This window comes from Actinocrispum wychmicini (assembly GCF_004345645.1).
Lineage (GTDB): Bacteria > Actinomycetota > Actinomycetes > Mycobacteriales > Pseudonocardiaceae > Kibdelosporangium > Kibdelosporangium wychmicini.
The window spans coordinates 287,273-329,987 of sequence record NZ_SLWS01000013.1; the positions used below are offsets into that span (position 1 = coordinate 287,273).

Genomic DNA, 42,715 nt, shown 5'->3' on the forward strand with positions numbered 1-42,715 from the left:
CCACCGCGCAGCAACGCGAACCGGTCATCGAGGCGACGCGCGATCTCGTTGACGGTCATGACCCGGACTCGCGCCGCGGCCAGTTCCACGGCGAGAGGAAGTCCGTCCAGGTGACCGCACAGTTCTCGCACGGTGTCCGCGGGCAGGTCGACATCGGGGCGCGCGGCCTGCGCACGCTGGCCGAACAGCTCGACAGTCGTGGACAGGTCCAGTTCCGGCAGCAGGTACACCGACTCCGACGACAGGCCGAGCGGGGCTCGGCTCGTGGTAAGGACGCGGAGGTCTTTGCTCATCGACACCAGGGTGTGGACGAGATCAGCCGCTGCGCCTACGACGTGCTCACAGTTGTCCAACACAAGTAGCCCGCGGCCGAGCGCGGTCACGATGTTGGCGAGGACGTCCGTCGGGGCCAGGGAGCGGCTGTGACCGGCTTCGCCGATGCCCAGCGCCGACGCGACCTCGCCTACGACGTCACCGCCGACGGTCACGCCCGCGAGCCCGACGAAATGAACGACTCGTTGTTCGGCCTGTCTGCTGACGGCGTGCGCGAGACGTGTCTTGCCGAGGCCACCCGCACCGACGATCGACGTCACCCGGGAGGTGCGCAGCAGAGCGGACACCGCGGCGATGTCGTCGTCCCGGCCGAGCAGCGGGTTCGGTTCGTGCCGTACACCCTGCCGGGTCGCGGGCGCGGTGCCCCGCAACAGCTCCTGGTGCAGGTTCTGCAGCGCGGTACCGGGATCGCTGCCGAGTTCGTCCCGCAGCGCTCGACGGTAGGCGTCATACCGGGCCAACGCGGCTGCTGGGCCGATGGTCGCAGCTTCGCTGCGCAGTAGTTCGGCCAGGACCTCCTCGTCTCGCGGACGCTTCGTGACCAGGTCAGCGAGCTGTTCGAGCGCTTCGCCGGGGCGCCCGAGCCGGGACAACGCGAGCGCGTGGGCACGCACGAGCGACCGATACGCCGGAAACCGTGCCGCGCGAAGCTCGGACAACGGGCCGTCGGTCGACGTCGGCCATTCCGCTCCTTCACACAGCTTGAGGCCCTCTTTCGCGTGCTGGAACGCGGCTGCGTGATCGCCGGCGCGGGCACGGTCCTCGCTCGCGGACGCGCTGAGCATGACAGCGGAGGCGTCGATCTCGTCCTCGTGCAGGGTGAGGCGATAGCCGTTGGGGGTGCTCGCGATGACGTCGGAGCCCAGCCGCGCCCGGGCCCGGGACACGAGGACCTGGAGCGCTTTCGTCGGGTGCTCGGGACGTTCCTCCGGCCACAGCGCCTCCATCAACCGGGCCGCGCTGCAACCGGCGCGAAGGTCGTTGGCAAGCAGGGCGAGCAGGCCGCACAGCCGTGCGCCGGTGATCTCCCGGCCTCGGTGGCTCGCCCGCGCCAGCAGGACCAACTCGACGGTCACCGACGTGAGACTAGTCGGTCGCCGGATCGCGGGCAGTTCTTGACCGATCGTTCTGATATCGGCTAGGGTTCGACCGTGGCCAGGACCAAGGAGTTCGATCCGGACGTCGCCCTGCGGGCGGCGCTGGACCTGTTCTGGCGCAAGGGATACGAGGCGACGTCCATGCAGGACCTGGTGGACCACCTGGGTGTCGGCCGGGCGAGCATCTACGCGACCTTCGGCAACAAGCACGACCTGTACCTGCGCGCGTTGGACAGGTACTGCGAGGAGAAGGCCGGCGGGTACGCGCACCTGCTGTCCCGGTCCGGCCCGGCGTTGCCGGGTGTGCGCGCGCTGGTCGAGTCGTTCGCCGAGCAGGCCGTGTCCGACCCGGACCGCAAGGGGTGCTTCGTCACCAACTCGGCCGTGGAATGCCTGCCTGGGGACGAACGGACGGGCGAACTGGTCGACATCGGCCTCAACGGGCTGGAGGCGGCCATCGCCGGGGCGCTCGTGCGCGCCCGTGACCAGGGAGAACTCGGTCCGGACAAGGATCCGCAGGCGTTGGCCAGGTTCCTGGTGACCCTGCTGCAGGGCGTCCGGGTGATCGCCCACCGCCCGGACCCGCTGCGCCTGCGCGACGCCGTCGACCAGGCGCTGTCGCTGCTCGCCTGACGCTTTGTCATGCCCTGATACTTGAACGATCAGTCTAGAAAGGCTCGTGATGGACAGGAGAAGTCTGCTCGCGCTCGGTGCCGCGACGGCCGCGGTGGCGGTGACCGGCGATGTCGCGTCGGCCGCCGAAAACGCGCCTTCAGACGCGGCGCTGGCCAGGTCGCTCGGGGACTTCCGAAGTGCGTACGCCCAGGTCAACGGCACAAGGTTACACTACGTGACCGGCGGCACCGGGTCGCCGCTGGTGCTGCTGCCCGGCTGGCCGCAGACGTGGTGGCAGTTCCACAAGATCATGCCCGCGCTGGCCAAGCGGCACCAGGTCATCGCGGTCGACCTGCGCGGGATGGGCGGTTCCGGGAAACCCGACCGCGGCTACGACAAGAAGACCATGGCCAGGGACATCCACGAACTCGTCCGCAAGCTCGGCCACCGTAAGGTGGACGTCGCCGGCCACGACATCGGCGCGATGGTGGCGCACAGCTTCGCCGTCAACCACCCGGACGCGGTCGGCAAGATCGCGCTGCTCGACGTGCCGCACCCGGACGACAGCCTGTACGACCTCACCCTGATCCCGCGCCCCGGCCAGCCGTTCTTCCTCTGGTGGTTCGCCTTCAACCAGGTCGACGTGCTGCCCGGACAACTGCTCGCCGGCCGGTCACGGCTGCTCGTCGACCACCTCTGCGGCCTGATGCTCCTCGACCAGAAGAACATCAGCGACCGCGACCGGGACATCTACGCGCACGCGTACTCCACACCGGACGCGGTCCGCGCCGGCAACGGCTGGTACCAGACGTTCAGCCAGGACATCGCCGACCAGCGGACGTATCCCCGGCTGACCACACCGGTCCTCGGTCTGATCTCCGCGGCCAACTACGACTACGTCGCCGCCGCGATCACCCGGCACGCGACCGACGTCCGGCTGGTCAAGGTGGCGAACACCGGCCACTACCTCGCCGAGGAGCAGCCGGCCGCGGTGATCGACGAGCTCACCAGGTATTTCGGGTAGTACACAATGGACGGAGGCCGGCGAGTGGCTCACCGGCCGGGCCGGCGACTACGGTGGCAGGCATGCGGGTCGTCACGTGGAACGTCAACTCTGTGAAACAGCGGGTGCCGCGGTTGCTGCCGTGGCTCGACCAGCGGCGACCCGACGTCGTCTGCCTGCAGGAGACCAAGCTCGCCGACGACGCGTTCACCGCGCTGCTCGGTGAGGAGCTCGCCAACCGGGGCTACCAGGTCGCGCTTTCCGGCGAGGTGCAGTGGAACGGCGTGGCGATCCTGTCCCGGGTCGGTCTGGCGGACGTCGTGGTCGGCGTCGAAGGCGCCCCCGGGTTCCCGCATCCCGAGGCTCGGGCGGTCGCCGCGACCTGCGGCGGGATCAGGATCCACTCGCTGTACGTGCCGAACGGCCGGGAACCGGACTCCGACCACTACAAGTACAAACTCGCGTGGCTGGCCGCGCTCCGGGACGTCGTCAGCGCCGGCCCGCGGGAGGCGATCGTCAGCGGGGACATGAACATCGCGCCGGCCGACGCCGACGTGTTCGACCCGGACGCGTACGTCGGCCAGACCCACGTCACCGCGCCCGAGCGGGCCGCGTTGGCCGAACTGCAGGCGCTTGGCCTGCACGACGTGGTCCGCGAGCGGTGGCCGGACGAACGGGTCTTCACGTACTGGGACTACCGCGCCGGCATGTTCCACCAGGACCTCGGCATGCGGATCGACCTCGTGCTGGCCGGCGCGCCCGTCGCCGCCCGGGTCAAGGCGGCGTGGGTGGACCGGCACGCGCGTAAAGGCACGGGACCGAGCGACCACGCGCCGGTGATCGTGGACCTCGACGAGGCCCCGGACGGCGACATCGGCCCGGTCGTCCCGCCGCCGTCCGCGCGGGCGCCGAAACGCGGCAGCAAGAAGCTTCCACAAGCCAAATAAGCAGGTCAGCGGCCTACTGACACTGTTTTGTCAGTGCCGTGGTGCATCCTGACCAGCATGAGCAAAGCACTCTGGACGCGCGGACTCGTCGCCATTGCCGCGGCCGCGGCCGCGACCCTGGCCGGGGCCGCCGGCAGCGCTGTGGCGTCGTCGAACGACAGCGCGGTCGTGTGGACCGACTCGGGTCCGCTGCGGGGCACGGTTTCGCCGGAGTACCGGACTTTCCAAGGCATTCCGTACGCGGCCCCACCTGTCGGCACGCTGCGCTGGCGGCTGCCCGAACCACCACATCCCTGGTCGACCCCGAGAGACGCCACCACACCAGGCAACCGGTGCGCCCAAGGCCAGAGTTTCAGCCCGCCCAGTTACGACGAGGACTGCCTGTACCTGAACGTCACCGCGCCACGCGGCGCCGGGCGCAAGCCGGTCATGGTGTGGCTGCACGGCGGCGGGAACTCGTTCGGCTCAGGCGGCGAGTACGACGCGCATAGGCTCGCCGTCACCGGTGACGCCGTCGTGGTGACGATCAACTACCGGCTCGGTCTGTGGGCGTCCTTCGGGTATCCGGGGTTGGCCGGCTCCGGCGACTTCGGCCTGGCCGACCAGCAGGCGGCACTGAAATGGGTGCGGCGCAACGCCTTCGCGTTCGGCGGCGACCCGAGCAGAGTCACCATCTTCGGCCAGTCGGGCGGCGCGAACGACGTGTGCGCGCAGCTGACATCGCCGACAGCACGCGGGCTCTTCCAGCGAGCCATCATGCAGAGCGGCACGTGTGCGACGGACTGGCCACTGAACGGGTTGACCGTCGACGTACCCGCCGGCGGGCCATGGCTGTCCAAGGCGGACACCCAGCGTAACGGTGTGATATTGGCGACCAAGTTCGGCTGCACGGACGCGTCGTCCGCTGTGGACTGTATGCGTGCCGTGTCGGTGCCGAATCTGTTGGCCGATCAGGCAAAGGTGATCGACACCCCGGTGGCGTTCGGGGACGGGATCCTGCCGGAGAGCCCGGACAAGGCCCTCGCGGCCGGCCGGTACAACCGGGTGCCGGTGATCTCGGGAACGAACCGCAACGAGGAACGACTGCAGGCGGTCTTCTTCCCACCGCCGTTCGACGAAACCCAGTACCAGCGTTTGTTGGCAGGCGCGTTCGGTGGCCAAGCACCCCTGGTGGCAGCGAAATACCAGTCCGCCCAACTGGGCTCACCCGCGTTGGCCTGGGCCGCGGTCGCAACAGACCGAGTGTGGACGTGTCGCCAACTTGTGGACGACAGCATCCTGGCCCGGCGGACACCAACCTATGCCTTCGAGTTCGCCGATCCCCAAGCGCCCCAACCACAACTGCCGTTCCCGACCCCGTTCCCCCTGGCCGCCTACCACAGCGCGGAGATGCAGTACCTGTTCGACATCCAGGGCTTCGGCCCATTGTCGCCGGCCCAGCGACAACTCGCCGTCCAGATGATCGGCTACTGGACCCACTTCGCCCGAACCGGCAACCCCAACCACCCAGGCTTACCCCCATGGCCCAAGTTCCACGACGCCGCCACCCAATCCCTGGCTCCCACAGCCATCCACCAAGTGGACACAGGAGGAGAACACAACTGCGCATTCTGGGCCACCATCCGGTCCTGACGACCACCAACCCAGCCACCCCACCGACGGCCCGGCAGGCACTCCACGCGCCCTCGCGCAAGGACACCGCGCCCACCGGTCCGTCGCGGGTGGGCCCGGGAGACCTGGTCCCAGCGGATGTTCCAGACGAGTAAGTCCTAGTTCGATCAGTGGTCCTAGGCGATCAGGGGTCGGGTGAGGGGCTGACTGGTGGCTCGGTTGTGCCAGATGGCTGCGGCCAACGCGCGGATGCGTTGGGCGATGTGGGCGGTGACGCCGTCGATGGTGCGGCCGCCGTGGCGTTCGAGGTCGAGTTGGCCTTCGAGGGTCCCGTTGACCGATTCGATCAGCTGCTGGACTGGTTTGAGCAAGTGTTGGGCCGGGTGTGGGGTGCGGGTGCGGCAGGACGGATGCAGCAGCCGTACCCGGTGTTCGGTGAGGAACTCGTCCAGTTTCCGGGAGGTTTATCCCTTGTCTGCGGTGATCAGCAGCCCTGGCCGGTCGTGCAGGACCGACGGGGCGTGGTCCAGCACGGCCATCACGACCTGGCGTTCGTCGATTGCGGGTTGGCCAGGGCCTACTTATCTTGTCCTTGGTGGGGCGCCCGCTGAGGGTGGAAATCCGTGTCGGCTGCCCGTTGACGTCGTTGTTTCCGTGGTCGTGTGAGGCCTGGTCTGGTCGGACGCTGGGAGCCGCTGTTGGGTCCTTGAGTGTTGCTTCGAGCACCCGGATCGGATTCGTTCATTGCCTGGGCTCCTGCGGGTAGTCGCCCGCCGGGTGCCGAGGATAGGGCCGATGTTGCAGCAGACGCAGGATAGTGAGGAGTTGGGAGTGACCCGGGTGGTCATGGAGTCCACCTCGGACTGTGGGAAGCCGGTGTTCTCCCTGCTGGAGGCGCACGGGTTCGAGACCTGACTTTGTTAACGCCCGCGATGTCAAGCATCTGACCGGCCAGGCCGCGGTCGCCACCGGCGGGACCCACACCTTCCTCGGCGAACGCTACCGCCGCATCGCACGGCGTAGCGGCGCCAGGAAGGCCATCGTCGCGGTCGGCCGTCGCATCCTCGTGATCATCTGGCACCCGCTGTCCGACCCCGAGTCCCGGTTCCGTGACCTCGGCGCGGACTACTGCGTCCAGCACACCAAACCCAACGCAAGATTCGCAACCACATCAGCCAACTGGCCGCCCTGGGCTACCACCAACCCGGCGCTTTCAGCCTGTCCACTCACCTCCGATTTTCGGATCAGGTGACCGGTAGCCGGGCTGGGGAGTGGGAGCGTGCCGACGGCGGGTGAGGTGGTTGCTCCGGTGGGTTGCAGCCGAGGCTGGGTCCACCGTGGTCGATCAGTGCAGACGTATCTGGCGGTATAGCTGACCTCTCCACGAGCGACCTTTTAGGATGGCGGTATGGCCGTTGTACTTTTCGCAGGCGTTCCGGTCAACGACTTCGCTGTGGCGTTGGCGTGGTACGAGAGGTTGTTCGGTTCCCCGCCGGCGTCCTTTCCGCACGACACGGAGGCTGTGTGGGAACTGGCGGAGCATCGGTTGGTGTTCGTTGTTCAGCGGCCGGAACATGCCGGTCACGCCATGCACACCGTCATCGTTGATGATCTCGATGCCTTGGTGGCCGAGGCGGCTCAGCGGGGACTGGAGCCGGCGAAGGACGAGACGTACGGCAACGGCGTGCGGAAGACCACCTTTGTTGATCCCGATGGGAACGAGATCGGGTTCGGCGCTGTTCCGGGCTGACCGGGAACCGCCGCGACGGGCGGCGCGGACTGAAAGTGGTCAGGCGGGTTTGATGGCCTGGACGTAGTGCAGCCAGGGGAGGTCGGCGGCCGGAAGTCGGCGACCAGGACCCGGCCGCCTCGTCGAAGCACTCGGAAGAGTTCGCCGATGGCTTGGGGGCGCGTGGGTTCGGGCAGGTGGTGGATCATCAGGCTGGTGACCACCACGTCGTAGGTGTGTCGGGCGCGTCCAGGTTCTCGGCGACTTCCTCGGCGTACGTGCAGTTCGCCCTGTGCGTCAGTTGACGAGCGTGGGTCAGGACCTGGCCGGCGGGTCGATGCCGTGGGGCGGTGCCGGCTGGGGGCGACTGTGTCGGCCATGATCCGCGTGAGGTAACCGGTGCCGCAGCCGACATCCAGCACGTTGTCACCAGGGGGCGCCGGACAGGGCCGCGAGGCGGGTGAACACCTGCCGTCGCCGGCCGCGAAGAACAGGGCGGCGATCACTTCGTAGCCGCGAACGTGCCTGACTTCACGGCCAAAAGGCGGACCCGCTTGAGCGCGGCCGACCGTGCTTGGTGGGTGCTGTCCTTGTTGGCGTCCCAGGAGTTCCGGTTCACCGCCATGCCCGACCGGGACCGCCTGGCGGGCGGGCTCGGTGCGATGACACTGCGGATGCTCGTTTCCGGCTAACCTGGCGAAGTGCTGAAGATCCATGTCGTGGACGAGGGCGTGGCGGCCCGGCTGCGCGAACTCGATGTCGACCACCTCACCGAGATCTCGACCAGCCCATACGCGCTGCCCGCCGCCCTCGTCATCGCGCCTTCCGGTCAGGACGACGCGGACATCGTGATCCCGCACGACGAAGTGAACGAGCTGTGGAGATCACGGGTCGAGCCGTTCGCACGGAACGTGGCCGAAGGACGCCTGGTCTCGGCGGGACCGGCGAAGCTGGAGCCACCGGATCCACGCTGGGCGGTCACCGCGCGGCAACTGTCGGAGCGGATCATGCAGGCCGTCGCGCACCTGACCGACAGCGAGCGGTTCTCCGTGGAGCACATTGGTTCCACGTCGATTCCCGGGCTGGCCGCGAAGCCGATCATCGACCTCCAACTCGGTGTGCCCGCGTTGGACCGGCTCGACGGCATCGAGAACGCCGTGGCCGCAGTGGGTTTCGTGGATGTGGCGTCGAGCCGGCCCGGGTCGCCGGGGGTGCTGCGGGACTTCCCGCGCGGCCGGTTCGCGTCGGCGAAGGACTGTTGGGGAAAGCGTTTGTTCGCGTCGGCGGATCCGGGTCGGCCCGCGATTCTGCACGTGCGACAGATCGGTTCACCGTGGTGGGGGTACACAGTGGAGTTTCGGGACTGGCTGCGGACGCATCCGGACGCGCGCGACGACTACCAGCGGATGAAGCTGGAGCTGGCCGCCGCGCACGCCTCGGACATCGACTACGACCAGTACACCCTGGGCAAGACCGCCTGGTTCGACCGGCACCAGGCGCAGTTCGAGGCGTGGAACGCTAGTAGGCCAAGCCCATGACCGCCCGGACCGACCTGGGCTCCTGCAGCACGTGAAGCATCAGGTGGGCGACGTCCGCACGCGAGATCTTCATGCCGCGCCGGAGATTCTGACCGTACGCCGTCCGGTACTCACCGGACAACGGCTGGTCGGTCAGCTGGGGTGGCCGGATGATCGTCCAGTCGAGGTCGCTGTCGCGCAGCGCCTGCTCCATGGTCGCCAGGTCGGTGTAGGGCCCGCGGAGGATTCGTTTGATCGTGGGGGTGAGGACGTGCCGCATGAAGAACCCTTCGCCCGGGTCGTACTTGGGCGGATGCGGAACGCCTGGTGCGGGCATGGTCCCGACCGGCGCGGCGCTGATCACGACGAGCCGCCGGACGTCGGTGGCCTTCATCGCGTCGATCATCGCCTGGGTGCCCCTGGTGGCGATGCCGGCGTCGGCCTTGGTCCGGGCACCCAGACCGGACAGCACCGCGTCGGCACCGGAGATCGCGGACTCCAACGCCGCCGGATCCGGTGCGGACAGGTCGACGGCGACGACGTTCACCGGGGCGGTCACCTTGGACGGGGTGCGCACCACGGCGGTGACGTCGTGGCCGGCGGCGACCGCCTGCTCCAGTACCTGGTGGCCGACACCCCCGGTGGCCGCGAAGATCGTGATTTTCATGCCCGGAACGCCCCCTTGTGGTCCGTGACCCACTCGGCGAACGATGTCGCCGGGCGGCTGAGAATTCGCTCCACTTCGCCCGTGACCGGCGCCGGCCCGACCGCGTTCCTGGCCAGCATGGTCAGCATCGCGGGGCCGAAACCGTCCGGCAGGCCGATCTCAGCGAACCGCCGCAGCGCCTGGTCGGGCGGGATTTCCTGGTACGTCAGGTCGCGCCCGATCACGCTTCCGATGGTCGCCACCATCTCCCGGAGCGTCAGCGACCCTGGACCGGTCAGCTCGATCTTGCGGCCGAGCAGGTCGTCGCCGAGCAGGGCACGGGCGGCGACCCCCGCGACGTCCCGCGGGTCGATCGGTGACCAGCTGGCCGTGGCGTACGGGCCGTACACGGTGTCGCCGCCAGCGATCTGTTTCGCCCACAGGCCGATGGAGTTCGTACCGAAGATCGTGGGCCGCAGGCTGACCCATTCCAGGCCGCTGTCGATCGCGGCCGCCTCGACCTCCTTGTTGCGGTCTCCGGTGTACCGCGACGGTTGTGCCTCAACAGGATCGTCGACGTTGATCGCGGCCAGCGCCACGACCCGGCGCACCCCCGCCGCTCGGGCACGGTCGATCAAAGGGCCGAGAGTCGTTCCGACGGCTCGGGAATTGACGAAGATCGCTGTCACACCGCTCAGCGAGGGGGTCGAAGACGGCTCGATCTCGACACCGTCGGGGAGGTTGGGTTGTGGATCGCGGGTGCCGGCGCGGACCTTCGCACCCGCTTCGACGAGCAGGTCGACCAGTGGCCGGCCGACGTTTCCAGTGGCTCCAGTTACCAGGATCATGTAGACACGACGAGGTACCGGCCGGGAAAGTGACAGGCTGGAACTGTCACTTTTCCGGGTGCTGTGTCGTCGTGTTGGGTGTGAACGAACTGAGCGATGAGCGCTTCGCCGAGGTGTGGCGCACCAGCCGTGCCTACCTGGTGGACATCGCGTTCCGGATGCTGGGCGACGTCGGCGCAGCCGAGGACGTCGTCCAGGAGGCGTTCGCCCGGCTGGCCCGGACCGAGCCCGGCGAGATCGACGACGAACGCGGGTGGCTGACCGTGGTCACTGGGCGGTTGTGCCTCGACCAGATCCGTTCGGCCCGCGCGCGCCGCGAGCAGACGCACGACTCTGCGGTCCTGGAGGCCATGTCGGCCGCGGCGCCGGACCCGGCGGATCGGATCACCCTGGACGACAGCGTCCGGACAGCCCTGTTCGTCGTGCTCGAACGGCTCAGCCCGGCCGAGCGTGTGACGTTCGTCCTGCACGACGTCTTCCAACTGCCGTTCGAGGCGATCGCGCAGACCCTGGGCCGGCCGGTGACGACCTGTCGCCAGCTCGCCCGCCGGGCGCGGCAGAAGATCGCCGACGCGCCCGGCCGGATGCACGAGGTGGCGCCGGCCGAACACCGGCTGGTCACCGAGAAGTTCATCACCGCGTGCGCGAACGGTGACTTCGACGGCCTGCTGGCCGTGCTGCACCCGGACGCGTGGGGACAGGCCGACTTCGTGGCCGGCTCCGCCCTCGCACCGGTGGTCAACCGCGGCCGCGAGCGGGTGATCCGTGGCCTCATGCACTTCTACAGCGGCCTGACGCTCGTGTCCGACCCGCCGACCGTGCTGTGCTACGCGGACCGCACGCTGTTCGCGACCCTAACCCTGACCATCGCCGACGGGGTGATCACCAAGCTGCACGCCGTGGTCGACCCCACCGCCTGGTGGTCCGTCCAAGAAGGACAGACCACCGGCGGGGAAACACCCTAGAGGGCCAACAACACCCGCCTGGGCAGCTGCGTGGTGATCGGCCGCATCGCCATCCGCAACAGCAGCAACGCGTTGTCGTCGCCGGCGGTCCGGTTCGAGCTGAGCTCACCACAGGCAACGCAGTGGTGGATGATCAGCCACTCGCCGTCCGGCCGGACCGACAGGCACAGCGCGGCCATCCGGCCACGGCAGCGTTCCCGCCGGTCGCCGGGCAGCCTGCGGTCGACATGCAGGCTGGTCAGGCACTGCGGACAGTGGTTGCGATGGGCCGTTCCGGGCGCGACGAACGACACGTCCAGCCGGCAGCCGACGCACCGGAAGCTGTCGCCCGAAGTGTCCCGCCGGACATCCTTGGGTCGTTGCGGCCTGGGCTGCCGCGGATGTCGCCGTGGCATCACAGACCGCCGAACGCCTCGAGCGGGAACGGCGGCTGGGCCAGTGGCCGGACCGCCATCCGCACCAGGATCAGCTGGTTGTCGTCGCCGGAGATCGGGTTGGACGTCAGCTCGTCGCACCGGGTGCAGCGGTGGATCACCATCCAGTCGCTGTTGCGCAGCACCGCGATGGAGATCGGGATCATCCGCCCCTGGCACTCCTGGTCAGCGATGTGCTGGGAGTGCAGGCAGCTCGGGCAGTGGTTGCGCGGCCGCCCTTCCGGCGCCTCCTTGGACACGATCAGGCCGCAGCGGACGCAGGTGAAAGTGGACGTGCTCAGATAAGGGTTCTTGGTGGACACCCTGAGTGCTCCTTGCCGAGGAATGCTCGTCATTGACCGGAAGGAGGGCGCCCGGCGAACCGCACACGCGAAAGTCAGCTCGCGCGATCGGCGAAGCTGGTCACGGCGCGGTGGGGCGCCCGAGGAGCGTGACAGTCATATGACGACTACTTTCCAGGGCCGCCCGGCCCAGTCGACTCGGCAGGTGGCGCGACCGTAGCAACGCGCCCCCGGCGTCCACTACCGAATTACCGTTAGCCTGCTGACACATGGGGGATCTTTACGACGACATCGGCGTCGGCTACTCGTCCGCGCGGCGGACCGATCCACGCTGGATGACCGCGATCGACGCCGCCCTTGGCGACGCCCCGACAGTGGTGGACGTCGGCGCGGGGACGGGCTCGTACGAGCCGGCGGACCGGCAGGTCATCGCCGTCGAGCCGGCCGTGGAGATGATCCGCCAGCGACCATCCGGCGCCGCGCCCGTCGTCCGGGCCCTAGCCGAGGCCTTGCCTGTTCGCGCCGCCGCGGCCGCGATGGCGGTTCTCACTGTGCACCACTGGAAGGACTGGCGGAAAGGACTCGCCGAGATGCGGCGCGTCGCCCCCCGTCGGGTGGTTCTCGCCTACGACACCGAGTTGCACGCCGATTACTGGTTCGTCCGTGAGTACGTGCCGGAGATCGCCGAACTGGAACGCGGACGCCCGTCCGCTGATGACATAGCTCACGAACTCGGCGCCGACACGGTGATCCCGCTGCTCGTCCCCTGGGATTTCACCGACGGAGTCTTTCCTGCCTACTGGCGGCGTCCCGCGGCGTACCTGGCCCCACAGGTCCGGTTCACGTGCTCCGCGCTGGCCCAGGCGCCCGCCGGGGCTGTTTCCCGTGGCCTCGCCCGACTGCGGGAGGATCTTTCCTCAGGACGATGGCGCCACCGCCACCAGGACCTTCTCGAACTGGACGAATGGGACGCCGGATTTCGCCTGATCGTGTCGGGGTAATTCCGTTGTCGCATGCCGCCGGGCCTGGCTACGGTCCGGACATGGACGTGCCGGTCAGGCGGTTGGACGTCGGCGAACTGGGGAACTGCGTCGAGCTGGCGGAAAGCCGGGACTGGACGCCTGAGCAGCGCAAATGGCGGATGCTGTTCCACGTCGGCGAGGTGTACGGGATCGACGACCCGGCCGGCGGGCTGGCCGGGATGGTGACGCTGACCAGGTTCGGCACCGAGGTCGCCGGCATCGGCATGATGGTCGTCTCACCCCGGCATGGGCGGCGGGGGCTCGGCACCCGGCTGATGACGCACGCGCTGCGCGAAGCCAAGACCGCAAGCGTTTGGCTGACCGCGACCGACTTCGGCCGCCCGCTGTACGAGAAGCTGGGGTTCCGGGCCGTCAGCAAGTCCACTCAGTACTTCGCGCGGTTCACTGAACAGTCCGTGACCGCGTCCCGCCCAGTGTCCACAGAGGACTTTGCGGCAGTGGTCGAGCTGGACGAGCACGTGTTCGGGGCGCCCCGAACGGATCTGCTCCGCTATCTGACCGGGATCGCGGACGACTTCCGGGTGGTCGACGGCCCGGACGGTCCGGTCGGCTACGGAGTGGCGTGGCTCGGCGCGGGCACCACGCAGATCGGCCCGGTGGTCGCCGCCGACCAGGACATGGCGCTGACGCTGATCGCCGAGCTGGCCGGGGGAATTGACGGATATGTCCGGTTGGACATCGACCATTGGCATCCCGACATGCTCGCCTGGGCCGAGGAGCACCGGATGGACGAGGGCATGACCACCACCGTCATGGTGGCCGGCGACCCGCTGCCCGGGGACCGGAAACGCCTGTTCAGCCCGGTGGCGGTCGCGATCGGGTAAGCCAGGCGGACTTGGCGTTCGAACAGATTGTCGGTGGGGCCGGATAGGCTAGGCGTAGCGTGTGGCGCTGGTTTCCGCAATAGAGCGGCACTGCACACCCTGCAAGCCACGACCCTTGGGGAGAACGACCCGGTGACAGCCGAGACCATCTACGGGGCCGACGACCTGACCCATCTCGAAGGGCTCGAGGCCGTCCGCAAGCGACCCGGCATGTACATCGGGTCCACCGACAGCCGGGGCATCAACCACCTGTTCACCGAGGTCGTCGACAACTCGACCGACGAAGGCATCGCCGGGTACGCCACCCGGGTCGTGGTGACCCTGCACCTGGACGGCAGTGTCCAGGTCGACGACGACGGCCGCGGCATCCCCACCGGGGTGCACACCAAGTCGGGCCTGTCCGGGGTCGAGCTGGTGCTCACCCGCCTGCACGCGGGCGGCAAGTTCGGTGGCTCCGGCTACAAGACGTCCGGTGGCCTGCACGGCGTCGGCGCCTCGGCCGTGAACGCGCTCTCGCTGCGCTTCGACGTGACCGTGAAGCAGGACGGCAAGGTGCACCAGATGTCGTTCGCGCAGGGCAACCCCGGCGTGTTCGAGGGCCCGGGACCCAGGGCGAAGTTCGTGCCGCAGTCCGGCCTGCACGTGGTGGGCAAGATGAAGCGCGGCGAGCCCGCCGGCACGTCGATCCGCTACTGGTACGACAGCAGGTACTTCGAGAACGGCGCCGTGCTCGACGTGGAAGCGGTCCGCGGCAAGCTGCGCAACACGGCCTTCCTGGTACCGGGCGTGACATACGTGCTGCGGCGGGCGACCGAGGACTCGATCGAAGAGGAGACGTTCCAGTTCCCGCACGGCCTCTCCGACATGGTGGACTTCCTGTCGCCGGGCGGGGAGAAGCCGGTCTCCGGCATCCTGCTGGTCACCGGGACCGGCACGTACCAGGAGAACGCAGCGGACGAGAACGGCGTGATGCGGTCCAAAGTGGAGCGCCAGGCCGAGGTGGAGGTCGCGCTGCGCTGGGGCACCGGCTACGAGCGCGTGGTGGAGTGCTTCACCAACACGATCCGGAACGTGCACGGCGGCACCCACCGAAAGGGTTTCGAACGGGCGGCCCTGAAAGGCGTGCAGGAGGCCATCTCCAAGACCCGCGGCCTGCTCAAACCCAAAGAGGACCTGCCCCAGCTCGACGACGTGCTCGAAGGCATGACCGCGGTCGTCCACGTGCGCATCCCCGAGCCGCAGTTCACCTCGCAGACCAAGGACGAGCTGTCCACCGCCGGGATCACCAAGGTCATCCAGGCCATCGTGGAACGGCACGTGAAGGCCTGGACCGAGGACCGCAAGACCAAGGCGGAGGCCAAGGTCGTGCTGCAGAAGGTCGTGGACGCGGCCCGGGTGCGGCTGACCCAGAAGCAGCAGAAGGACGCGGCCCGCCGCAAGACCGCCCTCGAAGGCGCGGCCATGCCGCCGAAACTGGTGGACTGCCGGACAACCGGGGTCGCCCGCAGCGAACTCTTCCTGGTGGAGGGCGACAGCGCCCTCGGCTCGGCCAGAATGGCGCGGGTGTCGGAGTACCAGGCGTTGCTTCCGTTGCGGGGCAAGATCCTGAACGTCCAGAAGGCCAGCCTCGCGGACACGTTGCGCAACGCCGAGATCGCGTCGATCGTGCAGGTGCTCGGCTCGGGCAGCGGGCGTACGTTCGACCTGGCGGGGATGCGCTACGGCCGGGTGATCCTGATGGCGGACGCGGACGTCGACGGCTCGCACATCCGGACGCTGCTGATCACGTTGTTCGCCAAGTACATGCGGCCGGTGATCGAGGACGGCCGGCTGTACGCGGCGATGCCGCCGTTGCACAAGGTGACGACCAAGGGACGCAACGCGGAGACCCGGTTCACCTACACCCAGCAGGAGATGGAAGCCACCGTCGCCGAGCTGCAGAAGGCCGGCAAGCAGATCGTCATGCCCATCCCCCGGTTCAAGGGTCTCGGCGAGATGGACGCGGACGAGCTGTGGGAGACCACGATGAACCCGGCGACCCGTTCGGTCCGCCGGATCACCCTGGACGACGCGGACGCCGCCGAAGAGGCGCTCGAGCTGCTGATGGGTGAGAAAGTCGAGCCGCGGCGGGTCTGGCTGATCGAGTCGTCCGCACGGGTCGACCAGGAAGCGATCGACGTCTGAGACTGAAGAGGCACTGAGCAAATGGCACGCCGCAAGGGCACCACGACCAAGGTCGACCCGGCCGCGTTCGACAACGCGGGCGCCAACGTGTTCGACAACTCGCTCAAGACCGAGATCGAGGACTCCTATCTGGAGTACGCGTATTCGGTCATCCACTCCCGCGCGTTGCCGGACGCCCGCGACGGGCTGAAACCGGTGCACCGCCGCATTCTCTACTCGATGAACGAGCAGGGATACCGCCCGACCCACGCGTACGTGAAGTCGTCCCGCGTCGTCGGCGACACAATGGGCAAGTACCATCCGCACGGTGACGTGGCGATCTATGACGCCATGGTGCGAATGGCGCAGGATTTCTCGCTGAACGCGCCACTTGTCGACGGGCATGGAAACTTCGGGTCTCCGGACGACGGCCCGGCGGCGAGCCGGTACACCGAGGCACGGATGTCCCAGGAAGCAATGCTTCTGGTGGGTGAGCTCGGTGAGGACACTGTCGACTTCCGGCCGAACTACGACGGTTCCCTGCTGGAGCCGGTGGTGCTGCCGGCGGCGTTCCCGAACCTGTTGGTGAACGGGACGTCCGGGATCGCGGTGGGCATGGCCACCAACATGATCCCGCACAACCTGGGTGAGGTGGTCGCGGCCGCGCGGTGGTTGATCACCCATCCGACCGCCGACCTGGACAAGTTGATGGAGTTCGTCCCCGGGCCGGACCTGCCGACCGGCGGGATGTTGCTGGGGTTGGACGAGGTCCGCAAGGCTTACGAGACCGGGCGCGGCGTGGTCCGGATGCGGGCGCGGGCGGAGACCGGTCCGTTGGAGGGCAGCCGGGGGCGGCAGGCGATCACGGTCACCGAACTGCCGTACGGGGTCGGGTCCGAGCGGATCATCGAGAAGATCACCGACGAGGTCAACAAGTCCAAGCGGCTCACCGGGATCGCCGACGTCAAGGACCTGACCGACCGGGAGAACGGGACGCGCCTGGTCATCGAGTGCAAGGTGGGGGTGAACCCGCAGGCGCTGCTGGCGGACCTGTACCGGCTCACGCCGTTGGAGCAGTCGTTCGGCATCAACAACCTGGTGCTTGTGGACGGTCAGCCGCAGACGTTGGGGCTCAAGGCCTTGCTGGAGGTGTTCCTGCGGCACCGCTACGAAGTGGTCACCCGCAGGACCGAGTACCGGCGGCGGAAGCGGGCCGAGCGGCTGCATCTGGTCGAGGGCCTGCTCAAGGCGTTGCTGAACATCGACAAGGTGATCCGGCTGATCCGCAACAGCGAGGACGCGCAGTCGGCCAAGGACGGCCTGATGACGCAGTTCAAGCTGTCCGACGTCCAGGCGACGTACATTTTGGACACTCCGCTGCGCCGGCTGACCAAGTACGACCGGATCGAGCTGGAGGCCGAGCAGGACAAGCTCGAGTCGGAGATCGCCGAGCTGACCAAGATCCTCGACGACGAGGCGGTGTTGAAGAAGGTCGTCTCGTCCGAGCTGGCCAAGGTCGCGAAGGACCTGGCGGGCGAGCGGCGGACCGCGTTGATCGACGGTGACCTCAAGGAGGTGCTCGCCGCGTCCAAACCGGCCGGCCCGCTGGAGGTCGCGGACGACCCGTGCCAGGTCATCCTGTCCGCCACCGGACTGGTGGCCCGGACTGCGGCCGAGTCCGAGGAGTCCACCGAAGCGCGCAGGCGCAACGGCCGGGCCAAGCATGACGCGGTGGCGGCGGTGGTGCATTCGACCGCGCGTGGGCAGATTCTGCTGGTGACGAGCCAAGGCCGGGCGTTCAAGACGGACGTGTTGCCGTTGCCGGTGCTGCCGGTGCAGACCGGGACGGTGTCGTTGGGCGGCGGCATGGCCGCGCGGGAACTGGTTCCCCTGGAGAAGGGGGAGCGGGTCGTCGGGATCGCGCCGCTCGGTGAGCAGGGGGCGGAGTCGCCGGGGCTCGCGTTGGGGACACGGCAGGGTGTGGTGAAGGTCTGCGCGCCGGAATGGCCGGTGCGGTCGGACGAGTTCGAAGTGATCTCCCTCAAGGACGGCGACGAGGTCATCGGCGCCACCTGGTTGACCGACGGGTCGGAGACCTTGGCGTTCATGTCGTCGGATGCCTCCTTGCTGCGGTACCCGGCCACGCTGGTCCGGCCGCAGGGGTTGAAGGGCGGCGGGATGGCGGGGATCAACCTCGCGGCCGGCGCCAGTGCGCTGTTCTTCGCAGCGGTCCGCACGGACGACGACGAACACGGCTCGCCGATGGTGGTGACCTCGACCGGGATGAGCGTGAAGGTCACGCCGTTCGCGGAATACCCGGCGAAGGGCCGCGCGACCGGCGGTGTCCGGGCGCAGCGCTTCCTGAAAGGCGAGTCGCAACTGGTGTTGGCCTGGGTCGGACCACGGCCGGCAGGTGCGACAAACAGCGGTTCCGCGGTGGAGTTGCCAGAAACGGACATGCGTCGAGACGGCTCCGGGCACGCACATCCAGGCCCGGATGTGGTGGGGCACCTCATCGAACGAGATTGACAACCCGGTCTCCGCGCGACCACCAGTCGCGCGGAGACCGCTGCACAGTCACCACAACGGCCCCCGTTCCGCTGGTTCGGAACAGAGGCCGCTGAATACTCGAGAAGTTACGAGCAGCTACTGCAACACCCACAACCCGGACCCGTACACGAGCCGCAACATCCGCAAGTTCCCATCTTTCCTCCTCAGGGTTGCCGAACCCTGACTTTCACGGTAGCCACGTCGCATTCCTGCCCGTACCGCTACGTGAGTGAAGAGCGTTACTCCAGGGTCCAGCGCATGGTTCTGTCCCTGGGCGAGTCTCGGCGGCATATCGCCAGGTCGCCTTCGCGGGTGAACCCGATGGCGCCTTCTTGCTGACAGGGCGCGCCTATCTTCACGAAATGATCCGGGAACGTGATGGTCGTGCTGGGCGGTGGGGTCTGCGGCGGCGGAGTCTGCGGGGGCGGCGTCGGCTTCGGTGTTGGTTTGGGGCGCGGTTTCGGGGTGGTGGACGGCGGTGGCGGGGGTGGCTCGGACGGAGGTTCGATGATGGGTGCGATCGAGTCGTCCGTGGTGGGCGCAGTGGGGGTGGTGGGGACCACCGATGACGGCGACGAGTCGAAGGTCGGGATTTTGACCTCGGGCCTCGCCGCGGGTGTCGACGTGCAGGCGGTCAGCGCGCACAGCAGGAGCGCGGCGCAGACGATCGACGATTTCCCTCGGTCGGGCATACATGAGGGTAAACATGAGAGCAAGTCCAGGAGCAATCCGACCTTTCGCCGGTCAGGGCCTAGACCGCGTGGACATGAAAGCGTATACATCGGATGTCTGGTTGGACGAACTGCGGGGAGTTCCGACGATGCGCGCTCCGGTCATCATGGTGTCGACACTGGTCGCCGGCCTGGTGGCCGCGCCGGCGAACGCCCAGCCGATTGAATGGGACCACCATGAGTGGGGCGGCCCCACAGCCACGGTGTCCGTAAAAACGGGGATGGCCTCATTGGCCGTGACCGAGGGCGGGCACACCGTGCTGGCGCCCAGTTCGCTCGGGATTGTCACCGAACACGCTGACCTGTCGAAGAACCTGAAGCTGGTCCGCCGGTCCAGCCGGCCGGTCGTAGAGCACTACGAAACCAAGGTCGGCAAGGCAACCGACCGTACGGCGTTCATGACCGAGTCCCGGTTCACGTTCGAAGGCGACGTAGGCGCCCGGTTCGACCTGCTTGTCCGCACGTCCCGCGACGGCGTCGCGTACCGCTATGTCCTGCCCGGCGACACAGGCGCGATCTTGCGTGAGACCTCGGGTTTCACGGTCCCGGCCGGCAGCGCCGCGTGGCTGGCGACCTACAAACCCGACTACGAGAGCCCGTTCGTCCAGACGACGTCCGACGGCGCCGCCGCCGGCGAGTACCTGCATCCGGCGTTGTTCGACGTCGGCGGCACGTACCTGCACATCACCGAGTCCGATGTGGACGGACGGGACTCCGGCGCGCACCTGGTCCACGACGCGGGAACGAGCACGTACCGGATCAAGTACTTCGACGACAAGGTCGACGTGACCGGCCCCGTGGCGACCGCGTGGCGGACGATGATCGTCGGCGACCCGCGTACCGTCGCCGCGTCCACCCTGGTCAACGACCTGGCGACGCCGTCGAAGGTCGCGGACACGTCCTGGGTCAAGCCGGGCAAGGTGTTCTGGAGCTGGCTGGCCGGTGGCCGCGAGGCGGGGCAGAGCCTGGCCATGCAGAAGGGTTATGTCGACTACGCGGCCACGCATGGCTGGCCGTACGTGCTGGTCGACGCGGGCTGGTACTTCGACCCGAACTGGGACTACGACCCGAACTGGGAGACCACCAGCTGGATTCCGGAGCTGGTCAGGTACGCGCAGGCCAGGAACGTCAAGATCCAGGTCTGGATGCACTTCGGCGAGCTGGACACCGAGGCGGAACGGCAGAGCAGGCTGGCGTTGCTGCAGCGCTGGGGCGTGGCCGGCGTGAAGATCGACTTCATGAACTCCGACTCGCAGGACCGGTTCCGCTGGTACGACCAGATCCTGCCGGAGTTGGCCGAACACCGTCTGATGGTGAACTTCCACGGGTCCACGATCCCGCACGGCGTCCAGCGCACCTGGCCGAACGTGATGACCATGGAAGGCGTGTTCGGCGCCGAGCACTCGAGCGGGTTGAGCACGGCCGATCTGACGACACTTCCGTTCACCCGCAACGTTCCTGGCTCGATGGACTACACGCCGATGGCCTGGCACCGGCCCAACCGTCCCACGTCCGACGCGCACGAGCTGGCGTTGTCCGTGGTCTTCGAGTCCGGCTTCCAGAACTTCGCCGGACGGGTGGCGGACTACCAGGCACGGCCCGAGGCGGAACGGTTCCTGGACCAAGTGCCGACCGTGTGGGACGAGAGCAGGCTGCTCGCGGGCCGGCCTGCGGACAGCGCGGTGTTCGCGCGCCGAAGCGGCGACAGGTGGTTCATCGGCGGCGGGTTCTCCGGCGCCGCCCGGACCGCCCAAGTACCGCTGGCCATCCAGCCCGGTCTGTGGCTGGTGGACATGGTGAAGGACGGTCTCGTCCGTGAGCAGCGAGTGATGTGGTCGGGTACCAAGCTGTCCGTGGACGTCATGAAGGACGGCGGGTTCGCGGCGATCGCGTGCCGTTGGTATCCGGGCATCAGGACGTGTGACCGGCCGGTACGCACGATCCCGAGTACGACGGTGACGGCGACGCCACAGGCCACGACGACGCCCGGGACCGCGTTCCAGGTCACCGGAAAGTTCACTGTGGACACTGAAGTGCGTGGAGTCTCGCTGTATCCACGTGTTCCGGCCGGTTGGACGGTTACCGGGCCGACGGTGACGGCCCGCTCATTGCGCCCAGGCCAGGAACTCAGCGGTTCCTGGACACTCACGGCTCCGGCGACCTTCGGCTACGTGGACGTCCCGGTCGTCGCCTCGTTCGACAGCGGCCTGGAAGCGGAACAGGTCACCCGGGTGCACGTGTGGAAACCGCTGCCCGCCGGGTGGACGTACCTCAGTGACCTGCCGTTCACCGGCCAGAACGGCAACGGCCCGGTGCGACGCGACCTGGCCAACGCCGGCAAGCCGATCGCGATCCGGCGCGTGAACTACGGCAAGGGCCTGGGAATGTTCGCCGACGCCGAGATCCAGTTCACGCTGGACGCGAGATGCACCGAGTTCGTCACGGATGTCGGCGTGGACGACGAAGCCGGGTTGGACGTGGCCAGGCAGAAGGTCGGCGGGACCGTGGGCTTCGGTGTGCTGGGCGACGGAACGTCCCTCGTCGACACGGGGACGATGGGTGTCCGGACCCCGGCGAGGCCTATCGACCTGGACGTCGCCGGGGTGCGGACGCTGACCCTCAAGGTGACTGACGGCGGCGACGGCACTCAGAACGACCACGCGTCCTGGGGCGACGCCAGAGTGCGCTGTCAGGGGCTGACGGGCACCGGCGAGCACTGAACGGGTGAAGCGTGCGCCGAGTCCAGGGCGTTGAGCACGACCTGGGTGGCGTTCGGGTCGAAGGCGACCATGCCGTGGCCGGCGAAGTCCTGCGGGCACAGGTCCTGCAGGACGACGTTGGTCGCGCCGGCCATGAAACCGCTGGTGTACGGGACGACGGCCTCGTCGTGCGTGGTCATCACGGTGGTGTACCGGACACCCGGCACGTTCGGGTCGCCGAGTTTCTTGAGGAAGTCCGAACCGGTCAGGAACTGGCGCGCGGCGGGGAAGGCCGCGTCCACGATCAGGTCGACGACCGGGCCGAGCCCGAACATCCGGGCCAGCACGTAGAAGTCCGCGAGGTGGGCGACGTTCGACCCGTTCCACAGCGGTGTCATCGCGACGTAGTCACGGACCTTGGCCGCGCCGCCGAGGAATTTCACGTAGTAGTCGGGCATCAGGCTGCCCTCGGAGTGCCCGACGACGGCGACCTTCGCGGCCCTGGTCGCCCGCAGCACGCGGTCGATGAACGCGCCCAGTTCGGCCGCGCTCTGCTCCATCGGGTTGCGTCCGCCGATCTGGTCGATGGGGAACGGGGTGCCGGCGGGGACGCCGTAGGTCAGGGCGAAGACGCAGTAGCCGTTGTTGGCGAGCAGGGGAGAGATGGTCTGCCAGTTCTCGGTCATGTTGGCGCTGGCGCCGTGCACGAGGACGACGGGGTCCGGGTGGGCCGCGGTGGGGCGGCACGACCAGTTGTTGGCGCCGGGTGGCGCCGAGTACGGATGGGCGAGTTCGGCGGCTGCCGCGGCGGTGAGTCCGGCGTAGCCGTAGGGGACGGAGAATTGCTGGTCCGCGGCGGCCACGCTGGGTGTGAGCAGTCCCAGCGCCAGCACGCCGGCGACGATGCCGACGAGACGCGAACGCATGTCAGGGGCCTCCGTTGTTACTCGGGAGTAAGGCCACCGATAGTGATTCGGTCCACTACCCATTGTCAATGTTTTGCAATCAGTTCAGTCGGTAAACGAATTTGTGGCTAGACTTCCGCGAATGGCGTTGGTCGCGGGCGTTGACTCGTCCACCCAGTCCACGAAGGTCGTCGTGGTCGACGCGGACACCGGAACCGTCCTGCGCGAGGGGCGCGCGGACCATCCCGACCGCACCGAAGTTCACCCGGACGAGTGGTGGCGGGCGTACCGCGAGGCCACCGCGGGCGGGCTGCTCGACGGCGTGTCCGCGATCGGTGTCGGCGGCCAGCAGCACGGCATGGTGACGTTGGACGAGAACCGTGAAGTGGTGCGTCCCGCGCTGTTGTGGAACGACACCAGGTCCGCCGACGCGGCCGCCGACCTGATCCGTGACCTGGGCGGACCCGACTCGTGGGCGGACGCGGTCGGCTTGGTCCCGGTCGCCAGCTTCACGGTGACGAAGCTCCGCTGGCTGGCCACGCACGAGCCGGACCTGGCCGCGCGCGTGGCCACGGTCGTGTTGCCGCACGACTGGCTGACCTACCGCCTGACCGGTTCGCTGGTCACCGACCGTGGCGACGCCTCCGGGACCGGGTACTACTCGGCCGCACAGAACGCGTATCGCACCGACCTGCTCGAGTTGGCCTTCGGACGCGCGCCCGAGTTGCCCCGGGTGCTCGGCCCGTCGGAACCGGCTGGGACGACGTCGGACGGTGTGCTGGTGTCCGCGGGCACCGGTGACAACATGGCCGCGGCTCTCGGGCTGGGTCTGGGTGTCGGCGACGCGGCGGTGTCGATCGGCACGAGCGGGACCGTGTTCGGCGTCGCGGACTCGATCCGTGCCGACGGCACCGGCGCGGTCGCCGGCTTCGCCGACGCGACCGGCAGATTCCTGCCGCTGGTGTGCACGTTGAACGCGGCCCGCGTGCTCACCGCCACCGCCGCGATGCTGGGTGTGTCACTGTCCGAAATGGACGCGCTGGCACTGTCCGCCGCGCCCGGCGCCGACGGGCTCACCATGGTGCCGTACCTCGACGGCGAACGGACCCCGAACCTGCCGGACGCGACGGGTTCACTGCTGGGTATGCGCCGCGACAACATGACTCCGGCGAACGTGGCCCGTGCGGCGGTCGAAGGCATGCTGTCCGGACTGGGCGCGGGCATCGAGGCGTTGCGAGCCGTCGGCACAGACGTCAAGCAGGTGCGGCTGATCGGCGGCGGCGCGCAGTCCAAGGCCGTACAAGCCATCGCGCCGGAGGTCCTCGGTGTGCCGGTGACGATTCCGGCGCCCGCGGAGTACGTGGCGTTGGGCGCGGCCCGGCAGGCCGCGTGGGCACTCACTGGCGAGCCGCCGACCTGGTCGTAACCTAGCCCTTTCTCGCGGACGTCCACCCTGATCTCCACCCGCCGGAGGAGGCGGCCGGGTCGCCGGGTGCCTTAACGTCCGGCCACACTGTGTGAGTGAGGAGCCGGAGTTTGTGGCGGCGGGCGATCAACACTGATCCGGAGACCGGGGTCCTGGTCCGGGTCCTGGTGACGGCTGTCCTCATCATCGCGCTGGCGACCTCGCGGGTGCCCGCCGGCTGGATGTGGGGTGCCATCGCGGGGGCGTTCGCGTGCTGGCTGTTCTGGGCTGTGTTCGCCAGCCGGTTGCCGGGTGTGTCGCTGGTGGCGTTGACCGTGTGCTCGCTGGTGTCGACCGCGCTCATCGGGACCGGCAGTGAGGCGGCCATCGTCCTGACCGCGTTGTCGTTGCCGACGATCGCCACCCACGTGAGGCCGCCGTGGTGGGTGATCGGCACGTTGGTCGCGGTCGAGTTCGCGGTGTTGGTGGCCAGCATGCTGCTGTGGGGGAGTTCCGCAGCCCAGGCGCTCGCCCTGCTGGGGCTGATGGCGGTTCTCACGCTGGTCGGGGCGCAGCGCCGGATGTACCGGATCGCTCAGGACGAACGAGCCCAGTTCGCCGCCTTGGACGAACGAGCCCGGATCGCCCGGGAGATGCATGACGTCCTCGCCCACTCCCTCGGCGCCCTCAGCGTCCAGTTGGAGGTCGCCGAGGCCCTGCTCAGCGAGAAGAACGACCCGGTGAAAGCCCTGGAGCGGGTGCGGCAGTCGCGACGGCTCGCGGTCGAAGGCCTTGCGGAGGCGAGACGTGCGGTGGCCGCGCTGCGCAGTGACGTACCGCCGCTGCCGGAGGCGATGGCGATCCTCGTCGAGTCGTACCGGCGTGACCACCAAGCGAAGATCAGACTCGGCACGCAGGGACAGCCAAGGTCCGTGTCCGCGCCCGCGACCGTGTCCCTGCTGGCCACCGCTAGAGAGGCCTTGACCAATGCCGCCAAGCACGCGCCGAACACGCCGGTCGACGTGATGCTCGACTACGGACCGGACGCGGTGTCCCTGCGGGTGACCAACGCGGCCCAAGGAGGCCCGGAGGAGGAGATCACCGGCTACGGCCTGTCGGGGATGCGTGAGCGGATCGCGCTGGTCGGCGGGACACTGACCGCCGGCTACAACGCCACAAGCTGGCGGGTGGTCGCGGAGGTGCCGGAGTGATCCGGGTGGTCGTGGTCGACGACCAGCAGATCATGCGCGAGGGCTTGATGGCGTTGCTGGAACTGCTCGACGACATCGAGGTCGTCGGCGACGCTGGCGACGGCCAAGCGGCCCTGGACACCGTCGCGGCCGAGCAACCGGACGTCGTCCTGATGGACCTGCGGATGCCGGTGATGGACGGTGTGGAGGCGACGGCGAGGATCGTCAAGAACCATCCCGACGTCGCCGTCCTCGTCCTGACGACGTACGCCGACGGCGAGTCGGTCGATTCGGCGTTGCGCGCGGGCGCCCGTGGCTACCTCACGAAAGACGCCGGACGGGTCGAGATCGCCTCGGCCCTGCGTTCCGCGGCGGCCGGCCAGTCCACTTTCGACGCCACGGTGTCCCGGCGGCTGGTGGCCGCGCTCGGCGCGGAGCAGCCACGCCGGCGCGGCAACCCGGACGGTCTGACCGCCCGCGAGGTGGAGGTGCTCGGCCTGATCGCGGACGGCCTGAGCAACGCCCAGATCGCGACGGCGTTGTTCATCAGCGAAACGACCGTCAAGACGCACATCAACAACAGCTTCGCCAAGATCGGTGCCCGGAACCGGGCAGAGGCGGTGCGGTACGCGTTCCGTGAGGGGCTGACGAACGATCAGCGATGACGCTCGTCGTCCTTGTCGCTGTCCTTGTCGATGTAACGCATCATGGCTTTGGTCGTGCCGCGCCGGACCGTGCCGCCGCGTTCGGCCCAGTCGCGGGCCATCGGCTCCACGTACCGGCGCGCCTTGTCCAGCTTGCCGCGCCGGCGCAGCATCACGATGACGACGACCAGGACGGCGGCCAGCAGGATCACGCCGAGCCCGATGAGCGCCATGCGCAGGAACAGGAAACCGATCAGGTCTGAGCTGTCGAAAGCGAGATTCACCATGGCGTCGACGCTAGGTGCGCGGCCGGGTGGATTTGGACCTCCTGGCGGTGGATCGCGGGGTGGAGATCGGGTAGCTTGCGCCGGCATGAGGACCATCGGTGTGCTCGTCATCGCACTGTCGCTCCTGGTGGGCGCGGTGCCGGCGAACGCGAGTGCGGGGCTGGCCTGGCAGCTCACCACGACGAACTCGACCGCCAGGTTCCGCGGCCTGTCCGCTGTGGACGGACGGACCGCATGGGCGGGCGGTACCGCCGGCACGATCCTGCGGACCGTGGACGGCGGCCGTACCTGGGCCAGCGTCGGCCCGCCCGGCGTGGCGGACCTGCAGTTCCGGGACATCGAGGCGGTCGACGCCGACCACGCCGTGGCGTTGGCCATCGGCGAGGGCGAACTGTCCCGGATCTACCGCACGTCGAACGGCGGCCGAACGTGGACGGAGTCGTTCCGCAACAAGGATCCCAAGGCGTTCTACGACTGTTTCGCCTTCTTCGACCGCCGCGACGGTCTGGCGGTGAGCGACCCGGTGGACGGCAAGTTCCGTGTCCTGTCGACGCACGACGGCGGCGCGAGCTGGACGGTGCTGCCCACCAGCGGCATGCCCGACGCGCTGCCGGGCGAGGCCGGGTTCGCCGCGAGCGGCCAGTGCCTGGTCACCAAGGGCAGGGACGCGTGGATCGCGTCCGGCGGCGGCGCGAAGGCCCGTGTCTATCACTCCCGTGACCACGGCCTGACGTGGACCGTGAGCGACACCCCGCTGGCGAGTTCGCCGAGCGCGGGCGTGTTCGCGGTGGCGTTCCGCGACAGCCGCACGGGCATCGCGATCGGCGGTGACTTCGCGGCACCGACCGCGGCGAAGGACGCCCTCGCCGGCACCAGGGACGGCGGCCGGACCTGGCGCGTTCCGCCGTCGGCGCCGAAGGGCTACCGGTCCGGTGCGACCTATCTTCCTTACCTGCCAACGGGAATCATCGCGGTCGGGCCGACTGGCAGCGACCTGAGCCTGGACAACGGCAACCACTGGTTCCAGTTCGACGCCGGCAGCTTCGACACCGTCGACTGCGGCTGGGACGGCCAGTGCTGGGCCGCGGGCGAGCAAGGCCGGATCGCGAAACTCCGCTGGTAGGAAAATCGTTGTCGCCGGGGATGGCGGCGCTGCTACTGTCCCCGGCATGTTCCCCATGACCGATTCCGTGACGCTCGCAGGTGCGTACCTGCCGGGCGCGGCGTCGGCATGGCTGGACGGCGCCCGAAGCTGACCCTCCTCCCCTTCGCCTTCCTCGCGAAACCACCGGAGGAGGGTCGAGGTGTCGCCGGTTTCGCACGTCCAGACCGCACATCAGGGAACCGACAATGTCCAAGCAGCAGTTCGTGCGCACCAAGCCGCACGTGAACATCGGCACCATGGGTCACGTCGACCACGGCAAGACCACGCTGACCGCGGCCATCACCAAGGTCCTGTCCGAGCAGTCCGCGAACACCAAGTTCGTGGCGTTCGACCGGATCGACCGCGCGCCCGAGGAGATCGAGCGCGGCATCACGATCAACATCTCGCACGTCGAGTACGAGACCCCGACCAGGCACTACGCCCACGTGGACATGCCGGGTCACGCCGACTACGTGAAGAACATGATCACCGGGGCGGCGCAGCTCGACGGCGCGATCCTGGTCGTGTCGGCCGAGGACGGATCGATGCCGCAGACAAGGGAACACGTCGTGCTCGCCCGCCGGATCGGCGTGCGGCACATCGTGGTCGCGCTGAACAAGGCGGACATCGTGGCCGACGAGGACCTGCTCGACCTGGTGGAGCTGGAGATCCGCGAGCTGCTCACCCGGTACGGGTTCGACGGCGACACCGTGCCCGTCGTGCGCGTGTCCGGCCTGCGCGCCCTGCACGGGGACCCGGTGTGGGAGCAGCGGATCGTGGACCTGCTCACCGCGGTCGACGAGCATGTCCCTGTCCCACAACGACGTCTGGACCTGCCGTTCCTGATGCCGGTGGAGAACGTCATGACCATCACCGGTCGCGGCACAGTGGTGACGGGCGCGGTGGAGCAAGGCGTGATCCGCGTCGGCGACCAGGTCGAGGTAGTGGGCCTGGAGCCGACCATCACCAGCGTCTGCACGGGCCTGGAAATGTTCGGCAAGTCCCTGGACCACGCCGAAGCGGGTGACAACGCCGCGGTGCTGTTGCGTGGCGTGAAGCGCGACGAGGTCCGGCGCGGCCAAGTGCTGTGCCTGCCCGGAACCGTCACGCCACACCAACGGTTCCGCGCGGACGTCTACGTACTGTCGGAGCAGGAAGGCGGCCGGCGAACACCCATCGTGGACAACTACCGCCCGCAGTTCCACTTCCGCACCAGCGACGTGTCCGGCGCGATCCACCTGGACACAGCGATGGTGCTGCCCGGCGACAGCACCCAGTTCACAGTGGACCTGGGCAAGCCGATCGCGATCAGCCCCGGCCAAGGCTTCGCGGTCCGTGAAGGCCGCCTGACCGTCGCCGCGGGCACAGTGTCCGAAGTACTGGACTGAAACAGAAAAACGTGGGGGTCTGGCCACTCAGGGCCAGACCCTCACGGAAACCTGGCCCCGGCCGGTCGAAGCAGGTCACGGAAAGCGCGGCCGGCGGGCGATGCCCAGCCTGAGGTTCGGTTTTACACGGGGCGTGGTGGTTTTAAGCTGGCTGCGGCGGCAGGCCCAAAGACGTCCCAGCGAAGAACCTGGTGGAATGAACGAGAGAACCCTTGGCCTGCCGGCGTAGTCGGCTTGCAACCGCCGCGGGGGTCCCCGTGTCAAACCGAACCGGAAGCGAGTGTCCAACCCAGAAAGCAGGCGCCAGCAGCGGAAACGGGGCACCCTTCCTTGAGAACCAGGGCGCCGCCCCGCGAGAACTGGGGCGCCGCCCCCCGGAATCCAGCCTACGGCAACGCGTCCGGACAAAGTCCAGACTGACCCGTACCCTGTGGACAACCCAAGCCTGTGAGTGGCGGTCACCGCCGCCGGATCACCAGATGAGCCGAGTCCACCCGTGGAGCAGGTCGGAAACACGAGGCCGGTATTCGCCGGGCCACCCGGATGTCGAACCGGCGTGCCCATGAAGCCGTCTCCTTGGTGTCCCCGGCGGCGATCCGCCGGGCGAATCCCCACTCCACCACCAGGTCCGCGCCGACCAACGACCGGCGTGGCCGGGACAGCAACCGCCGCACCAACAGGGTGGACACGGCGTAGGGAATGCTGGCCACCACCGAGAAGTCCCGGCTGGGCAACGGAACCGTCCGCAGGTCGGCGTGCACGATCCGGACCGACGGCTGGGCGGCGAAGCGGCGGTGGAGTTCGCGGACGAACCTGTCGTCCCGTTCGATGGCCAACACGCGTGGTCCGGCGGCGGCCAGGGGTGCGGTGATGGTGCCGGGGCCGGCGCCGAAGTCGATCACGAGGTCGCCGGGGCCGACTCCGGACGACCGGATCAGTGAGCGGATCACCGGGTATGAGGACAGGAAATGGACACCCGAACGGTTGGGGTGCATGAGTCGTCTCCAGCGCGGACGATGTGGGAAGGGGCGCTGTCGGTGGAGGCGACACGACGAAAAGCCCGGCCAGATGCCGGGTGGTCAGTGGGTCGCGCGCCTCAGCGGCGCCGCAACCTCATGAAACAAACTCCCACGGGTCCGAAGGTAGCAACCGGTCGCAACTCATTTGGCACTAGAGTTACCGGCGGGTACGAAGGGAGCGTCCATGGCGGACATCGGGACACTGCTGTCGGAGATCGTCGGCGTTGAGCATGTGCTCGCCGGGGACGCGATCAGCGAGGACTACGCGCACGACGAAGCGCTGAGCCGGGATCCCGTCAAGCCCGCATATGTGGTCCGGCCGGAGACCGCCGAGCAGGTCGCCAGGATCTTGAAAGCAGCCTCTGACCAGGGTGTTTCAGTGACCGCCCGCGGTTCGGGGTCGGGCCTGTCTGGCGCTTCGGTGCCGCTGGCGAACGGCGTGCTCATCTCTTTCGAACGGATGAACGCGATCCTGGAGATCGATACCGAGAACCATGTGGCGGTCGTCCAGCCCGGTGTCACGTTGCAGGAGTTGGACGCGAAAACCGCTGAACACGGCCTTGTGTACACCGTATACCCGGGTGAGTTGAGCGCGAGCCTCGGCGGCAATGTCGGCACGAACGCGGGCGGTATGCGCGCGGTGAAGTACGGCGTGACGCGGCACAACGTGCTCGGGCTTGAGGCGGCGTTGCCGACCGGTGAGCTGATCCGCACCGGCGGCAAGTACGTGAAGGCCAGCACCGGCTACGACCTCACCCAGCTGATCATCGGCTCCGAGGGCACTCTGGCGTTGGTCACCGAGGCGGTGCTGAAGCTGCATCCCCGGCTGCCGCATCAGGGCACGGTCCTGGCGCCGTTCACGGATCTCGACGAGGTCGCCCGCGCGGTGCCGAAAGTGGTCGGCAGTGGCCTCGGCCCGTTGATCGTCGAGTACATCGACGGCCTCACGATGGGCGCCATCACCTACAGTTCGCAGCTGAAGCTGGGCATTCCGGCCGACGTCCGCGACACTTCGCACGCGTATCTCGTGGTCATGCTGGAGAACCGGACCCAGGACCGGCTGGGCGAGGACATCGAGGAGCTCGGCGAACTCCTGGGCGGCCTGGGCGCCAAAGACGTCTACGTGCTCGACGGCCCGTCCGCCCGCAAGCTCATCGACGCCAGGGAGAAGGCGTTCTTCACGGCGAAGGCGGCGGGCGCGGACGACATCATCGACACCGTCATCCCCCGCGCGTCGCTCCCGGAGTTCATGGCCAGAACCAGAGAGATCGCCCAGGAGAACAACACGTTCGTGATCGGCTGCGGCCACGCCGGTGACGGCAACGTGCATCTCGCGGTGTTGCAGAAGGATCCCGAGGTCCGTGCCCGGGTGCTCCGGGCGCTGTTCGAGGCCGGGATCGGTCTCGGCGGCGCGATCTCCGGCGAGCACGGCATCGGCCGCAAGCACGTCCAGAGCTTCGTCGAGCTGACCGATCCGACCACAGTGGACCTGATGCGCCGGATCAAGACCGCGTTCGACCCGGCGGGCATCCTCAACCCCGGCGTTCTCTTCTAAAGGGAGTATCCACATGAACGGCGCACAGGCCCTGATCCGCACGCTGGTCGACGCGGGGGTGAACGTCTGCTTCGGCAACCCGGGCACGTCCGAGATGCATTTCGTCGCCGCCCTGGACAGTGTCCCGGAGATGCGGGGCATCCTCGCGCTCTTCGAAGGTGTGGTGACAGGCGCGGCCGACGGCTACGCGCGGATGGCGGACAAGCCGGCCGCGACGCTCCTGCATCTCGGTCCTGGCCTGGGCAACGGCTTGGCGAACCTGCACAACGCACGCCGAGCCCGGACCCCGATGGTGAACGTCGTGGGTGACCACGCCACCTATCACAAGCAGTACGACGCGCCGCTTGAGTCCGACATCGAGGCGGTCGCGGGGACTCTCGGCTGGTTCCGCACGAGCCAGTCCACGGCGTCACTCGCCGCAGACGCCGCCGACGCCGTGGCCGCCGCGCAAGCCGGCCAGGTCGCCACGCTGATCCTGCCGGCCGACGTCTCCTGGTCCGAGGGTGCCGAACCGGCCGCGCCGCACACCCCACCCACGCGCCGGACCGTCGACGAGAGTGTCGTCCGCGCGGTCATCGACGTCCTGCAGTCCGACGAACCCACGGTGGTGCTGCTCGGCGGACACGGCACGCGCGAACGCGCCCTGCGTGCGGCGAGCAGGATCGCCCAGGCCACGGGCGCGAAGCTGTTCGCTGAGACGTTCCCGGCCCGCATTCAGCGCGGCGAGGGTGTGCCAACGGTGGAGCGCCTCGGTTACCTCGCCGAACAGGTCACGTACCAGTTGACGGACGTACGGAACATCGTGCTCGCGGGCGCGAAGTCCCCGGTGTCGTTCTTCGCGTACCCAGGCAAGGCCAGCGACCTCGTCCCGGACGACTGCAAGGTGCACGTCCTGGCGGAGCCGCTGGACGACATCGCGGGAGCGCTCGAAGCGGTCGCGGATCTCGTCGCACCTGACGTCGAGCCGGCGCTGCAGCAGGCGCAGCAGCCGGCGCTGCCGAGCGGTGATCTCACCCCGCAGAACTGGGTCGACGTGATCGGCGCGCTGTTGCCGGCGAACGCGATCATCGTGGACGAGGCCAACACCTCCGGGCTGTTGCTGCCCACGGCGACCGCCGGCGCGCCCAGGCACGACGTGCTGACGCTGACCGGTGGCGCGATCGGCGACGGTCTGCCGACGGCGGTCGGCGCCGCCGTGGCGTGTCCGGACCGGCCGGTGATCTGCCTGCAGGCCGACGGCAGCGCGATGTACACGCCGTCCGCGTTGTGGACGATGGCCCGCGAGGGACTGAACGTCACAACTGTGGTGCTGTCCAACAGGTCCTACGCGATCCTGAAGCTGGAGCTGCAGCGGGTCGGCGCGGAAAGCACTGGCCCGAAAGCACTTGATCTGCTCGACTTGTCCCGTCCGGACCTCGATTTCGTGTCGTTGGCGGCCGCCATGGGCGTTCCCGGCACGCGATCGACCACCGCTGAGGAGCTGGCGGCACAGTTCGGCGAAGCGATCGCGCAGCCGGGACCGCACCTCATTGAAGCCGTCGTCCCCACGCTTTTCTAGCCTGACCACACTCTGAGAGTCGTTGACGGGTGATCGGACGCGTCCGTAGCGTCCGATCACATGTCCAGCCTGGAAGTCCGGCATGTGCACCAGAACGACCCGCTCGTGGTGCCCTTGCTGGCGGACCTCACGCAGGAGTACACCGACCGTTACGGTCGCCTGCACGAGGACCTCTTCACGTATCCGGCCGACCGGTTCGCCCCACCGGACGGCGCTTTCATCCTGCTCGTCGAGGACGGCGAACCGGTCGCGGGCGGCGCTTTCCAGAAGTACGCCGACGACACCGCGGAACTGAAACGTATCTGGACCAACACCGCACACCGACGCCGCGGTCTGGCCGCGAAAGTCCTGGTGGAGCTGGAAAAAGAAGCTGCCGCTCGCGGGTACACGCGGATCTACCTGACGACCGGTCCGAAGCAGCCTGAGGCCAAAGGGCTGTATCTCGCCCACGGCTACACGCCACTGTTCGATGTGGACGTCGATCCGTTGACCATCGGGCCGTTGCCCTTCGAGAAGGCACTGCGGTGACCGCGCTACAAGAACGGACCGAAGAGGACCTGTCGGCCTTACAGGTGGTCCCTGTCCGGCACCCTTGGCGTTGGCTGGCAAGCGCCGTTGTGCTCGTGCTGGCGGCGATGGCCGCACACGCGCTCGTCACGAACAAAGCCTTCGACTGGCCCACTTTCGGCCGGTATCTGTTCTCACCCTCGGTCCTGGACGCGGTGCTGCTCACGATCGAGCTGACCCTGCTGGGCATCGTCGTCGGCTTCGTGCTCGGCACGGTCCTCGCGTTGATGCGGTTGTCGCAGAGTCCGTTGCTGCGGATCGTGAGCTGGAGCTACATCTGGGTGTTCCGGTCCGTGCCGCTGATTCTCCAGCTGCTGTTCTGGTACAACCTGGCGATCCTGTACAACGAGCTGTCGTTCGGCATCCCGTTCGGGCCGTCGTTCTTCTCGATCGGCACGCAGAGCCTGATCCCGCCGATGGTCGCCGCGACCCTGGGACTTTCGCTGCACCAGGCCGCCTATTCGGCCGAGATCGTGCGGTCCGGCTTCGTCGGTGTGGACGCCGGACAGCGCGAGGCCGCCGCCGCGCTGGGCATCCCGAGACGCAGGCAGTTCTTCCGAATCGTTCTGCCGCAGGCGATGCGCACGATCGTGCCGGCCGCGGCGAACGAGATCATCGGCATGGTCAAGGGTACCTCGGTCGTCTACGTGATGGCGTTGCCCGAGCTGTTCTACCAGGTCCAGGTGATCTACACGCGCAACGGCCGGGTCATCCCGCTGCTGCTCGTGGCCACGTTCTGGTACCTGCTGATGACGACGGTGTTGTCGATCGGACAGCACTACGTCGAACGGCACTACGGCAGGGGAGTCCGGCGTTGATGCTCCAGGTGCACGGCGTCCACAAAAGCTTTGGGACGCTGGAGGTTCTGCGCGGGATCGAGCTGACCGTCCGGGCCGGCGAGGTCGCGGTCGTGATCGGCGCGTCGGGGTCCGGGAAGTCCACGCTGCTGCGCGCGATCAACCACCTGGAACGGGTGGATCGCGGCTATGTCAGCGTGGACGGCGAGCTGGTGGGCTACCGCCGGTCCGGCACCAGGCTGTACGAGCTGAAGGAACACCAGATCCTGCGGCAGCGCACGCACATCGGGTTCGTGTTCCAGAGCTTCAACCTGTTCACCAACCTGACGGTCCTGGAGAACATCGTGGAAGCCCCGGTGAACGCCCAGGGGGTCGGCAAACGGGAGGCGGACACTTTGGCGCGGACGCTGCTGGCTCGCGTGGGCCTGTCGGACAAGATCGACGCGTATCCCCGAACGCTGTCCGGCGGGCAACAGCAGCGCGTCGCGATCGCACGCGCGCTCGCCTTGCGCCCCAAGCTGTTGCTCTTCGACGAACCCACGTCGGCACTGGACCCCGAGTTGGTGGGCGAGGTCCTGGACGTGATCAAGGACCTGGCCCGGGGCGGCACGACCATGCTCATCGTGACGCACGAGATCGCGTTCGCCCGTGAGGTGGCCGACACGGTCGTGTTCATGGACGCCGGCCAGATCGTCGAGCAGGGCCCGCCCAGTGCGGTGTTGGACAACCCGCGCGAGGACCGTACTCGCGCGTTTCTCAGCAAAGTCCTGTGAGAGGAGTGACGAATGCGGCGTCTTGCGCTCGCTTTGGTTTCCCTGCTGGCCCTCGCCGCATGTGGCGAACCCGCGGCCGCGCCCGACGGTGACCGTCCCAAGGTCAACACCGGCCCGAACCAGAACCGGATCCGCGCGGACAAGGACGAGAAGATCGCGGCAGCCGTCCCGAAGGCGATCCGGGACCGGGGCGAACTGGTCGTCGGCACGACCGGCAACGGCACCCCGCCGCTGTCGTTCCGCGCGGACGACGACAAGACCGTGATCGGCGTCGAGCCGGACATCGCCCAACTGGTGGCCGACGTCCTCGGCCTGAAGGTTCGGCTGGAGCCGACCTCGTGGGAGAACCTGTTCCTGTCGGTCGAGTCCGGCCAGTACGACGTCGGGTTCTCCAACATCACGGTGACCGAGGAACGCAAGGACAAGTACGACTTCGCGACCTACCGCGTGGACACCATCGCGTTCGAGGTGGCCAAGAACTCGACGATCGAGGTCAAGGGGCCGAAGGACATCGCGGGCCGCAAGGTCGGGGTGGGCTCGGGCACCAACCAGGAGCAGATCGTGCTGCGCTGGGACGCCCAGAACAAGGCCGCCGGCCTGGCCGCCGCCCAGTTCCAGTACTACCAGAACACCGCCGACTACTACCTCGCCCTGCGGTCCGGCCGGGTGGACGTCTACGTCGGCCCGAACCCGACCGCGGCCTACCACGTGGCCGTGGCCGGCGAGACCAAGATCGTCGGCGAGGTCTCCGGCGGCGGTGAGATCCCGGCCCAGATCGCCGCCATGACCAAGAAGAACAGCGGCCTCGTGCAGCCGGTCGCGGACGCGTTGAACAGTCTGGCTGCGAACGGCAAGTACAAGGAGGCGCTGGCGCGCTGGAACCTCACCAACGAGGCCGTCGACCACTCCCAGGTGAACCCGCAGGGGCTGCCACGCAAGTAGTTTCGGCCAAGGCGCAACAGGCGACCCGTCAGGTCGCGTTTGTAGAGATGTGGACTTCGAGGAGTTCTCCCGAGCGCACAGCCGCGGACTGGTCCGGTTCGCGGCGGCACTGACCGGGGATACCGAGCTGGCGCAGGACTTGGTGCAGGACGCCCTGGTGCGTGCCTACCTGCGCTGGTCCCGCGTGTCCCAGTTGGACAAACCGGATCTGTACCTGCGCAAGATGGTCACGAACGGGTACCTGTCCTGGCGACGGCGGTGGTACCAGCGGTCCGTGCAGACCGTTCCGCAACTGCCAAGCAGGACAGTGGCCGACCACGCCGGTCGGGTCGACGACACCGCCGAGGTGTCCGCGCTGCTCGCCACGTTGACCAGGCGGCAGCAGGTGGCGATCGTGCTCCGGTTCTTCGAAGACCGGACCGACGACGAGATCGCCGATGTCCTCGGCTGCGCTGCGGTGACCGTCCGCACCCACATCTCACGCGCGTTGGCGGCACTCAGAGCCGTCGTGCGCACCGAACCCCTGGAGACGCGATGACTGTGAACGACCTCGTGACCAGCGCCCTGCGGGAACGGGCCGCCCTGGCACCTGACCCGGACATGGTGTCCGCGACGGCGATCGCGAAAGGACGTAAGCGCAGGACACAGCGTCGGGCGGCCGGTATGGCGGGGGTCGCCGCCGTGGCCACCGCAGCGGTGATCGGCAGCGTCGCGCTGACCACCAGCACCGAATCGACGCCGTCCGATGAGATCCCGGTGGCGAACACGCCTGCGGAACCCGACCAGATACTGGTGGTCGCACGGGCGGACTGCCGACCGGGTGGAAAGACCCTGGGAAAGACGGCCGTCGTGGTCACGCCGAAAACGGCGGAGGGCTTCACCTGCGTCGTGGTGCAGCGGCGGAACGGGAAAGTACCGGACAGTTTGTCGGACACCGTGTCGGGCGGCAGGGGCGCGCGACTCGGTCCAGCGGACAAGGACGGATTCCGGATCAGTTCCGACGGGCGGTCGATGGCCAGGCAACTGGACCCGGACCACTGGTTGGGCGCCGTCACAGCCAGGAGTTACCCGGTGCCACCCGCCGACGTCATGCGCCTCGCCGTCGGGCAGGTCACCTTCAACTGACTCACCGATCGGTCGATGCCGGCATCCGACTATCGGCTACCCGAGCGTGGACCTCAGAACCTGGTTCGCCGACCCCGGCACCCTGTTCGCCGTCGACCCGGCCACCGGCCAGGTCATCTGGCAGACCCCCGACCCCGGTCATCAACGGCATGACGTACGTCCAGTCGGGCTACGAACCGTTCTATCCCAGCGAATACGGCAACGTCCTGCCGGCCTTCGGGTTGTAACGTGAGGGAGTGACCTCGCTGCCGGTCGGTGCGCTGACGGACGATCCGGACGTGCTCGCGGCGTACGCCAGTGACCGCGCGTCGTTTTGTCCGAGTGGGCGGCCGTCGGCGCTGGTCCGGGCGAGGTCGGTACAGGACGTGGTGGACACCCTGAAGTGGGCGTACGACAACCGGGTGCCGGTGGTTCCGCAGGGTGCGCGGACCGGGTTGTCCGGTGGGGCGAACGCGGTCGACGGGTGTGTGCTGCTGAATCTGGAGAAGATGGACCGGATCGTCGAGATCGACGTGCCCGAGCAGATCGCGGTCGTCCAGCCCGGGGTGATCAACGCCGATCTGGCCGCCGCGGTCGCCGAGAAGGGCTTGTACTACCCGCCGGATCCCGGGTCGCGGGACATTTCGTCGATCGGCGGCAATGTCGCGACCAACGCGGGTGGCATGTGCTGCCTGAAGTACGGGGTGACTGGTGATTTCGTCCGCGCCCTCCAGGTCGTCCTGGCGGACGGGCAGGTGACGCGGACCGGGCGGCGGACGGCCAAAGGGGTTGCCGGGTATGACCTCACGCGGCTGTTCGTCGGTTCGGAGGGGACGCTCGGGGTCGTCACCGAGGTCACTGTCGCGCTGCGTCCCGCGGCGGCACGTCCGCTAACGGCAGTCGCGTTCTTCGACAGCGCCGCTGACGCCGGCCGCGCGGTCGCGGACTATCTGGGCGCCGGGTACCGGCCGGCGGTTCTGGAGCTGATGGACCGGACATCCATCGACGCCGTCGGCAAACTCCAGGACCTCGGGTTCCCCGCCGATGTCGGAGCCGTGCTGATCGCCCAGTCGGACGTGGGCGCGGAAGCGACCGAGGAGCTGAAGGCGTACGAACGGTCAGCGCGGGCCTGCGGGGCGACTGAGGTCATCGTCGCCGACGATCCCGCTGAAGGTGACCTGCTCATGCGGGGGCGGCGGCTGGCCGGGCTCGCGTTCGAGGAGTACCCCGCGTGTCTCGTCGAGGACGTCTGTGTCCCGCGCGGGCGCTTGGCCGACCTGATCGAAGGTGTCGAACGGATCGCCGCCGAGCACGACGTGCTGATCGCGTGCGTCGGCCACGCCGGGGACGGGAACGTGCATCCGACCGTGCTGTTCGACCTGGACCAGGCCGAGGCGGCCGAGCGGGCGTTCGACGCGGTCATGCGGCTGGGGCTGGACCTGGGCGGAACGATCACCGGCGAGCACGGCGTCGGCCTGCTCAAGCGCGAGTGGCTCGCCGAGGAGTTGGACGACGCCGCCCTGTGGACGCACCAGCAGATCAAGATGGCGCTCGACCCGCGCGGCATCCTCAACCCCGGACGAGTGATCGACTCCGTCCCGGGTGGCCGCGCCGACGCCGATCGAAGATCATCTTAGACGGGAGAGGTGCCGGCGAGGGAGTGTTCGAATGCGTACCTTGCGGCGGGAGTTGGCCAGGATCTGGGCCTGTGTGACGGACCGGCCACGTGGGCAGTTGGTCTTCGCCGGGGCGGTGTCGGCGTGGACTTTGGCGTGGGTGGCCGGGCAGGCGGTGGCGGCCCCGATGGCGCCGACGGACGTCCTCCGGGGGCTCGCCGGATGGGCGGGCGTCGGCACCGGGTGGCTGGACGGCGTGTCCGGCTGGGCGCGCGATCCGAGCCGGTTCGGCGTGTTCAGTGTGCTCGCGGTCGCGGCCGGCCTGCTGTGGGCGGCGACCACGGAACGACGGCAGTTGCCGGCCATCTTCGGCTGGCTGACGGTGATGGTCGCGGCCGAGGGGATCGGCTACCAGCCAGCGGTGCTGCGGGCCGTCGTCACGATGGTCGCGTTCATGGCGTTGTTGGTGTTGCTTTCCTTGCCGGGCAAGGTGAACGTGATGATGGACCGGGTGGTCCTGATCCCGAAGGACGTCCTGCGCGCGGGTGCCACGGCGGCCGCGATGGCGGCGATGGTCCCGCTGTTCGTGCCGTGTCTGCTGACAGTCCGGCTGGTGCGGCCGTACGTGACCCGTCCGGCTAAGGTGCCAGCACCCCGGGAGGCCCACCGGAAGAGCCTGGTGCGCGACTGACCACCCTTCGCAGGGTTTCCGGGGTGGACGACGGTGGTACAACAACATAAGACGGACGTTCTGTTTGCGGCAGGAGGGTCTCCAATGGCGGAAACCCAGAACATCGCGGTCGGCGTACCGCGGGAGTCGGCGCCGGGGGAACGGCGGGTAGCGCTCGTCCCCAAGGTGGTCGGGCGACTGAGAGCCGCCGGCCTGGACGTGGTCGTCGAGCCCGGAGCGGGTGGCGGCGCGCTGATGTCCGACTGGTTGTACGAGGAGGCGGGCGCCACCCTCGGTGATCCGTGGGCGTGCGAGATCGTGGTCAAGGTGGCCGCGCCCACGCCGGACGAGATCCACCGGCTGAAACCCGGGACCGTCCTGATCGGATTCCTGGGTACCGACGTCGAAGCCCTGAGCACCGCTGACGTGCACGGGTTCGCGATGGAGGCGATCCCACGGATCTCCCGCGCCCAGTCCATGGACGCCCTGTCGTCGCAAAGCAGCGTCGCCGGTTATCTGGCCGCGTTACTCGGCGCACAGCACCTGACCAGGTTCTACCCGATGCTCACCACCGCGGCCGGCACAGTGCCTCCGGCGAAAGTGCTGGTGCTCGGCGCCGGCGTGGCCGGTCTGCAGGCGCTGGCGACGGCCCGCCGGCTCGGCGCCCAGACCACCGGGTACGACGTCCGCCCGGAGGTCGCCGAACAGGTGCGTTCGGTCGGGGCCAAATGGCTCGACCTGGGCATCGAGGCGATCGGCGAAGGCGGGTACGCCCGTGCCCTCACCGACGAGGAACGCGCCGAGCAGGTGCGCAGACTCAACGAAGCCGTGATCGGATACGACGTGGTCATCACCACGGCGCAGGTCCCCGGCCGGAAGGCCCCGGTCCTGGTCACGGGGGACTCGGTCACCGCGATGCGGGCCGGCAGCGTCGTGGTCGACCTCGCCGGCGAGTCCGGCGGCAACTGCGAACTGAGCGTCCCCGGCGAGGCGGTGGTCCGGCACGACGTGACCATCGTGGCGCCGCTGAACCTGCCCGCCGGCATGCCGGAGCACGCGAGCGAGCTGTACGCCCGCAACGTCCAAGCCCTCCTCGAACTCCTTGTGGATCAAGGAAAGCTGCGGCTCGACTTCTCCGACGAGATCGTCGCGGCCGCCTGCGTCACCAGAAAGGAGTCCTGATGCTGGTACAGAACCTGGCGATCCTGGTCCTCGCCGGTTTCGTGGGCTTCGCGGTGATCTCCAAGGTGCCGAACACCCTGCACACACCCCTGATGTCCGGCACCAACGCCATCCACGGCATCGTCCTGCTCGGCGCGCTCATCGTCCTGGGCCTGGGCGCGACAGGCGCGCTCGACCAGATCCTCCTCGTGATCGCGATCGCCTTCGGCACCATCAACGTGGTCGGCGGGTTCCTCGTCACCGACCGAATGCTCGGCATGTTCAAGGCCAAGAAGGAGCCGGAGGAATGAGCTGGCTCCAGGATCCGGCGACGATCCAGTGCCTCTACATCGTCGCGTTCGCGCTGTTCATCTACGGCCTGATGGGCCTGACCGGCCCACGCACGGCCGTCCGCGGCAACCTCATCGCCGCCGTCGGTATGGCGATCGCCGTGCTGGCGACCGCGTTGACACCGGGCATGGGCAACTGGTGGCTGATCCTGCTCGGCATCGCCCTCGGCACCGCGGTCGGGGTTCCGGCCGCGCGCAAGGTGAAGATGACCGCGATGCCCCAGATGGTCGCGTTGTTCAACGGCGTCGGCGGTGGCGCGGTCGCCCTGGTGGCGTGGGTGGAGTTCAGGCAGAGCAACGGTTTCACGGGTGAGCCGCTGTACGTGTCGATCGCGACCCTGTTCGCCGCGGTGGTCGGGTCGGTGTCGTTCTGGGGATCGAACGTGGCGTTCGGCAAGCTCCAGGAGATCCTCCCGGGCCGCCCCATCACGGTCGGCCGGATGCAGCAGCCGCTGAACCTGCTACTGGTGCTGATCACACTGTTCTGCGGGGTGGCTGTGGTCGCCGGCGGCACGTCCGAGCTGCTGATGATCGGCCTGCTGGTCGCGTCGGCCCTGCTCGGGGTCGCGGTCGTGCTGCCGATCGGCGGTGCGGACATGCCCGTCGTGATCTCGCTGCTGAACGCGTTCACCGGACTGAGCGCGGCCGCGACCGGCATCGCGTTGAACAACACCGCGCTGATCGTGGCCGGGATGATCGTGGGCGCGTCCGGTTCGATCCTGACGAACTTGATGGCCAAGGCGATGAACCGGTCCATCCCGGCGATCGTCGCGGGCGGATTCGGCGGCGACGGGACAACGGCGTCCGCGTCCGGCGGTCCCACCGACAAGACGGTCAGGCGTACGTCGGCGTCGGACGCCGCGATCCAGATGAGCTACGCCCGTCAGGTGGTGGTCGTGCCCGGGTACGGCATGGCCGTCGCCCAGGCCCAGCACGCGGTCCGCGAGATGGCCAAGGAGCTGGAGGCCAAGGGTGTCAACGTCTACTACGCGATCCACCCGGTCGCCGGCCGGATGCCGGGCCACATGAACGTGCTGCTCGCCGAGGCGGACGTGCCGTACGAACAGCTCAAGGAGATGGACGAGATCAACGGCGAGTTCGCCCGTACGGACGTCGCCCTGGTCATCGGCGCCAACGACGTCACCAACCCGGCGGCGCACACGGACCCCGGCTCGCCCATCTACGGCATGCCGATCCTGAACGTGAACGAGAGCCGATCGGTCATCGTCCTGAAGCGCGGCATGAGCCACGGATTCGCCGGGGTCGACAACGAGCTCTACTACGACCCGCGGACGTCGATGCTCTTCGGCGACGCCAAGAAGTCGGTCAGCCAGGTGGTGGAGGAGCTACGAGCCCTCTGACCTGCGGCGACACCGTTAAGGGGACCCCGGTGAAACGCCCTGTTCGGGGGCGTGTAACTTTACCTCTGCCAGCGCGGAACGGGCCCGGAAATCCGGGGACGAGCGAGGGCTCCTAACTTGGAAGTACAGCCCCTTGAAGGCTCTTGCAGTCGGATGGGTGTGCGTGTGTTGTTTGAGAACTCAACAGTGTGTCGATCTATTGAAAGCCAGTAGAGCTTTATGAACCTCGTCTTGAGGTTCCTT

The 42,715-nt window shown here is 68.3% G+C and carries 41 protein-coding genes and 1 pseudogene (1 of these 42 only partly in view); 31 read left to right on the forward strand and 11 right to left on the reverse strand.

Annotation, left to right across the window (positions count from 1 at the left end; all coding sequences use genetic code 11):
• On the reverse strand, positions 1 to 1,409 hold the 5' portion of the coding sequence (locus EV192_RS44740) for an AfsR/SARP family transcriptional regulator (RefSeq protein WP_132124829.1). It extends 1,651 nt beyond the left edge of the window; the window shows 1,409 of its 3,060 coding nt (coding positions 1-1,409); its start codon is at positions 1,407 to 1,409; the stop codon falls past the left edge of the window.
• A gap of 75 nt (positions 1,410 to 1,484) precedes the next feature.
• On the opposite strand from EV192_RS44740, the gene EV192_RS44745 reads away from it, so the two are divergent.
• From EV192_RS44745 to EV192_RS44760, 4 genes are all read left to right on the forward strand, one after another.
• Positions 1,485 to 2,063 (forward strand): TetR/AcrR family transcriptional regulator, encoded by a 579-nt coding sequence (locus EV192_RS44745; protein WP_132124830.1) that lies wholly within the window; start codon positions 1,485 to 1,487, stop codon positions 2,061 to 2,063.
• A gap of 49 nt (positions 2,064 to 2,112) precedes the next feature.
• Entirely contained in the window at positions 2,113 to 3,069 is a 957-nt protein-coding gene (locus EV192_RS44750; RefSeq protein WP_132124831.1) for an alpha/beta fold hydrolase, read from the forward strand.
• A 62-nt stretch (positions 3,070 to 3,131) separates the two neighbouring features.
• On the forward strand, positions 3,132 to 3,995 hold the full coding sequence (locus tag EV192_RS44755; RefSeq protein WP_132124832.1) for an exodeoxyribonuclease III: 864 nt from the start codon (positions 3,132 to 3,134) through the stop codon (positions 3,993 to 3,995).
• Positions 3,996 to 4,052: 57 nt separating this feature from the next.
• Entirely contained in the window at positions 4,053 to 5,627 is a 1,575-nt protein-coding gene (locus EV192_RS44760) for a carboxylesterase/lipase family protein (protein ID WP_132124833.1), read from the forward strand.
• Positions 5,628 to 5,782: 155 nt separating this feature from the next.
• On the opposite strand, the pseudogene EV192_RS57570 reads toward EV192_RS44760, so the two are convergent.
• Positions 5,783 to 6,172 (reverse strand): annotated as a pseudogene (locus tag EV192_RS57570) (IS982 family transposase); the annotation flags it as partial.
• 842 nt (positions 6,173 to 7,014) lie between these two features.
• Between EV192_RS57570 and EV192_RS44770 the strand changes: the two are divergent.
• Positions 7,015 to 7,356, forward strand: a complete 342-nt coding sequence (locus EV192_RS44770; protein WP_132124834.1) for a VOC family protein — start codon at positions 7,015 to 7,017, stop codon at positions 7,354 to 7,356.
• On the opposite strand, the gene EV192_RS57575 is transcribed toward EV192_RS44770, so the two are convergent.
• Entirely contained in the window at positions 7,245 to 7,841 is a 597-nt protein-coding gene (locus EV192_RS57575; protein ID WP_165960933.1) for a class I SAM-dependent methyltransferase, read from the reverse strand. The two genes, EV192_RS44770 and EV192_RS57575, sit on opposite strands and share 112 nt — an antisense overlap.
• A 48-nt stretch (positions 7,842 to 7,889) precedes the next feature.
• On the opposite strand from EV192_RS57575, the gene EV192_RS54365 reads away from it, so the two are divergent.
• Both EV192_RS54365 and EV192_RS44780 read left to right on the forward strand, forming a co-directional pair.
• Positions 7,890 to 8,027, forward strand: coding sequence for a hypothetical protein (locus tag EV192_RS54365; protein ID WP_165960934.1), 138 nt, complete (start codon positions 7,890 to 7,892; stop codon positions 8,025 to 8,027).
• Between the two features lie 9 nt (positions 8,028 to 8,036).
• Positions 8,037 to 8,873 carry a GrpB family protein gene (locus EV192_RS44780; RefSeq protein WP_243727472.1) on the forward strand — a complete coding sequence of 279 codons (837 nt, stop codon included), beginning with the start codon at positions 8,037 to 8,039 and terminating at the stop codon, positions 8,871 to 8,873.
• On the opposite strand, the gene EV192_RS44785 is transcribed toward EV192_RS44780, so the two are convergent.
• Together EV192_RS44785 and EV192_RS44790 are read right to left on the reverse strand one after the other, a co-directional pair.
• Entirely contained in the window at positions 8,854 to 9,519 is a 666-nt protein-coding gene (locus tag EV192_RS44785; protein ID WP_132124836.1) for an NAD(P)-dependent oxidoreductase, read from the reverse strand. The genes EV192_RS44780 and EV192_RS44785 overlap by 20 nt on opposite strands.
• Complete coding sequence (locus EV192_RS44790) at positions 9,516 to 10,346, reverse strand: NmrA family NAD(P)-binding protein (RefSeq protein WP_132124837.1); 831 nt, start codon at positions 10,344 to 10,346, stop codon at positions 9,516 to 9,518. The genes EV192_RS44785 and EV192_RS44790 overlap by 4 nt, the downstream gene beginning before the upstream one ends.
• An 80-nt stretch (positions 10,347 to 10,426) precedes the next feature.
• Between EV192_RS44790 and sigI the strand changes: the two genes are divergently transcribed.
• The gene (gene sigI / locus EV192_RS44795) at positions 10,427 to 11,311 is read left to right on the forward strand and encodes an RNA polymerase sigma factor SigI (RefSeq protein WP_207926720.1); all 885 of its coding nucleotides are present in this window, start codon (positions 10,427 to 10,429) and stop codon (positions 11,309 to 11,311) included.
• On the opposite strand, the gene EV192_RS44800 is transcribed toward sigI, so the two are convergent.
• Complete coding sequence (locus EV192_RS44800) at positions 11,308 to 11,706, reverse strand: RNHCP domain-containing protein (protein ID WP_132124838.1); 399 nt, start codon at positions 11,704 to 11,706, stop codon at positions 11,308 to 11,310. The two genes, sigI and EV192_RS44800, sit on opposite strands and share 4 nt — an antisense overlap.
• Complete coding sequence (locus EV192_RS44805; RefSeq protein ID WP_243727473.1) at positions 11,706 to 12,047, reverse strand: RNHCP domain-containing protein; 342 nt, start codon at positions 12,045 to 12,047, stop codon at positions 11,706 to 11,708. Before EV192_RS44805 ends, EV192_RS44800 begins: the two co-directional genes overlap by 1 nt.
• A 248-nt stretch (positions 12,048 to 12,295) precedes the next feature.
• Here EV192_RS44805 and EV192_RS44810 point away from each other — a divergent pair, with 248 nt between their 5' ends.
• The 4 genes from EV192_RS44810 to EV192_RS44825 all read left to right on the forward strand — a co-directional run bounded on the left by EV192_RS44810 (position 12,296) and on the right by EV192_RS44825 (position 18,585).
• Positions 12,296 to 13,027, forward strand: coding sequence for a class I SAM-dependent methyltransferase (locus EV192_RS44810; protein WP_132124840.1), 732 nt, complete (start codon positions 12,296 to 12,298; stop codon positions 13,025 to 13,027).
• 41 nt (positions 13,028 to 13,068) lie between these two features.
• Positions 13,069 to 13,893, forward strand: a complete 825-nt coding sequence (locus EV192_RS44815) for a GNAT family N-acetyltransferase (protein ID WP_165960935.1) — start codon at positions 13,069 to 13,071, stop codon at positions 13,891 to 13,893.
• Between the two features lie 132 nt (positions 13,894 to 14,025).
• The gene (locus EV192_RS44820) at positions 14,026 to 16,077 is read left to right on the forward strand and encodes a DNA gyrase/topoisomerase IV subunit B (RefSeq protein ID WP_132124842.1); all 2,052 of its coding nucleotides are present in this window, start codon (positions 14,026 to 14,028) and stop codon (positions 16,075 to 16,077) included.
• Between the two features lie 21 nt (positions 16,078 to 16,098).
• Positions 16,099 to 18,585, forward strand: coding sequence for a DNA gyrase/topoisomerase IV subunit A (locus tag EV192_RS44825; protein ID WP_132124843.1), 2,487 nt, complete (start codon positions 16,099 to 16,101; stop codon positions 18,583 to 18,585).
• Positions 18,586 to 18,845: 260 nt separating this feature from the next.
• Here the strand turns inward: EV192_RS44825 and EV192_RS55120 are convergent, their stop codons facing one another.
• A complete protein-coding gene (locus EV192_RS55120) occupies positions 18,846 to 19,298 on the reverse strand; it encodes a hypothetical protein (protein WP_207926722.1) in 453 nt (150 codons plus the stop codon).
• A gap of 128 nt (positions 19,299 to 19,426) precedes the next feature.
• Here EV192_RS55120 and EV192_RS44835 point away from each other — a divergent pair, with 128 nt between their 5' ends.
• Complete coding sequence (locus EV192_RS44835) at positions 19,427 to 22,057, forward strand: NPCBM/NEW2 domain-containing protein (protein WP_132124844.1); 2,631 nt, start codon at positions 19,427 to 19,429, stop codon at positions 22,055 to 22,057.
• On the opposite strand, the gene EV192_RS44840 is transcribed toward EV192_RS44835, so the two are convergent.
• Positions 22,027 to 22,962 (reverse strand): alpha/beta fold hydrolase, encoded by a 936-nt coding sequence (locus EV192_RS44840; RefSeq protein ID WP_132124845.1) that lies wholly within the window; start codon positions 22,960 to 22,962, stop codon positions 22,027 to 22,029. The genes EV192_RS44835 and EV192_RS44840 overlap by 31 nt on opposite strands.
• 121 nt (positions 22,963 to 23,083) lie before the next feature.
• On the opposite strand from EV192_RS44840, the gene xylB reads away from it, so the two are divergent.
• From xylB to EV192_RS44855, 3 genes are all read left to right on the forward strand, one after another.
• The gene (gene xylB, locus EV192_RS44845; RefSeq protein ID WP_132124846.1) at positions 23,084 to 24,367 is read left to right on the forward strand and encodes a xylulokinase; all 1,284 of its coding nucleotides are present in this window, start codon (positions 23,084 to 23,086) and stop codon (positions 24,365 to 24,367) included.
• A 95-nt stretch (positions 24,368 to 24,462) separates the two neighbouring features.
• The gene (locus EV192_RS44850; RefSeq protein WP_132124847.1) at positions 24,463 to 25,557 is read left to right on the forward strand and encodes a sensor histidine kinase; all 1,095 of its coding nucleotides are present in this window, start codon (positions 24,463 to 24,465) and stop codon (positions 25,555 to 25,557) included.
• Positions 25,554 to 26,201 (forward strand): response regulator, encoded by a 648-nt coding sequence (locus EV192_RS44855; protein ID WP_132124848.1) that lies wholly within the window; start codon positions 25,554 to 25,556, stop codon positions 26,199 to 26,201. Before EV192_RS44850 ends, EV192_RS44855 begins: the two co-directional genes overlap by 4 nt.
• Here the strand turns inward: EV192_RS44855 and EV192_RS44860 are convergent.
• Positions 26,192 to 26,467 (reverse strand): hypothetical protein, encoded by a 276-nt coding sequence (locus tag EV192_RS44860; RefSeq protein WP_132124849.1) that lies wholly within the window; start codon positions 26,465 to 26,467, stop codon positions 26,192 to 26,194. The two genes, EV192_RS44855 and EV192_RS44860, sit on opposite strands and share 10 nt — an antisense overlap.
• An 85-nt stretch (positions 26,468 to 26,552) precedes the next feature.
• Here EV192_RS44860 and EV192_RS44865 point away from each other — a divergent pair, with 85 nt between their 5' ends.
• Positions 26,553 to 27,590 carry a WD40/YVTN/BNR-like repeat-containing protein gene (locus tag EV192_RS44865; RefSeq protein ID WP_132124850.1) on the forward strand — a complete coding sequence of 346 codons (1,038 nt, stop codon included), beginning with the start codon at positions 26,553 to 26,555 and terminating at the stop codon, positions 27,588 to 27,590.
• Positions 27,591 to 27,817: 227 nt separating this feature from the next.
• Complete coding sequence (gene tuf / locus EV192_RS44870) at positions 27,818 to 28,999, forward strand: elongation factor Tu (protein ID WP_132124851.1); 1,182 nt, start codon at positions 27,818 to 27,820, stop codon at positions 28,997 to 28,999.
• Positions 29,000 to 29,457: 458 nt separating this feature from the next.
• Here the strand turns inward: tuf and EV192_RS44875 are convergent, their stop codons facing one another.
• Positions 29,458 to 29,994: a 23S rRNA (adenine(2058)-N(6))-methyltransferase Erm(C) gene (locus EV192_RS44875; protein WP_132124852.1), complete on the reverse strand. Its 537-nt coding sequence runs from the start codon at positions 29,992 to 29,994 to the stop codon at positions 29,458 to 29,460.
• 208 nt (positions 29,995 to 30,202) lie between these two features.
• Here EV192_RS44875 and EV192_RS44880 point away from each other — a divergent pair, with 208 nt between their 5' ends.
• The 13 genes from EV192_RS44880 to EV192_RS44940 all read left to right on the forward strand — a co-directional run bounded on the left by EV192_RS44880 (position 30,203) and on the right by EV192_RS44940 (position 42,472).
• Positions 30,203 to 31,573 (forward strand): FAD-binding oxidoreductase, encoded by a 1,371-nt coding sequence (locus tag EV192_RS44880; protein WP_132124853.1) that lies wholly within the window; start codon positions 30,203 to 30,205, stop codon positions 31,571 to 31,573.
• A 13-nt stretch (positions 31,574 to 31,586) separates the two neighbouring features.
• On the forward strand, positions 31,587 to 33,131 hold the full coding sequence (locus EV192_RS44885; protein WP_132124854.1) for an acetolactate synthase large subunit: 1,545 nt from the start codon (positions 31,587 to 31,589) through the stop codon (positions 33,129 to 33,131).
• A gap of 60 nt (positions 33,132 to 33,191) precedes the next feature.
• A complete protein-coding gene (locus EV192_RS44890; RefSeq protein WP_132124855.1) occupies positions 33,192 to 33,659 on the forward strand; it encodes a GNAT family N-acetyltransferase in 468 nt (155 codons plus the stop codon).
• Entirely contained in the window at positions 33,656 to 34,516 is an 861-nt protein-coding gene (locus EV192_RS44895; RefSeq protein WP_243727474.1) for an amino acid ABC transporter permease, read from the forward strand. Before EV192_RS44890 ends, EV192_RS44895 begins: the two co-directional genes overlap by 4 nt.
• Complete coding sequence (locus EV192_RS44900; RefSeq protein WP_132124856.1) at positions 34,516 to 35,268, forward strand: amino acid ABC transporter ATP-binding protein; 753 nt, start codon at positions 34,516 to 34,518, stop codon at positions 35,266 to 35,268. The genes EV192_RS44895 and EV192_RS44900 overlap by 1 nt, the downstream gene beginning before the upstream one ends.
• Positions 35,269 to 35,280: 12 nt before the next feature.
• Complete coding sequence (locus EV192_RS44905; protein WP_132124857.1) at positions 35,281 to 36,210, forward strand: ABC transporter substrate-binding protein; 930 nt, start codon at positions 35,281 to 35,283, stop codon at positions 36,208 to 36,210.
• A gap of 49 nt (positions 36,211 to 36,259) precedes the next feature.
• Complete coding sequence (locus EV192_RS44910) at positions 36,260 to 36,748, forward strand: SigE family RNA polymerase sigma factor (protein WP_132124858.1); 489 nt, start codon at positions 36,260 to 36,262, stop codon at positions 36,746 to 36,748.
• Complete coding sequence (locus EV192_RS44915) at positions 36,745 to 37,335, forward strand: hypothetical protein (RefSeq protein ID WP_132124859.1); 591 nt, start codon at positions 36,745 to 36,747, stop codon at positions 37,333 to 37,335. The genes EV192_RS44910 and EV192_RS44915 overlap by 4 nt, the downstream gene beginning before the upstream one ends.
• A 236-nt stretch (positions 37,336 to 37,571) precedes the next feature.
• A complete protein-coding gene (locus tag EV192_RS44920) occupies positions 37,572 to 38,951 on the forward strand; it encodes an FAD-binding oxidoreductase (RefSeq protein ID WP_132124860.1) in 1,380 nt (459 codons plus the stop codon).
• 31 nt (positions 38,952 to 38,982) lie between these two features.
• The gene (locus EV192_RS44925) at positions 38,983 to 39,621 is read left to right on the forward strand and encodes a hypothetical protein (protein WP_132124861.1); all 639 of its coding nucleotides are present in this window, start codon (positions 38,983 to 38,985) and stop codon (positions 39,619 to 39,621) included.
• Positions 39,622 to 39,705: 84 nt separating this feature from the next.
• Positions 39,706 to 40,782, forward strand: a complete 1,077-nt coding sequence (locus tag EV192_RS44930) for an NAD(P) transhydrogenase subunit alpha (RefSeq protein ID WP_132124862.1) — start codon at positions 39,706 to 39,708, stop codon at positions 40,780 to 40,782.
• Positions 40,782 to 41,072: an NAD(P) transhydrogenase subunit alpha part 2 gene (locus tag EV192_RS44935; protein WP_165960936.1), complete on the forward strand. Its 291-nt coding sequence runs from the start codon at positions 40,782 to 40,784 to the stop codon at positions 41,070 to 41,072. Before EV192_RS44930 ends, EV192_RS44935 begins: the two co-directional genes overlap by 1 nt.
• Positions 41,069 to 42,472, forward strand: a complete 1,404-nt coding sequence (locus EV192_RS44940) for an NAD(P)(+) transhydrogenase (Re/Si-specific) subunit beta (protein WP_132124863.1) — start codon at positions 41,069 to 41,071, stop codon at positions 42,470 to 42,472. Before EV192_RS44935 ends, EV192_RS44940 begins: the two co-directional genes overlap by 4 nt.
• The last annotated feature ends 243 nt before the right edge of the window (positions 42,473 to 42,715 follow it).

What these genes read in the sequence shown, in the direction of transcription:
- EV192_RS44750 (WP_132124831.1), top strand. Translation starts at nt 2,113, where the DNA reads ATGGACAGGAGAAGTCTGCTCGCGCTCGGTGCCGCGACGGCCGCGGTG.
- EV192_RS44755 (WP_132124832.1), top strand. Translation starts at nt 3,132, where the DNA reads ATGCGGGTCGTCACGTGGAACGTCAACTCTGTGAAACAGCGGGTGCCG.
- EV192_RS44760 (WP_132124833.1), top strand. Translation starts at nt 4,053, where the DNA reads ATGAGCAAAGCACTCTGGACGCGCGGACTCGTCGCCATTGCCGCGGCC.
- EV192_RS44770 (WP_132124834.1), top strand. Translation starts at nt 7,015, where the DNA reads ATGGCCGTTGTACTTTTCGCAGGCGTTCCGGTCAACGACTTCGCTGTG.
- EV192_RS44785 (WP_132124836.1), bottom strand. Translation starts at nt 9,519, where the DNA reads ATGAAAATCACGATCTTCGCGGCCACCGGGGGTGTCGGCCACCAGGTA.
- EV192_RS44790 (WP_132124837.1), bottom strand. Translation starts at nt 10,346, where the DNA reads ATGATCCTGGTAACTGGAGCCACTGGAAACGTCGGCCGGCCACTGGTC.
- EV192_RS44800 (WP_132124838.1), bottom strand. Translation starts at nt 11,706, where the DNA reads ATGCCACGGCGACATCCGCGGCAGCCCAGGCCGCAACGACCCAAGGAT.
- EV192_RS44810 (WP_132124840.1), top strand. Translation starts at nt 12,296, where the DNA reads ATGGGGGATCTTTACGACGACATCGGCGTCGGCTACTCGTCCGCGCGG.
- EV192_RS44815 (WP_165960935.1), top strand. Translation starts at nt 13,069, where the DNA reads ATGGACGTGCCGGTCAGGCGGTTGGACGTCGGCGAACTGGGGAACTGC.
- EV192_RS44825 (WP_132124843.1), top strand. Translation starts at nt 16,099, where the DNA reads ATGGCACGCCGCAAGGGCACCACGACCAAGGTCGACCCGGCCGCGTTC.
- EV192_RS55120 (WP_207926722.1), bottom strand. Translation starts at nt 19,298, where the DNA reads ATGCCCGACCGAGGGAAATCGTCGATCGTCTGCGCCGCGCTCCTGCTG.
- EV192_RS44835 (WP_132124844.1), top strand. Translation starts at nt 19,427, where the DNA reads ATGCGCGCTCCGGTCATCATGGTGTCGACACTGGTCGCCGGCCTGGTG.
- EV192_RS44840 (WP_132124845.1), bottom strand. Translation starts at nt 22,962, where the DNA reads ATGCGTTCGCGTCTCGTCGGCATCGTCGCCGGCGTGCTGGCGCTGGGA.
- xylB (WP_132124846.1), top strand. Translation starts at nt 23,084, where the DNA reads ATGGCGTTGGTCGCGGGCGTTGACTCGTCCACCCAGTCCACGAAGGTC.
- EV192_RS44860 (WP_132124849.1), bottom strand. Translation starts at nt 26,467, where the DNA reads ATGGTGAATCTCGCTTTCGACAGCTCAGACCTGATCGGTTTCCTGTTC.
- EV192_RS44865 (WP_132124850.1), top strand. Translation starts at nt 26,553, where the DNA reads ATGAGGACCATCGGTGTGCTCGTCATCGCACTGTCGCTCCTGGTGGGC.
- tuf (WP_132124851.1), top strand. Translation starts at nt 27,818, where the DNA reads ATGTCCAAGCAGCAGTTCGTGCGCACCAAGCCGCACGTGAACATCGGC.
- EV192_RS44875 (WP_132124852.1), bottom strand. Translation starts at nt 29,994, where the DNA reads ATGCACCCCAACCGTTCGGGTGTCCATTTCCTGTCCTCATACCCGGTG.
- EV192_RS44880 (WP_132124853.1), top strand. Translation starts at nt 30,203, where the DNA reads ATGGCGGACATCGGGACACTGCTGTCGGAGATCGTCGGCGTTGAGCAT.
- EV192_RS44885 (WP_132124854.1), top strand. Translation starts at nt 31,587, where the DNA reads ATGAACGGCGCACAGGCCCTGATCCGCACGCTGGTCGACGCGGGGGTG.
- EV192_RS44890 (WP_132124855.1), top strand. Translation starts at nt 33,192, where the DNA reads ATGTCCAGCCTGGAAGTCCGGCATGTGCACCAGAACGACCCGCTCGTG.
- EV192_RS44900 (WP_132124856.1), top strand. Translation starts at nt 34,516, where the DNA reads ATGCTCCAGGTGCACGGCGTCCACAAAAGCTTTGGGACGCTGGAGGTT.
- EV192_RS44905 (WP_132124857.1), top strand. Translation starts at nt 35,281, where the DNA reads ATGCGGCGTCTTGCGCTCGCTTTGGTTTCCCTGCTGGCCCTCGCCGCA.
- EV192_RS44915 (WP_132124859.1), top strand. Translation starts at nt 36,745, where the DNA reads ATGACTGTGAACGACCTCGTGACCAGCGCCCTGCGGGAACGGGCCGCC.
- EV192_RS44925 (WP_132124861.1), top strand. Translation starts at nt 38,983, where the DNA reads ATGCGTACCTTGCGGCGGGAGTTGGCCAGGATCTGGGCCTGTGTGACG.
- EV192_RS44930 (WP_132124862.1), top strand. Translation starts at nt 39,706, where the DNA reads ATGGCGGAAACCCAGAACATCGCGGTCGGCGTACCGCGGGAGTCGGCG.
- EV192_RS44935 (WP_165960936.1), top strand. Translation starts at nt 40,782, where the DNA reads ATGCTGGTACAGAACCTGGCGATCCTGGTCCTCGCCGGTTTCGTGGGC.
- EV192_RS44940 (WP_132124863.1), top strand. Translation starts at nt 41,069, where the DNA reads ATGAGCTGGCTCCAGGATCCGGCGACGATCCAGTGCCTCTACATCGTC.